The organism is Cuniculiplasma thermophilum (assembly GCF_052315355.1).
Classification (GTDB): Archaea; Thermoplasmatota; Thermoplasmata; order Thermoplasmatales; family Thermoplasmataceae; genus Cuniculiplasma.
The window spans coordinates 1-45,151 of the sequence record NZ_JBLSDF010000010.1 but is presented as its reverse complement, the minus strand read 5'-3'; the positions used below and the strand labels follow the sequence as shown (position 1 = coordinate 45,151).

The following is a 45,151-nucleotide window of genomic DNA, read 5'->3' as shown; positions in this document are numbered from 1 at the left end:
TGAAGATCATTTATCTGAGGGCAGCAGAGATAAATGACAAATGGTCTATGAGATCATTGAGAGGATATTATAAATGCATTGATGAGATTAAGGAAATGTTCCAAAGGAGGTATCCTTTATAAATACACAACATTTGGGACACTATGTTGGAAATAGACAATATCTTAAAATTTTCATAATTTTCCATTGTTACTTACATCATGGACCTAGGATATCAATCGAAATCTTCCCTTAAGGAAGGATTGATCATTTGGTGTGTTTTGAACACTAACTAGTTTTTCTGAAACCACCACCTAAACCTCCAAGAATTGTGCAATCGTCACGTGGTTCTTCCATACTAACTAGTTTTTCTGAAACCTGATACAGAGCCAAATCCCTTGAGCTGCTTCATCAGGAGAGGCTTCCATACTAACTAGTTTTTCTGAAACACAGGAAAGCTAAAAGGTGGTAAAAGATGGAAACAGAAAAATGGCCTTCCATACTAACTAGTTTTTCTGAAACAACTGGCTTCCCATTCGTGCTTTGCTCAGTCTGATTGCCTTCCATACTAACTAGTTTTTCTGAAACTCTAATGTAATGGTGTCCGGTTACTTCGAGATGTATGAGTTCTTCCATACTAACTAGTTTTTCTGAAACATAGGAGGGGAAGTAAGATTCAGGCATAATTCTGGAAAGAACTTCCATACTAACTAGTTTTTCTGAAACAGAGTTAGATCATCTGAAGTATGAACTTCAGGGGATCCTTCCATACTAACTAGTTTTTCTGAAACTGCTATATTGTTTACTTCATCTGTAAGAATGAAATATACTTCCATACTAACTAGTTTTTCTGAAACAGGCATTTAAAAATAAGGAAAAACAAAGTATTGAAAAGTCTTCCATACTAACTAGTTTTTCTGAAACAGAGAGGTTGCTTAAAGAAGAAAATCTCGATCTTACTAATCTTCCATACTAACTAGTTTTTCTGAAACCAGGGTATCAAAGAACAGCTGCGGGTCACTAATGATCTTCTCTTCCATACTAACTAGTTTTTCTGAAACAGAACTGATAGCCTCATTTGACCCTGTGTTATTCGTTTGATCGCTTCCATACTAACTAGTTTTTCTGAAACTGGATTTTCCTCTATAAAGGAAAATCCTGTAAAAGAAACTTCCATACTAACTAGTTTTTCTGAAACTATTTTCTACGAATCGTGGAGTCATTATTTTAAGTTCCTTCCATACTAACTAGTTTTTCTGAAACAGCCGCAGCAGAAACAGGAAGCTTCTGGTTCTCAGCATCCTTCCATACTAACTAGTTTTTCTGAAACGGACAGAATGGAAGCCAGAGGAAACAGAAGACGAAGACACACTTCCATACTAACTAGTTTTTCTGAAACAAAATAATGAATTTACTGAGGTCAGATTTCAAATTGTTTGACTTCCATACTAACTAGTTTTTCTGAAACCCGTGATTATCACAAATGAGTATAATATGTTTTCTTCAATTAAACACAAGTTCAGGTAAATATTCACAATAAATTATTTTGTTTTTACGAATAAAAACAACAACTATTTTTTGAATTAGATTTTTCCTAATTGGTTATAACATCGACCGGTCAACCTATTTTTTTCACTTGGTTTATATACCCTGACGGTAAACTCGATTAACACTTTTTATAAGCTTTTAGTTTTGGAAAGTGTTTCTCCAGCATAATTGACTATTTCAAATTCTCCTATGGCTCCTCTCTTTCATTTGAAGTTTCATGATAAATGTATGATCCATTTTACCATTTCACGTTTTTAAATAATCAATCAATGTAAACAACTCTTTCATGATGAATTAATATCTCATTCTTTCTGGTTTTGATGCACAAGGCACATCAAAAATAAAAATGCCAAATCACAAATCATGCTTTTATTTTTATTGAAATTTACATAATTTACAAATGGCAGTTTTCCTTATTTCATTTTGAACTCATTCTTTCGCAGATATACTGGGCAAAATATGTAATTACCATGTCTGCACCTGCCCTGAATATGGATGTGAGATATTCATCAATGCTGCTCTCGGATATGAGTTTCTCCTTGATTCCATTCATAATGAGTGAATATTCTCCACTCACACCATAGGAAACAAGCGGCAGATCAAATCTTCTCCTTGCTTCTCTCAAAACGTCAAGATAGAAAAGTGCAGGTTTGACCATTATCATGTCTGCACCCTCTTCTATATCCTCTTCGATTTCCCTCATGGCTTCCCTTATATTTGCCGGATCCATCTGATACGTCTTCCTGTTTCCGAAAGAGGGGGTTGACTGTGCAGCATCCCTGAATGGTCCATAAAGGCTGGATGCATACTTTGCAGAATAAGCCATTATTGGGATATGTTCAAAGCCATTCTCGTCCAGCGCTCTCCTTATCTCTTTTACCTGGCCGTCCATCATGCCCGATGGTGCAATTATATCTGCCCCGGCTTTGGCCTGACTTACGGCAATTTTTCCATAGTATGAAATAGTGGTATCATTATCAACATCCCCATCCACTACTATTCCACAGTGACCATGATCTGTATACTCACACATGCAGAGATCACAGATAACAAGAAGACCGTGCTTTTTGAAATAGGGAATCGCTCTCTGAACAACACCATTTTCATCATATGCCTGGGATCCCTGTGAATCCTTTGTGTAAGGGACACCAAAGAGAAGAACGTTTTCTATTCCAATATTTTTCAGGTGCAGGCCATAGGAGTCCAGGCTGTTCATGGGATAGGAGAATATACCTGGCATGCTTCCGATCTCCTTTGGCTCGCTGATATTTTCATCAACAAATACGGGCATAATCAGTTTTTCCCTTAATATGGACGTTTCTGACACAAGGCTTCGAATCCTTTCATTCCTTCTCAGCCTTCTGAATCTCATTTCCGGATACATAATGAAGAAATACTAACCTCTATTAAAAGGTCATTCACAAAAAATTATTTTCCATTAAGCGTTCATACAGTTTTTGTAAGTGTGTAATTTGTCCATCCATTTTTGTCTGTTATTGTTTCAATGGCAAAGTGATCGTTGGAACCTGTATTCAGATATATGCAACCTTCCACATCTATGAAATGAACTGTCAGATATGCATAATGACTCAGTTTTCTGTAATAGTTGTCGTCGGAAATTATCACAATTATGCCGGTAACCCTGAGTTCGTTGATCAGGCTTAGAAGTTCACCCTCAAAGTTCTCACCATAGGTAAAGTTCAGGAAATCAGTGGAGAATATATACACATTTGGCCTCTTTGAGGATGCCATGAAGAATTCAATTACTTCCATTGGGAAATCCTGCAAAATGCTCTTTCCTTCCAGATTTATTATGAACTGACTTGTCCTCTTTGTCTTTTCTGCCGTAATGTAGTGGGTTAAATAATCAGGATCAGTTGTGGACATCATAACCTTCAGTGTTTCATAACTGCTTGATGAAACATCCATGGCACCTCTCCCATCAGCAATGGTTGTTCTTATAAGAGTGTTTTTGACAAGATTTACGGCCATCTCGGTCCTGTCAGATATGGTATTTCTATGGAAAAGAACTATGGAACCAAGATCCACACTTGTATCACCATGTGGGAGAAGTTTTCCGATCTCTTCGTTTCCCAAAGGTACCTTGTGCTGAACCTGTTCCTCTGCGGATGGCATTCCTATTTTCTTTTTGGGGTAATCAAGATAGAGCGAATCGAATATGGTGAACCTTCCATTGAGAAGTGTGTATGAATATATGGGAAGCGAACCTATGGAAATTCCCCTCAGTTTTTCTATTCGCAACTTCCTCACAAGATAGTTCTGAACGATCTTGCTGTTCAAAGAGATGACACCATCGGAGTAGTACTCAAGTTTTTCATTCCCTGTGGATTCCAGAACAACAACAAGTCCTGCGCCACTTTTTTCCACAAGGTCATTCTGAAAGACGGAGAATATGAGCGTTGGATCAATGTGATATTTTTCGGCCAGAGCTTCAATTGAGTCCAGAATTATAACCGGACCTTTGTCTATATTCCTCTCAACAAATCTGTATATTTCATCTATCTCCGGTATAACTTCTGTTATATCAAAAACAAGTCCCCCACTGAACTCGGAATCATTCTTCATGTTATTCTGTTCAATTATTCCCTCAAGTTTCTTAAGGGAATCTGTACTTACATATTTCAGGTCCCTCTGACCTTCACTCTCTCGCTGTTTCATTCTGTATGAGATTTTATCAATGAAGTCAAAGTTCTCCTTAAGTGGTTCATCTGTAAATCTGGACGAAAGATAGTGAATGGGCTGTGTTTCAAGAAGCTTAGCCGCCAGTTCGAGGGAAAATGTCGTTTTACCACTACCTGGACTCCCCTTAATAACCAAAGATTTTCCATATTTCTGGTTAAAGAACGTTTTGAATATTTCAAATGCTTCATTCATTGTTATTCTTACCTCGTACTCTAACGTTCCCAGGAATCATCCCACAGTAGATCAAATGCAGTTACTCGCAATCTGGCAATATTTCATATTCTATTGGGTATTCATTATATTACCTCATTCCTCATCTTGTTTACTGACACCTAAGGAACCTTTGAGAATATCTATAATGGATATTTTAACATTTTCTATTTCAATATTATTTTCCTGACCTGTTTTACTTATATGTGATGGAACATACAACATCTATTCTTTATGTCTGCAGAATTTGAAAAATATCATGAAAATTAATATAGAAGTTCAATTTAAGTTTTCAATTTAATTTTTCTTCCCTATCTCCTTGAGAATGGAGAAAGCAATCTGTACGCCTCTAGCTATATCAGGATCCTTAAGCTTTCTTGAAATACCCATGATTCCCTTAACTTCATCTGTCTGTTCATATCCCTTATCTATCCCTTCAAAAACTGCCTTTAGAAGATTTTCTGTTCCGCTCTGGTTAGCAACTTCAACAATTTCAAGAATCTTATTGAGAATTGAACCGAGACCTGATATCATCTGCTCATCAAGAATTTTATCCATGTTTCCAACCACAGTTAAAAGACCCATTAAGGATTGGAGTGTACCGTTGCTATTCATCTCCTGAATATTGTCCAGGATTGAATCAAGGAGAGGAAGTTTTTCCATTATGGAGTTAAGGTAAGGTGCATTCTCGTCAGATGTCAATTTTGCCATTACACTGTCTGTCTTTTCGTTGCTCATTGTTTCACCTCCGAAAGAACAGCTTTTTCAGTCATTGTCCAGTAAACCTTGTTGTAAATCAGCTTCAGCATATAAAACCAGTTACTATCCTTATAGAAGGTTGGGGGTCTGTTATAGTTAGAACTCAGCATACCCGCCCTGTTCAACCCTGTCAGGAATATTGCACCTCCGGTACCGTCATAGGTCGCACTGGCTTTTTCACCTTTTATTTGTGACACTATCCTCGCGGATACCGTAATGGCTTCAGCATCCGCAACTGATCCTGCCTTGGATACCTGAAGGTTTGTTGCATCTCCGATGGCATAGGCGTTTTGTGCGTTTTCAATCTCCAGGGTAAATTTGTTTACGGGTATCCAGCCCCTTTCATCTCCTATTCCAGAATCGAAGATCAACTGAGTGCCCTTGTGAGGGGGAACAACAATGGCAAGATCATAGGGAATCCTGCCACCATCTTTAGATATGAGTTCTTTATTTGCCCCATCCACACTTTTCAGAACAAAGGAAAGTTCTGTTTCAATATTTCTATCCTTGAGCATTTTTTCCAGTTTAGGCACAACTGGTTTTCCAGGAAAAGGGATTGGAAGCGGGAAAAAGTATGTTATTGATGTCTTATCCCTCAGGCCCTGCTTCTTGAGGTAGTCGTCCAGAAGGAATACGGTTTCCAATGGAGCAGGCATGCACTTATAGGGAAGGGAAGAGACACCCACAGCAATTTTTCCTCCACGAAAGTTTTCGATCTTATCCTTCAAACTCAGGGATCTTTCAAGGGAATAGGTGTCTTCAGTGTTTTCCCTTAAACCAGGAATTTCTTCATAGCTGTAGGAAGCACCCGTTGCGATTATTATGAAGTCGTATGTAATGGATTCGTTCTCAAGATAGACCTTCCTTTCCTTTAGATCTATCCTCTTCGCATTCCTTTCAACCCTTTTTATTCTCTTTGAAAGCATGTATTCCATGGGTCTGTGGGTTTCCTCCTTTTCCAGTATGTCAAAGGGTACTTCCAGGAAGCCTGGTTGATAAAAATGATTCTTTTTTCCATCTATAAGCATCAATTCAACGGCACCGGTTGATATCTCCCTGCTCAATGATTGAGAGATTCTATTGGCTGCACTTACGCCTCCTGAACCCCCACCAACAACTATAATTCTCTTCATATTCTGTCATAATCCATGCATACAAAAAAGGAATCCACAATTTTTGTGTCAAAAAGAAATTGGAAAAATTGGATCATCCACCGTGTTTAAAATCAGGGTAGAGGAGCATGCCACCATCAACCGGAAGTGTAACTCCTGTTATATAGGATGCAAGATCACTGCACAGGAATGCCACCGCTTTCCCTATATCATCCACTTCACCAAGCCTTGGCATTGCTACCTTGTTCAGCAGATCCTTCAGGCTCTCAGGATTTCCCCAGACATCCCTGTTGATCGGTGTTTTAATGGCTCCTGGTGCAACAGAAATAATTCTTATATTATTTTCAGCAACCTCCTGTGCAAGGGTCTTTGTGAACATGGACAGGCCAGCCTTTGAGCTTGAATAGGCTGAATAACCTGACCACGGAACAAATTCATGATCGGAAGTTACATTTATGATCACGCCACCATTCTTTTTCTTCATTCTCACTATGGCTTCCCTTGCACAGTAGTAAGGCCCTAGAAGATTTATGCTTATGACCCTCCCCCACTCCTCTGGATCATCATCTCCAACCATCTGCCTCTTTCCATCAATACCTGCGTTGTTTACAAGTATATCCACCGGACCCAGTTCCTTATCGGTCGTTTCGAAGAGTCTCTTCACATCTTCTATATTGGAAACATCGGCCTGAACGCATATGGCCTTTCCTCCGCTGGCCAGTATCTTCTGTGTTATTTCGTCAGCCTTATCCTTTTCCTTTCTGTAGTTTATTACAACTGATGCTCCTGCCATTGAAAGATACTCAGCAATGGATATTCCCAAGCCGGAACTTGATCCTGTAACAATTGCAACCTTGCCCTTTAGATCAATTTCAACGCCCATAGATATCTTCAATATAGTATTGAATCACTTAAATTGTTTTTGATCATATTTCCGTAAATCATATTTAAATTCACAATACTATTATATAGTTCTGCAATGGGTGTTTATGGATACCATCCTCTCCTTCATCAAGATATTTTTTCCCCTATTTGTTGTAATCGATCCCTTTGGAACCATGGCTCTGTTTCTTGCCATGACATCTGACTATTCTGAACAGGAGAAGAGGACTGCAACAAAGGATGCCTTCGTCTATGGAACAATGATTCTTGTCATATTTACTCTCATAGGGTCCACCATTCTATATCTTATGGGAATATCCATAATGGCCATTCAGATTGCGGGAGGTATCATTCTTCTAATAATGGGAGTTGAGATGGTCAGGGAAGGGGACAGGCCCAAGTCAACAGGAAAGACCTTCAAGAATCCTGATCTCGGCATAGTTCCCTTTGCAACACCCCTTCTTGCTGGTCCAGGCGCAATTTCTCTCGTCATAATACTATCAAAACAGAGCCTGACATCCATGATTCTGACCATAATATCGGTTATTTCCATATTCATAGTAGTATTCATACTCTTCTGGTTCGCAACACCAATATCCAGAGCCCTTGGGGATAAGTCCATGAAGGCCATAACCAGAATATTTGGTCTCTTCGTTGCAGGTTTTGCGATTCAGTTCATAATAGATGCAGTTCTTTCCCTGAATATTTAAGTGAAATTTTTAAAAAATATGGTATCAATTTTATTTAAAATAGTCTGTTCTCACTCAATCTTGAATTCCTTGCCGTTAAATGGTAAAATCACATTATAATTTGCAAGATCATCAACGATTGCTTCCCTCTGATCACCATGGCATAGTATGACATTCTCAGGCTGGCATTCCTTTATGAACTGTACAAGATCATCATGGCCAGCGTGGGCAGACATATCGAAAAATTCAACCTGCATATCAGGTTTAATCTCTGCACCGGATATGTTCAGGGTGCCCTTTTCCATGAGATTCCTTCCATTGGTACCCTCAACCTGGTATCCCGTCATAAATATGGCACTCTTGGGATCGTGAACGTATTTTTCAATATATCCAAGAGCAGGTCCTCCGTCAAGCATACCTGATGTTGATATTATAATATCCACATCCTCCATATGCTCTCTCATCTTTCTTCCCCTTACCTCCTTAACACGTGCCACAGCCTTTCTGAACTCCTTTTCCGATCTCAGATAGCCAGGGGTATTGAGATATATGCTTGTGATAAGGTTTCCCATTCCATCGGTTGCAATCTTGTATGGCAGATCGTAAAGGGACATTATGAGCTCCTGCATCCTGCCCATAGCAAAGGATGGCAAAACAACCTTCCCGCCATGTTCAACCACTTCAGATATCCTGTCTCTCAGTCTCTTTCTTACCTCCTCCCTCTCCTCGTGGTTCTTTCCGGCGTAAGTACTCTCTATAATTAGATTCCTTGTTTTTCTGGGTTTTGCACCGGTAAGTAATTTGGAATCCCTGGTGTAAAGATCACCAGTGATCATGATTTCATCGGAGTTTTCAAACTTCCACATGGTTGATCCTGGTATGTGGCCCGCCGAATATGGTGTTATGACTGTATCATCAAGTGATATCTTCTCCCCATACTTCAGCACGTTCATCATGGTATACATGCTTTCCACATCCTCCCTGTTGAACCTTTCCACGTAACCTTCAAGGGCTGTCACCTTTATGGAGTCATTCAGCATGGGCCTCGTGGTATTTGCAGTCATCTCTGTTGCAAAAACTTCAACACCCTCGTCCTGAAAATACATTGGCATAGCACCAATATGGTCAAGATGGGAATGTGTAATAAACAGACCGTCTATCTCTTCCGGGGGCATTGGAAATAAGGGGGGTTTTTCCGGTATAACTCCATAATCGATCTGGTATCTCTTTCCATCCATATCGATTATTATTCCCAGTCTTCCCACTTCCTCTGCTCCTCCTAAAAACTTAATTTTCATCAATTCTATAACCTCGCACCATCTAGTCTCTTTGAACAGTCACATGTTCTCTCTTCTTTGTGTGTAGAAAGGAAGTCTTCCACAATCTTTTCTGTCTTTTCTTCATTTTCTTTCAGTATTTTGATCACTTCTGAAGCCTCTACGGGAGTCTCTGACCATACATCATAATCTGTAACGGTTGCAATCATGGAATAGCACATTGCCATTTCATTTGCAAGATTAATTTCTGGAACAAGGGTCATTCCTATAATATCGGCAAATTGCTTGAACATTTTGGATTCTGCTCTCGTTGAAAATCTTGGACCTTCAATAACCATATAGGTACCACCCTTATGTGTTTTTCCATATTTGGTTGATGAAGCGAATAACTCTTCATTCATTCTGGGACAGAATGGATCTGCTGAAGATATATGGACAACATCAGGGCCATCATAAAACGTCAGCTTTCTGTTTTTTGTGTAATCAATATACTGATCAGGAATAACAACGTCTCCAGGTGCCATCTTTTCGTTCAGGGATCCCACTGCATTAATACCAAGAATTTCGTTAACACCAATACTGTTAAGGGCCCATATATTTGCCCTGTAATTCACCATATGGGGAGGAATATTATGCTTCTTCCCGTGTCTTGGTATGAAGGCGACCTTTTTTCCGCGAAAATTGCCAATTTCAACTTCTGAAGATGGAACACCGTAAGGAGTGTCAATAATTCTGCTTTCTTCAACCTCAATCAGATTGTAAATTCCGCTTCCACCTATTATGCCTATCAAATAATCTACACTTCCGAGACTATAATACCAGATAATATTTAATCTATTTTTATTGTGGCCATATACAATCGATAAGTCTATAACATTTATGGAATTGGGAATAGGATGCCAGAGGAAAAGTTAACCAAGATTTCTGATATAAATGGAGATATACTGGAACTGAACATAAAGGCCAAAATATTATCAATATCCAGTAAGGAGACTGAGACTTCAAAGGGAAAACTGATCTATCATTACGGTCTATTAGGTGACGACACTGGTGTATTACCCTATACAGCATGGTCAATTCCTTCAACAGTGAGAGAAAAGGACGTATATGAAATAAGAAGGTGTTATTCAAAAACATTCAAGGATAAGGTCAGAATATATTTCGATCAGAAGACAGAGTTCAAATTTCTCACTGAGAATATGGAAGTGAAGAGAAGTTACAGATATTACAGTATCAAAGATCTCAACATAAGGGACAAGTTTGTCACAGTGGAAGGTATACTGAAGGATGAGAGAGTCAGGGATTACGAGAAGGATGGGGAAAAGAAGAAGATATACCAGTACACCTTAAAGGATCAGACGGGTTCAATCGGATTGTCGTCCTTTGGGATGCAGCTGAAAACAGGAAAAGGAGTGAGGCTTGAAGGTGCAAGACTGGATGAGTTTAATGGTTATTACAGACTGAACGTTTCAGATAAAACGGGCGTTGAATATATCACTCTACAGATATCTGAGGAACCTGAGTTTACATACCTCAGAGAGTTGAAACATCCTGTGGGCGACGTTATGATAAGCGGTTTCATTATAAGCATGGGGGAAAAATCCGGGTTAATATCAAGGTGCAGGGAGTGCAAAAAGAAGGTTGACGATATACGATGCCCCGATCATCCTGAATCCCCACTGGAATACGATATATTTGTCTATTTTACTGTAGATGACGGCACTGACTATATTCAGGTGAGTTCAGGCCTGGAACCACTTAAAAAAATAATCGGAATAGATGAGACATATCTGAACAACGAAAAGAGGCCACCCTTAAGAAAAGAAGTTAAGGACAAACTGGAAAATAGCCTCATGCATAATGCACTTGTCATAAGGGGCAATATAAGGGAAAATACCCAGGGACTAAGCATGAAGGCAACGGAAATAAGAGGTTTGGGTAAGGAGGACCTTGCAAAGATCAACAGGATACAGGAGGAGGAGTTTCTATGAGCGATAAGAGAAGAGAGCCTGCAAGATGGATATTTTCATCTGAAATGAGAGAGTGCAATTCCACCATAAGCGAAGGGGATGGGGAATACAGCAGGGAGTTTTTCATAACACCAGGCGGATCCATGGGAAGGAGGGTACTTTTCTGCGGAAAACTGAATGCAAAGACTGAAGAGGGGGATATGACAAAGATGACCGTGGCAGACCCAACAGGTGCATTCTATGTTACATTCTTCTCAAAGGATTTCAATCAGAATGTGAAGGAGGATATATCAAAGGTTCAGGTTGGAGACGAAATAATGACAATGGGAAGGACAAGTTTCTTCAGAACAGATGAGGGAAAACTTTACGTCAATATAAATCCTGAAAGTGTAACCAGGGTAAGTTCAGAATCGGTTGATTACTGGATATCCAGAACTTCCTTCCTTCTGAGGAGAAGAATAATGGCCATAAGGGAGGTAAGAAACAATCCGGAGGCAAGTATAGAATCCCTCATGGGAAAAGGGTTCAGTCAGGATGAGGCAAAGGGTGTTATGGAATCCCAGAAGATCTACGGATCATATGATATCCAGAAACTGGAGGAAATAGCAATTTCAGTTAACAGTGCAAAGCCATCGGAAAATGTAATCAGGATAAAGGACGAGGTGGCTTCCTTCATAGGAAGATTCGATCCCCTTGGAGGAATATCTTACAATGAAATAATGGCAGAGTTCAGAAAGAGAAATATACCTGATTCTGACATTGACGAGGCCATAAATACCCTGTGGCACGATGCTGAAATTTACGAGGTTGAAAAGAGAAAATTCAAGACCGCCTGAAACCCTACCAGTGCAGTTTCATCAGTCTTGCTGCTCTCACTTCATCGGCTCTTCCAATGGAGAGATTCTCAGGCATCCTGTGGAGTTCCTCATCAGGAACAGCGATTGCCTCTTTTATCAGATCTACAAATTTATCCATATCGTTTATACTTGCATCTTCTGTGGGTTCAATCATCATGGCCTCCGGAACCATAAGGGGGAAATATATGGTAGGGGCGTGGACACCGCTGTTTATAATATATTTGGCAATGTCCAGAGCCCTCTTTCCTGTATTCCTTGTAGATGCCACAACCTCGTGCTTCTTCAGGCCCTTTGAAGGTATTTCAAGAATACCTTCCAGTTTTTTTGCCATGTAATTTGCATTCAATACGGCCTTCTTTGTATTCTCCGTGAGACCATCATCACCCTTGTATTTCATATAGGCCCATGCCCTGAGAAGATTTATAAAGGACCCGTTGAAGCCTGCAACCTTGCCTATACTGTTTTTGTATCCATAGTACAGTCCGTATTTCCTGCCCTCCTTCACTACCACAGGCACAGGAAGGAATTCCCTTAATTTTTCCTTCACGGCAACAGGTCCTGCACCAGGTCCTCCACCTCCGTGGGGTGTTGCAAAGGTCTTATGAAGATTGAAATGAACCATATCGAATCCCATCAGACCGGGTGAGGTGACCCCAAGAATGGCGTTGAAGTTGGCGCCATCATAATAGAGCAGGGCCCCTGCACCGTGAACTATCTTTTCAATCTCGAGAATGTTGGATTCGAATACGCCAAGTGTGCTAGGATTTGTTATCATAAAGGCAGCAGTTCTTTCTCCCACTGCATCCCTGAGAGCATCCATATTCACTTTACCATCCTGCCCGGAAGGTATCTCCACTGTGGTGAATCCGGCCATTGCGGCCGATGCAGGATTTGTGCCGTGGGCCGAATCGGGAATTATGATCTCATTTCTTTTCTCCTCACCTATGCTCTCCATGTATTTTCTCACAATAAGCATGGACGTATATTCGCCCTGTGCACCCGCAAGGGGCTGCAGTGTCACTGCATCCATTCCCGAACTTACTCTGAGAAATTCCTGCAATTCATACATTACCTGCAGCTCTCCCTGCGCATATTCCGGAGATGTTAAAGGATGAATCCTTGTGAATCTCTGGTCATTTGCTATTCTATCAGCAAATTTTGGATTGTACTTCATGGTGCATGATCCAAGTGGATAGAAGCCTGTATCCACAGCATAGTTCATCTGTGAAAGATGCACGTAGTGTCTTATTACATCGTATTCAGTTATGTCAGGCAGATTCAGGTTTTTCCTCTTCAGATTCTCAGGTATATCGGGTCTGTTTATTTTCTCTGATGAGAACGTGTTTCCCGAATTGATCTCATTTAGAAGTTTCTCGTCATAGGTTGCCTGGTGATATGTCATCAGAACACCTCCATTACCTTTTTTAGTTTTTCAAGACTTTCCATCTTTGTCATCTCAGTTGCTGCAAAGAAGACACTTCTTCCCATTCCTGATGGGGGACCTTCAAGGGCAAGATTTGCAGGATAACCTCCAAGGATTCCATTCTTTTGAAGATAGGAAAAAAGGGCCTCAGGAGAGGCATCAACATCAACCATAATATCTGAGAAGTAAGGATTTGATGATTTTCTTGTTCTGTAACCGTGGACGCTGTCAATAATTGAGGCAAGTTTTCTGCTATTCTCCATGGTCTTTGAAGCAACGTATTCCAGACCATTCTTTCCAAGAACCGAAAGGTAAACGGAGGAGGCAAGTGCCATAAGAGCCTGATTCGTACATATATTGCTCATGGCCTTATCCCTTCTAATATGCTGCTCCCTGGTCTGCAGTGTCATAACATAGGCCCTCTTTCCATTTACATCCACAGTCTCTCCTATTATTCTACCAGGGGACTTTCTTACATACTTTTCCTTGAATGAAAAGAGGCCAAGATAGGGGCCACCATAGGATATGGGTATACCCAGCTGTTGTCCCTCAGCAACACTTATATCTGCATCATATTCCCCTGGGGAAGATAGGATTGCAAGGGAAATTGGGTCGTAATATGCAATGTGCATGGCCTCCCCCTTTATTTCCTGTATCTTCGTAACCTTGGGATCCAGGGTTCCAAAGGTGGATGGATTGTATGTAACAATGGCACATGTGTTATCACTGATCATTTCTTTCAGCCTTTCAAGATCAATTGTACCATCGCTGTTTACGCTGTAAAGGGAAATTTTGATCGGAAGTCCCGTTGTGTATGTCTTCAGCACTTCAAGATGATTTTTATAAATGTTTTCCGGAACAAGAACATTGGACTTTCCATTAATCCTGTAAGCCATTCTTACAGCTTCAGCAAGTGCACTCGGACCATCGTACATGGACGAATTTGTAACTTCCATACCTGTTAAATCGCATATTATGCTCTGATATTCGAAGAGTGCCTGAAGCATTCCCTGAGATATTTCTGCCTGATATGGGGTATATGCGGTAATAAATTCATTTCTCATTATAATATTACTCACAGCTGCCGGAATGTACCTCTCATAGGAACCCAGTCCAAGTAAAATTGTAAAATCCCATCTGTTCTGGTTTCCTACGTACTCACTTTCCAGAGTTATCTCCATTTCGCTTTTTCCCTTTCCTATCCCCCTCAAAGGTCTCTTTACACTTTCAGGTATGTCAGAAAAAAGATCATCATAACTCCTTATATTCAGAAATTTAAACATTTCATCAGTAATGGTCATCAGGTCTTACCAGCAACTCATTGTTCACCTTTATTTAGATATTTTGAGCCCTACTCATGAGTTGAAATCCCACTTTATCTTTCCTATGGAAATTATCTCTACACTGCCTCTGTCCAGATCAGAAATTATCTTCAGGATTGTGTTTATATTGTTCTTCGGTGTCACGATCTCCATGGATATCTTTCTGTTTTTGATCCTTAATACTCTTCTGTAGGTAAGAATATTTTCCCTTACCATGGCGAGAAGAATATCAGAAAGAGTGCACTTCATCTCATATTTCTGAAGGTACCCGATTTCCTTTTCCATTGCAAGACATCCAGGAATAGAGTTACATGAAAGTTGTCCTAATAGTATCACTCTGTCCATTCTCAAATTATCAGTTTCGATCTCACCTTCGCACTCCTCTGGCACTTCGTAGGAAGCCTGTAACTCAATTCTGTATATATCCCTGTCAAGTTCCGTAACCTTAAACGGTTTTATTTTTTTTACATCGGCAAGTTGTTCAACCTCCAGATTCGGTATTGAACTGCAGGCCTCTATTATAAGTTTGGATATCTCATGATTCAGAAATACAGGAAACTTGCAGTATAGATGAAAACCATCTTTGTCGGAATAGACCTGCGTTATTATGACACCTTCAATATTAACAAGTTTGTTGAAAAACATCAGTTTCGGATCATTCCTGTCTTCATAAGATACAACATAAACTCCATTAAGTTCCTTTGCGTTTATGGATCTTAAAAATATGGAAAATTTCGAAATTTCTTTGAGATTTTCCGGGATGTAGGAAATAACTTTTATGTTTTCTCCATCTGATATTATGACAGAACGCATTGTATAATCTACACCTGAAAGTATGTTAAATATGGAATAGTCCAGCCTAACAGACACCCCTAAGGCATACCATTCTGGTGCCTGGTTGTTCAAATGCATGACAAGGTATAAGATGTAGTTAATTAAATTATTATTGTTACCATATCTGATCACACTCTTTGATCATAATTGAAAACATTTATTTCCACCATGATGCATGGGCATATATGAAGGTAGTAACCACAATTGGTGGACTCAAGGAAATATCTGATATTATTGGATCCATTACAAATGAAGCAAAGTTCGAATTCGAGCAGGACGGATTGCACATAAGGGCAATAGACAGTGCAAGAATTGCAATGGTTGATCTATTTGTAAGCGCTAAAAATTTCCAGGAGTACGATGTTTCAGAGAAGACTGAACTCCCCATAGACATGGAAAAACTAAGGAGTGTCATCAAACTAGGGAGTTCATCGGATGACATAACACTTACACCAGGCTCCGGAAAGGTAAAATTTTCCATGGGCAATCTGAGTAAAAGCATAGCCCTTCTGGAATATGGAAATATAAATCCTCCAAAGCTTCCCGCTGTAAATCCTGAAAACTTTGTTGTTATCCCCAAGAGTCAGTTCGATCGGGGTCTTAAGGCAGCGGCAGATGTTAGGGATTCAGTTAAATTCATTTTAACTCCGGACAGTTTTACAATATCATCAAAGAGCGATTCTGAAGATGCAGAGTTAAGAATAGATTCAACACAGTATCTTGAAATCAAGTCAAATGGTGAGGTTAAGAGCAGTTATCCTTCCGACTATCTGATAAAGATACTAAAATCAGTAGGAACAGCAGAAAATCTGAGAATATCCTTCAACAACGACTATCCACTTGTTCTTGAACTGGAATTTCCAATGACATCCGGTGAAAAGAAGGTGAAGTTTCTCCTTGCTCCAAGAATGGAATAAACAGTACGGGCGCGAGGGGATTTGGACCCCTGATCTACAGCTTAGGAGGCTGTTGCCATATCCAGGCTTGGCCACGCGCCCTTACTTCCGTGAAATACAAAATAGTATATGTGTTTATCTAAATGGTATTCGTGATAATCATCATTTTTAATCCCGTGAGCAGAAGAGAATATACGGAAAATTTTCATCCATGAACATATTATGAAATGTTTAAATCATCATATTACAGTTAATTCACTTGGCAATATGACACTTCTAGTTGATCCTTAAAAACCTTAAGTATCCATGATTGCGTCTTCGAAAATTCTTCCTTTCCTTATGGAAATGCATTCATTATCCGATTTATGAAGATCCATCTCATACTCCTTCGAATGAAAAGCTTGGAATCTACAGTTAATCAATATCTTCAAAATATATTTTACAATCCGAAAACAGAATATTTTTCGGGCAATTAAAATTCTTAAGGAATTCAAAAATGGGGATTTCAATTTTGGAATGGGATTTATGGCAGGATAAATAAAAATCAGGACAACCACTAAATATCATATGATATTGATCATAGGATACGTATGGGAAATCTTGGAGTTGACTTTGAGGTAAAGAGATACCTTGGGCTGGACGAGAATTCTGATCTTCCTGTATCCATAAATGACTGGAAGGAAGAAGCCAGGAAAAAAATGAGCCAGGAGGCATGGTCCTATCTTGAGGGGTCAGCAGGATCGGAATCCACAGAAAGGGAAAATGAAACCTCAATGGAAAGATATCGCATAAGACCAAGATATTTAAGGAATGTTGAAAACTGCGATCTTTCATCAGATTTCCTCGGAAAGAAACATAAATTTCCAGTTGCACTGGCACCCATTGGCGTAACATCCATAATCAATGAAGAGGCAGAAATTGCAATCGCCAGAGCTGCAAGAAACACTGGTATACCATTCTCATTGAGTACAGTTTCATCAAAATCCATAGAGGAGGTTGCCATCGCAGTTCCAGATGGTGAAAGATGGTTCCAGCTCTATCCAGGGAAGAATAAGGAAGTGATGAAAAGTTTCATAAAAAGAGCAGAAAAATCTGGTTATAGCGCACTAATAGTAACTGTAGATACCACAATGCTGGGGTGGAGAGAAAGAGATCTAAAACTTAGTTACCTTCCATTTCTAAAGGGCTACGGACTTGCAAACTTTTTCTCAGATCCTGAGTTTTTAAATCTTCTTGAAAGGAAACCTTCAGAGGATATGTCCGCCGCCATAATGAAATTTTCAGATATCTATGTGAATCCGTCCTTCTCATGGGATGATCTTAAAGAGATCATATCCATAACGAAACTTCCTGTAATTCTAAAGGGTGTAACTCATATTGACGATGTAAATCAGGCTTTCAGCATGGGCGTAAAGGCAGTAGTTGTATCCAATCATGGGGGAAGGCAGGTGGATGGGGCCATAGCCAGTATTGATGCGCTCTATGAAATATGGAAGAATGGAGATGTAAAGGGTGAACTCATGTTTGACAGCGGAATAAGGCACGCATCACATATAGTGAAGGCAATAACCATGGGTGCATCTGCAGTTCTCGTTGGAAGACCTTACTGCTACGGTCTAGCTGTTGCAGGACAAAGAGGAGTGGAGACATATATGAATCAACTCCTTTCGGAACTCAATCTTCAGGTAGCCCTGGCAGGAAGTTCCTGCATACAGGATTTGAGAAACGGAGAGATATACCTGAGATATTGAGAATCCGGAAAACTTAAAATAAAATTTTTATGGAAATAGTTTTCAAATTTTATAGTTAAAAGATCACTTGTATTTTATTTTGCTTGAAGGTCTGAAAACAAACTTCTCCTTCTGGGGGACTTTTATTTCCTTCCTTGTCTGAGGGTTCTTGGCGCTTCTTGCTTTCTGCGTCTTTCTCTCAAAGATTCCGAAACCTGCAAGGTTTATCTTCTGTTTTTTGTCTGCTTCGTCCACAATTTTGTCCAGAAAAGCCTTTATTACCTCTCTGGCAACTTTCTGTGTCGTTCCGGTTGTCTTGGAGACCTCTTTTGACAATTCGCTTATGCCAACCATTTTTATCAATTCTATATGTACATACTACTATTAAAATATTTTTGTTCAGGATTTTATTTATAATGAGTTTTGTGGATTTCACTGGTATATTACATTGTTCATAAAAATAAGAAAATATGAAAACGATTTTATCTCCCGGTTAACATGTAACCACATGGACTTCAGAAAACTCAGTGAAATTCTGAATAATTACTATGGAGATCTGCACTGGTGGCCAGCTGAGACGCCTGAGGAGGTTGTTATTGGAGCCATATTGACACAGAACACCTCATGGAGAAATGTGGAAAAGGCCATTGCTAATCTTAAGGAAACTGGAATTACGAAACTTTCAGATATAGCAGATGGAAATAAGGAGAAAATAAGGGATGCAATAAAGCCATCAGGATTCTACAATCAGAAGACTGAAAGGCTGATATTAGTGAGCAGGGAGATCCTGAGGGCAGGTGGTCTCGAAGCTTTGGAAAAAATGGATGATAAGTCACTATCAAAGTTCTTATCTTCATTGAAGGGAGTGGGAAGGGAGACTGAAGAAAGCATAATGATCTATGCACTGGGAAGAAAGAGATTTGTTGTGGACAAATACACCATAAGGATATTTTTCAGAACGGGTATCATCCAAAATGAGAGCATCTTCCCGGAGGACCTAAAGGAGGAAATAGAAAATCAAATGAGCCTTGAGGAGCTGAACAATTTTCATGGAACACTTGTGAATCTTGGAAAGGACTTCTGTAAAACAAAGCCTGTCTGTTTAAAATGTCCTGTGAGAATGGAATGTAACTATGCGAAGGATTTGACGTTACCGTAGCCGATAAGTCTCCAGCGGTTGGTTATTTTTCTTCCTATGGCCACCCTTTCATCGCTCTGAACTGCAACAGGATATCTCAGTGAAATTTCCACATCACCATCCCTGACGTTTGTTGCCATACCCAGTGTGTTTGATGTTCCAAATGTGAGCATAAGGTATTCCCTGCTCTTTATGGGCTCAACCTTCATCTCATCCTCAAAGCCCACCACACGGTTCAGAAGGTGTGTTTCAATTTCAACGGTTGTTGCCATTGGTGGGACCTTTCCCACAGATCCAAGAATTCTCCCTGTCAAAAGATCGTTCTTTGTGAGAAATGGATCAAGTTTGGTTCCAACTGCAGAAAGTCCTCCCGGAACTATGGTCTCATAGGAATTTGAACCTGCCATCAGTGATGTTATCTCCGTGATAACATTCTCCCAGACGTTTTTATTCCCCTTGGTCTGTTGAATCCCAGGTGTGATTTCAATCTCCTGTCCAATTCCCAACATTCCCTTTACCAAAGATCCACCGAGAACTCCACCTTTCAGGGTTTCCGGTGACGCACCTGGTTTGTTAACGTCAAAGGATCTGGCTATATACATAAGCGGATCAGCATTTTTATCCCTTGCCGGAGTAGGAATGTATTCCTCTATGGCTTCAAAAACCTTGTCTATATTCTTATTATGGTACGCACTTACTGGAATAACAGGCGCATTTTCTGCAATACTTCCCTTGAGGAATTTCTTGATTTCTTTGTAACTTTCCACTGCTCTTTCCTTGGTTACAAGATCTATCTTATTCTGAATAACTATTATATTTTTAATACCCATAATTTCTATTGCTGTAAGATGCTCTCTCGTCTGTGGTTGTGGGCATTTTTCATTTGCCGCTATTACAAGTAGCGCCCCATCCATTATGGATGATCCCGAGAGCATGGTTGCCATAAGTGTTTCATGGCCAGGTGCGTCAACAAAGGATATAACTCTCTTTAATTTGCAATGCTCATTCAGTGGTTTGTTAGAATAAATTCTATCTCCATCATTACATTCATAAACCGGTGTATCCGCATAACCCAGTTTTATGGATATCCCCCTTTTAATTTCCTCAGAATGTATGTCGGTCTTTCTACCGGTCAGTGCCTTCGTAAGAGTACTTTTTCCGTGGTCTACGTGACCAACCATTCCAATATTTATTGTTGGCTGGGGAAGACTTGAACTCATTCTTTCTTTTCCTCTGATTGGTTGTCCGGAGCTTCAAGTGGGGCTGGCCCATACTGTGTTATTACAAAGTTCAGCTGGGATATATCTGGCCCAATTACGGAACCTCTAAAAGTTACCCTTTTCCTTATCCCCCTCTTCGCCCTCTGGCCCTCTCTATATCTCACAAGAATTCTCTTCTTTCCAGGGATTGCAAGATCTGATTTCATTGGAAAGCCATCTATGGAAGAGCCCCCTGTAATCTTCAGCTTGTATCCCGGAAGTTCAAAGAAAATTCCATCTATCTCTTCACCGATTCTTCTGCCATTGAGAAGACTCAAGTTCTCCGGTTTTACATCTTTTTTATAGGTTTTTCCTGTTTTCTTATCTGCAATTATTGCTACTGAATTTCCTCCAGCCATTTATATTAACCCCCTTTAAGGTTAGATTTTTAGGGAATACAAGAAAGGCTTATAAATTTATCAATAGGTTTTCCATTTCACTGAAAGCACATTTCACCGCAGGAATATTTCTCAACCGGTTAATCATACCACGTAATCTGGTATCCATACTCAAAGGGATCAATCAGAATTCTCAAATCAAGGCAACAAATGAATGAAATATGGTTAGTGAATGATATTGTTCCCCTAGGGTGATTAAAATTTTTGGTATCAAGGGAACTGGCATTATTTATAAGCACAATTATCTGCACATGTTTATGAACAAGGATACATTGTAATCTCATGTCTTACCATGAGAAAGAAGTGGAAGTTGAGATACGTGGTGGCTATACAATGGATGGTGCAGGCGTCAAGCTATTCAGGGTTTTTGGTGGAAAATATACATTTCCAAGAACCGATCCGTTCCTCCTCATGGATTATTTTGGCTCCAATGATCCGGTGGAATATGAAAAAGGTTTTCCATGGCATCCCCATAGGGGTATCGAGACCGTAACATATCAGATTAAGGGCAATACGAGCCACGAGGATAGCAATGGAAACAGAGGCAGAATCTTTCCCGGCGATATACAGAGTATGAGTGCAGGAAGTGGAATTTATCATGAGGAGATGCCGGGGCCTTCAAAGAATACATCCGGCGAAATTCTATCACAGGAGGTTCTTGGTGTTCAATTGTGGGTAAATATACCTTCAAGGAAAAAGATGTCCACTCCCGCCTATGCCTATCACAAATCATCTGGAATTCCGGAAATCAGTAAGGGAAACCGCACCAAGATAAGGGTTGTTTCGGGGAAATTTGAGGACGTAACAGGGCCGTACGAATCCTTTACGGCAAAAGGTATCACATACATACACATGAAAATAGGAAAGGATGAGGAATTCACCTTAAGTGGTTACGAAGGAAAGAGAGTAATCGTTTTCTGTTTTTCTGGTTCTGTGAGAATAGGGGAAGAGGCCAATCTTGAGGAGAGAAACTCCTATTCCCTGTCAGTTTCAGGTGACTGGTTCAACATTAAAGGAATAAATGAGGAAAGTGATCTTATAATAATCGGAGGAGAGCCTACAGGTGAGAATATAGAATGGTATGGGCCCATAGTTATGAGTACAAAGGAGGAAATCTCTGAGGCTATAAGGGATCTGAATACAGGGACATTCGTAAAAAGCAGGGAGCCTATAATCCTTTAAACTAAAAAAACATTGTACCAGAATTATGAACCAATAGGATATTTATGGGGGCAGAAATATTCTCTTATGCGTCTTGATTTTTTCCTTCTTATTCTTGTAGGTACGCTCAGTTCCACGATTTCCATATTATATTACACAATGAATACCTATCTGTCCAGGAGAAAGGCAAAGTTAAGGGAAGAAAATTCTGTACGTGGAGAGCAGCTAACAAAGGATGATGTTACTGCAGTGATACCTGTATACAATGAAAACCCGGAACTTTTCAGTATTTCCCTGAGAAGCATATCAAGTCAGGTTCATCATACCATTGTGATTTCAGACGGAATAGAAGAGCCTTACAGTTCCATATGTGAAGCCAGCGGTGCTGAATTCATACTCAAGGAGCAGAGATCCGGAAAGAGGAGTTCACTTGCAATGGGCATGGAGAAGGTAAAAACAAAAATTGTCATATTCATGGATGCAGACGCACTTCCAGAGGAAGATGCAGTGGAAAAGATTCTCAAGGAATATGATCCTGAAACAGGTGGTGTTGGCTCAAATATATTCATGGATACATCTGACGGGAAGATGGTATCCTATGCTTCTGAATTTCTGGAAAGATCAAAGGAAACTGTACAGAGAGCAATGAGCAGATTTGGAAATATAATGATCATTGACGGCAGCTTTGCATCATACAGGTCAGAGGTCATAAGGGATTATGTTCAGTCTGACGAATTCAGGAATTATAGGATTAAGGGCAAAATTCCATACTATGGTGGAGGTGACGATACCTCCCTGACCGCCTTTGTCATAAGGAGTGGATACAGGGTAAGAAAGGCCTTCGATGCCCGTGTTGTGACGTTCCCAAAAAAGAATATCAAATCCTTTGCAAAGCAAAATCTGAGATGGTCGAGGACAGCATGGAGAACATTTTTCCAGAACATAAGAAATGGGACATTTAAAAGATCAAATAAATTCTATGTTCTTGAACAGTTCCTGACATTTTCCATACCCGTGCTCTTCCTCGGGGTTCTCCTTTTCAGAGGAATAACCTTTTTGGACATATTTGTCCACAGAGGTTTCATATTTCCAAACCCATTTCTCTTCATCACACACGGATTAACCCATGCAGTTACAAATCCATACTATTCCACCTATATGATCACATCAACAGGTTCCACTCTTTCTTCATTCCTGTTCCTTACAACAGTGGCTGAGAACAGTGTGAAGGAGAGGCTCAAAATAATAGGATATGGTTCCATCGGAGCACTGATTCTATTCCTGACATCTGTCTATGCCATGTTCACCTTCAGAAGGGCATGATAAAACATTATTTCCATATTTAATATGTGGAAATATGTATGTTCTCGGTCTGGAAGGTACAGCTCACACTGTAAGTGCCTCAGTTCTCGACGAGGTAAAGATATATTCTCTGGTTTCAAAGACATACAGGCCGGAAGAGGGTGGGATAAATCCAAGGGATGCAGCCGATTTTCATTTTTCCAACATTGTTGAAGTTATAAGGAAGGCAATTTCAGATTCCGGCATATCTCCAGAGCAGATCAGTCTGATAAGTTTTTCCAAAGGGCCAGGGTTGCCTCCTTCCTTAAAGGTTGTGGCAACAGCTGCCAGGGCACTTTCCATCAAATATGGTATTCCCATCGTTGGAGTCAATCATCCTCTCGGTCACATAGAGATAGGAAGAAGGGAGACGGGATGCAATGATCCTGTTATGCTTTACGTTTCAGGGGGAAACACCCAGATCATCGCTTATAAAAATGGCCATTACCGGGTCTTTGGGGAGACACTTGACATTGGTGTGGGGAATCTTCTGGATAAGATTGCAAGGGATATGGGATTTCCATTTCCTGGAGGGCCAGAGATTGAGGCTATGGCCCTTGGAGGTTTAAAACTTCTGGATCTACCCTATACGGTTAAGGGAATGGATACGGCTTTTTCAGGGATTTATACGGCAGCATCTCAGATGCTGAAAAGGGGGGAAAGGAAGGAAGATGTATGCATGAGTATACAGGAATACGCATTTTCAATGCTTGTGGAAACCCTTGAAAGGGCCATATTTACCACAGGAAAGAAGTCCATATTGCTTGCAGGGGGAGTGGCACGAAATAAGAGATTGAGAACGATGATTCAGACAATGGCAGAGGAAGCAGGGGTTGAGGTATTTGAAACGCCTGATAAATACTGTATGGATAATGGCGCCATGATAGGACAGGCAGGGCTGCTTACATATAAGGCAAGGGGTGCAGACAGGATGGAGGATACAAAAATCGATCAGTTCTTCAGAATAGATCAGGCTTACGCATCATGGGTTAAGGAGGAAGAGATCGTGTACAGGGACAGGGGTGCTGAATCCATAATAAGGAGAAAGAAATTTCATCAGTTTGAGGCCATAGAGAAGGAGAGAATTCCCAAGGGTTATAGAAATGAAGAGATCGATTTGAGGATCAGAAGAATGAGGATGAAGAGGGAGATAACGATGCTTGAAAGGATGGCAAGAATCGGGATATCTGTGCCATACATTTTTTCAGTGGATCTGAAGAGAAATGCATTCATGATGGAATACATAGATGGTAAAAACCTTGGAAGTGAGGAGAATATTGATCCTGAAGTGCCAGGAGAACTTGGAAGGATGATCGGAATGATGCATGGTGAGAATATATGCCACGGGGATCTGACCATGAACAACATAATGGTCAGAGGAAAGAGGGTGTTTCTCATTGACCCCTCCATGGGTTCTGTGACAGATAGAATTCAGGATTTTGCATACGATATGAGGTTATTAAACGAAAGTTCCGTTGCAACCCTGAAGAATGGGGAGAAGTTTATGCAGGATGTAATGGGTGCATACAGAAAACACTTTAAGGGCGCAGGAGCGGTGATCGAAGAGATGAAGAGAATTGAAGGAAGGAGAAGATACGCATGAGACTCAGATTTGTTACGAGTAACGAACACAAGTACATGGAAATAAATGAGTTTTTGGAAAAACATGGGAGTTCATGTGAATGGATAAAAATGAAATATGAGGAGACACAGGAAGACACCACAGAGGAGGTGTCTCTTGCCAGTGCAAGGTACCTGATGGGAAAGGTGGAACAGCCCTTTTTCCTGGAAGACACGGGTCTCTATGTAAGAGCCCTTGGCGGGTTTCCCGGTCCCTATTCGTCCTATGTGCAGAAGACCATAGGAAATTTGGGAATTCTCAAGCTAGTGGAAGGAAAGGAAAGATATGCAGAGTTCAAAACTGTGATCTCCTTTGTTGAGGGTAATAAGATCATGCAGTTCACGGGAGTTCTTGAGGGTAAGATAGGTGAGGTGGAAAGGGGCAAATCCGGATTCGGCTTCGATCCCATATTTATCCCTATAGGCATTGATAAGTCACTGGCAGAGATGGATATTAAAGAGAAAAATGAGCATTCCCATAGGATAAATGCACTCAAACTCTTCCTGAATTATCTCAACGGGGAATGATTTATTGATGGTAATACTTCTCACAAATTTAAAATATAAAATTTAGATAATGCCGCAATGTCAAAGATTTACAGGGAATGGTTTTTTTACATTTACTTGATACTAACAGTGGTCTTTCTCTTCATATTCATAGTGTCCTCAAACGATCTGCTCTTCCACTATAATGGATTTATAAATAATGGTCTCACATTTCAGGCCGCAGGGAACTGGAACTACTGGATATTTGTGCTGTCACTCATAATGGCAGGCATATTCGCATATTACACCTATGAATGGTTCAGGGACGATCGTTTCTTCAATGATATAATAAATTCAGACAGCAAATCAAAATTCATAAAAAATATGAGGGAACTGGAAAAGATCGCGAGAAAGCATGGGCCTTCATATGAGCAGAGACTTGATCAGAAAAAGAGTGCCTGGAAGATCAGGCAATAAGTTTTTTCACAAACTCAGGAAGATAGAGGGATGATTCTGCAATATCCATATTGAAATACTGCCCAGGCTCGACTGAGTCCTTGCGCATCTTAATCGGAGTATTTTTGGCCATGGTGAAGGACCAGAAGCCGCTTGGATATGTGGGTATGAATGCTGTGTAGCTTTTCACATTTTTGAATGCTGGTTTCATCCCCCTGTGGGCCATTCCTATGGCCTTTGGCTGGTAGAATGGAGATCCTGACTGTGTTACAACCACGCCCCCTTCTGTGAGTATTCTTGAAACATTTCTGTAGAAGTTTTCGTTGAACAATCCCTCTGCTGGACCTACGGGATCAGTGGAATCAACAATGATCATATCGAATTTCCTGTCTGTGGTTTCAGCGTATTTTATGCCATCTCCTATGATTAGTTCCACACTTTTACTGTTAAAGGAAGATGTCAGGGAGGGAAAGTGCTTGCGGCAGACCTCCACAACCTGTCCATCAATCTCCACATTCACTATGCTCTTCAATCCAAGTTTTAAAAGTTCTCCAGCTGCACCACCATCTCCGCCACCAATTATAAGTGCACTTTCAGGTTTTTTGTCACAGTAAAGGTAGGGCATTCTGGTGATCATTTCGTGGTAAACAAATTCGTCCTTTTCAGTAAGTTGAACAGTACCATCTATGGAAAGCAGCTTCCCAAAATCATAGGTTTCAAACACATCTATCCTCTGAAAGTCAGTCTTGACTGAAAGTAGTTGATCGCTCACCCTGAAGGACAATTGCAGATTGTCAGAATAACGCTCCGAAAACCAGTTTTCTATCAATTTCATTAAATGGTATATGCACAATCTGGTTTTAGTATTTTTCATAAAAACATACTTTTAGAGTACTAAGGAAATAATCATACTGAGTATTATGAAAAAGAAAATAAAAAATGAGTAAATTTAAGCACAAAAACAGTTATTATATAATCAGACATAAAGGGTCAATGAGTGAATTTGATGTGATTGTTGTCGGAGCTGGTCCGGCAGGAGCATCTGCCGCAATAAGACTTGCTTCAAATAAGGTGAATGTGCTTCTGGTAGACAGGGCAGACCCTCCTGGAAGCAAGAACGTTTCTGGCGGTGTTCTGTGGGGCGATTCACTTTCACAGGTTATACCCGATTGGGAAAAAAGCAACATGCTTGAGAGGTATGTGGAGGCAAAGGGTGTTACATTCCTGACAAAGGATTCGAAGATATCCATAGATTTTCGTTCAAAGAAGTTTGGTGAATACAAGAGCGGTTATACTGTGCTCAGAACAAAGTTTGATGCATGGCTTGCCAAGAAGGCAAAGGATGCAGGTGCAATGGTTGTATCAGGTGTCACAGTGGAAAAACTTGCCATGAAGGATGGGAAGGTTATTGGGGTCGAACAGTCGGGGGAGACAATAACCTCCGATGCAGTTATACTGGCTGAAGGGGCAAATTCAAGGGTTGCATACGATTCAGGAATTAAGAAAAAGCCAACTGATCAGAAGATAGCACTGGGTGTAAAGGAGGTAATAAAACTTCCGGAAAAGACGATCACAGAAAGATTTGGTCTCACATCACCAAAAATGGGTTTTGCATCTGAATATGTCCTCGGTTTTCTTGAAGGAGGCGTCAGGGCAGGTGGTTTTCTTTACACCAATAAGGAATCAATTTCCATTGGTGCTGTAATATCCATGGGCGACCTTAGGAAAAATAATCAGACCTATTCCTTCAACGTAATCGAACAGTTCAAGGACCATCCATTTATTGCACCCCTTTTACAGGACGGTAGGGTTGAGGAATACAGTGCCCATCTTGTTCCAGAAGGTGGCTTGTCCGTTGATTCAGTTTATGGCGATGGTTATATGATTGCAGGAGATACTGCAGGTTTCACATTCAGTAACGGTCTTGTGCTGCAGGGTATGAATTATGCCATAGTTTCAGGAATTGTGGCAGCGGATTCATTTATTGAGAAGAAGTCAAAGGGCGGGGATATGAATTTTGAAAATTACAAGCAGAATCTTGAGAAGACATTCGTTTTGAAGGATATGAATAACTTCAGAGGGTTGGATCAGGTAACATGGAGTGAGTCCATACACAACACAATACCAGCCATAGCAGAGGAAGCGATGCTGAATATTTTTTCCGAGGACGGAAATCCAAAGAAGCATCTGTCGCAGATAGTCCTTTCCTCTGCCCTGAAGAGGAAAGATAAGAGAAAGGATCTTGCAGTGGATCTGTATAGAATGTTGAGGAGGATGTAAAAATGATGAAAATAGAAGACAGGTTATCTCTGTTGAATTATAAGATAGACAAGTCCTATGAGCACATAACAATTAATCCGAGCATATGCGAAACATGCCCGGATCACTTCTGCACCTTTGCCTGCCCGGCAAAGTGCTACACACTCATAGATGATAAACTGAATTTCAAATATGAGGATTGTGTGGAATGCGGAACATGCGATACCGCATGTGCCCATGGAAGTGTTGCGTGGACGAACACAAAGGGCGGTCACGGAGTTAAATATAAGTACGGATGATTGAAATGGGACTGGAAATTATTGTTATGATAAAGCAGGTACCGGACAGCTCCGAGGTTGTTATAGATCCTGTCACATTTACACTGAACAGGGGAGCAGCAAGGAATGTCATAAATCCTGCAGATGAGAATGCAGTTGAGCAGGCACTCAAGATAAAGGATGCCAATCCAGACACTCACATTACAGTGATTACCATGGGTCCTCCCTTTGCTGAAACTGCATTGCTTGACTGTATGGCAAGGGGAGTTGACAGGGGAATACTTGTTACGGACAGGGCCTTTGCAGGTGCAGATACCTATCCAACAGGGCTAACGCTTGCTGCAACAATCACCAAGATTGGAAAGTTCGATATAATCTTCGCAGGAGAAGAATCCACAGATTCTTCCACAGGTCACGTTGGCCCAGGTGTTGCCGAGTTTCTTGGAATAGAACAGGCATCATACACATCAAATTCATGGGTCGAGGACGGAAAAGTGTTTGCGGAGAGGCAGCTTGAGGACGGAGTTGAGACTGTGAAGATGGAACCTCCATGTCTTATAACTGTTCTTACAAATTCAAACATACCTAGAAACGCAACTTTGAGAATGAAGATTGATGCAATGAAGAGAGGCATTGAGACCTGGACTCTTGCTGACATAAATCTCAAGCCTGAATGGGTTGGTCTCAAGGGATCACCAACAATAGTGAAATCAATGAAATCCATACAGGAGAAAAAGAGGGCAGGAAAGAAATTCACTCCGGATCAGATGGATGAGTTTGTTGACGAGCTCATTTCCAAGGGAATTCTCAAATTCGGGGGTGAATAAATGGTAGGACTCATTAATGCAGAGCCACCGGCAAATCCGGATGAATACAAGAATGTGATGATTTTTCTGGAATCTAGGGATGGTAAATTGAAGAAGCCTGGACTGGAGATGATTTCTGTTGGATCATCCATAGCCCACAAGGTAAACGAAATTTTAATAGGTATAGTATTTGGTGATAAGGTTGGAGACATGGTTAAGGAGGCTGGGGAATATGGGTGTGACAGGGTGATAGGATATGAATCCCCTGATCTGAAAGATTTCAGGACAATACCATACGCAACACTTCTCAGCGATCTGATCACTGAACTCAAGCCAAACATTCTGCTGATTCCGGCAACAAGGAATGGAAGGGATCTTGCCTCAAGAATTGCCGTCAGGTCAAGGACTGGAGTTACGGCTGATTGCACAGAGCTCGATATAGATCCAAATGGAAGAATACTCCAGGCAAGGAGACCCACATACGGGGAAAGCACTCTTGCGGAAATTCTCTGTAAGAGGCACAGGCCACAGATGGCAACTGCAAGACCTGGAATATTTGCAGTACCTGAGAGAAAATCAGACGCAAAGTATGAATCAGAGATAAGGAAGGCAAAGATAAAGAAAGAATATCTCAAAAAGGAGATTGTGGATTTTAAGCCCAAAACAACAGTTGATCTTACTTCTGCTAAATATATAGTTAGTGGAGGTCTAGGACTGGGAAAGGCATCTGGTTTCGATCTCATCAAACAGCTTGCAGATAAAATTGGTGCATATGTTGGTGCATCAAGACCCACAGTGGATCTTGGATGGATCACAAGGGATCATCAGGTAGGACAGACAGGTCAGTCTGTGAGGCCACAACTGTATATTGCCTGCGGAATATCAGGGAAGGCTCAGCATCTAATGGGAATGAAACTCAGTGAAAACATTGTCTCTATAAACACAGATCCCAATGCTGAAATAAACGGCATTGCAGATTACATAATCACAGCAGATCTTTACGAGGTCATACCTAAACTCATTGAGGCAATTGAGAAGAAAAAACCTGCAGAAGTAGGTGAAGACGCAAAATCAAAAACCAAAGATTCAACTATTCAAGAATCTAATTAAAAGACTAAACTTTCTTAGGTTTGATGCCTCCACGTAAAATAATCGCATTTCTCTTTATTCCTGAATTATATGAGGTATATTGGGAATAGAATTTTATGGCATTATCTAAAAATTGTATTTTTTATAGGATGTCTATCAAATTGTCATTTAAAAAAATTATATTCTGTCTTCCTCTGACCATTCCCAGTATTTGAAGTTCAACTAACTTATTTACCCTATTTTCAACTGTTCTTAGGGTCAAATTTTCTTTAAGTTCATTATTCAAAAAGCTTCTTATCGCTCTGGTATTGCTCTGTCCGTTTTTCAGTATCTGTATAATCTCCTTATCTATTTTGTCTGTTTTAAATAACAGATTAAAGTAAGGAGTCATTTCAATTCTCTTAAAAACCACACTCCTTCCGTACAAAGAGCTATTTGCCTCAATACTGTGTTCCACCAAATGATTATTCTTTATTGCCCACAATAGCCCAGCAATGGAATATACTGATGGTCCTGAAGTAAGATTCACTGAGGCCTTTTTAGAAATAATTTGCTCAAAGTGCTTTATGTACATTCTTAAGTCCCAAATGTTAGATAACCTATTTATCTCAACTTGAAGATTTGAATTTCGTTCATTGATATAAGTCAGAACATTCTCAAGTACTATGCTGGCTTTAAGAGAATCCTGGTCAGGATTTACTTCATCAAATTTGCTTGTAAACAGGACAATTCTATCCAAACAGTTACCTTGAGAATTCAAATAAGGTCTAAAATAAGGAATAATTATATCTGGCTGAAATCCAACAAAACTTACCAATGTATCTACACAAAAAGACGAAAATATTTCTTCGCTCATAGGAATAGAAATATTTTTATTCTATTTAATCATATCTTTTATCATGGAGAGTTTGCTTATAAGAATTAAGAGGGAAAAAGGTGTGATAATCCCTTACGAATACAATTATTATCTTTCTATCGGTATTTATTCAAAATTATTAACATATCAGGAAAAGATTAAGAAATTACATGTTAAAAGTCAACCAGGGCTGCACACGTTTAGTAATATAATTTCTAGGAATGTTAAGGGAGGAATTAATGGATTGGATATCAATAATGGTTTTTTCATTGTAAGAACAATAGATAATTCTCTTTCTGCCTATTTACGATTGGGGCTTTCAATTGATCCTTCAATTAGAATAAATGATGTGTCATATGAGGTGACTAAAGTTATATCTTTACCGGAACCCATGTTAGGAGAAGGAAAAGTAAAATTCAAGTCATTATCACCCATATTAATTAGGAATTTTGAGAACAAAAATGAATATGTTGATATTAGCGAAGACGTAGAAATTAATCTGAATAAGAGCGCAGTTTGGATACTCAAGAATTTATTTGAAATATCCGAGGAAGAGATAAAGAATTTCCATATTTATTTATCTTCCTCGAAAAGGAAAACAGTAAAAATTTCCAACTCAAAAACAAAGGAGTCAATAACAACTGCGTATGAGTTAAGAGGAGAAATTGAGGGGTCTGAAAAGGCAATGAAGGCACTTTATTACAGGGGTTTAGGTTCTAAACCTTCCCTTGGTCTGGGATGCTGGGAGGTAATATGAGTGGAGAATAAAACAATCGTAATAAAAAATTACATGGTTTTTCAAAACAACGTATTCAGCAATGTCATGGATTGGGCGATTAACGATATATTTCAAAAAATATGGACGGAAGAGGAATGGTCAAAGTGTGCAAAGGGAGGAAGGCACGTAAATAATCCAAATTTTGAGAAGTACAGTGATATGGCCTATCAGGTTCATATATTTTCAGGCGTGGCGATGTCAATGAAGGTTTTTGACTACTATTTCAGTGAAACTAACAAAGAGAAATCTGAATACTTTTTGAAGAAATTTAACGATAATAAAACGTTTGAAAAATTGATGAAGAGGTCAATTCTAGGTTATGTGTTTCACGACTTCAATAAAATTACCGAAACGAATTATCACATGATGGATAAAGAGCCACTTTTTGAATTAATTGATAAGTATTTTAATGGTCTTATGGAAGAATTAGATCTTAATAAGGACAACATTTATCAAATTGCAGTATGCACGGAGAAGGGAACTGAAGCCAATGTACTGGATGATTCCGCAAATGTATTCCCTAATCTGGATTTCGAAATGAATTTTTCCAGAATGTCGGATGTGTTATCGGGAATGTATAATCAGCATGAAACCAATTCAAGTCGAGATATAAAATTTGGTCCATATATCATGGTCAAAAAGGAAAAAATAAAGAGTTTTGGTATCGCAAAGAGCAACCTCTATGCAATGGAAGGTTTAGCCAAGAAGGCTCTGGTTTCTCTTATAAGAGACAAGATGAACGGATTTTATCTATGGAGTACGGAGGATTCAATTTACTATGTAACCGGTGAAACTCCTTTAATTAAGGCGGAAATGGAAGATTTGATAGTCGACGAGTTTAAATCTCTAATTTCAGAAGTAATGCATCCAGAAAAATTGATAAGTATGAATGACAGGAGGGTCGATAACGCTGCCTCAGGGTACTTGGAGCAGACTAGACAATCTCTCGTAAGTTTTATGAAGAGGGAAAGTAACTTAAAAATGTGTGTCCATTTGCAGGACATTAAGCTAGACAGTGAAGATAAAATAGTTCAAGCTGAAAATTTTAGTGACTATATTTCAAATTATAAAAACAGTGTATTCGAAATTAAATTAAGGTTTGTAAACGAAAAACAGGGGGGTCACTCCATAAGGGAGGGCTTTAGGTTCTTAGGTGGTGATGACTCAGACGAGGGCGAATTGCTAAAAATCTTTAGTGTCCGCTATATTCAACTTAATAGGAACTTAAAGGATGAGGAAATTGATAAGATCAGGACGAGAATTAACGCCATCGTTGAAAATTTTAAAGGCAATTATGATCAGATATTAGGGAAAGAGGTTGAGAAGTCAGCTCTGCTAATACCTATTTTAATAAAGGAAGATGTAAATTGGGAGAAAATCCATAATAAGGTTTTAGAGGATATGAACAGAGAGTCCAAAGAAGTAGATTACAGGCAGATTTTAGAAAGGATAATTCCTGGAATATTTCGACCAGGGAATTTCGAGGAGGTTCCAGAAAAATCAGAAATGTCGATGGTGAATGGATTTCACGCAACAGAAATAGCGAAGGGCGATAAGCTATATGGATTAAATACCAACGGATTTAATAATCGATTAAAAACATCGAGAATCTCAAATGGAAAGGTAGATGATGTCTCTATATTAGAGTTCAACATTAGAAGGAATGTTATTACAAGATTATCGGGAGATGATACCCTTGTCTATCTTAAATTCCCAGGAGCTATTCCTTATCTTGATTTGAGCCTCTTTATGGATAAATTCTCAAACTCCAAAAACAATGAAAAATTCATTGTAGATAAGCTAAGAATGAGCATTGAAAACATGGATAGAAAAGTTAGAGTGGACAACTCATTTTTCTTTGTAACAAATGCCATAAAAACGAACGCGGATATGCTAAAGGTTCTAAACGAAGCCATGGAAATAGCACAAAATACTAAAATGCACGTCAGAATATCATACTCCAACTCACCTCTGCTATCGGGTCAACTTGAGTCAATTAAATTAGACATATCAAATAGCCTTGTTTCATTTTTCTCTTGGAACGCAATAAGATGCAACGAAATTTCAAATGTAAAGAAAATAATGCAGGCTTTCAATGTATTGGTAAACGGCTCTTTAGATAAGTTTGATTTCAAGAAAATGGCAGAAATAATGGTGGATTACATTCAGAACTCAATGTCCATATTCAGTTATGTACATAATTACATCAGTGAGGTCAAAGAAAGAGGAAGAAAAGGTTTTGGAGTTCAGTTTTCAAAGGAAATAGAGGACATAAGAAAACTGGGATATAATGTTGAAAAAGAAGGAGATGAAAAAATGAAAAATATTGAAAAATTGGCAAAAATAGCATCAGAAATTGAGAAAGCGAACTGGAAAATGAGTGGAAATGATAGAACGTGGATGATGAGAGATTCATTGGAAGGGTTGGAAACGGCCAGAATTAGGGTTAAAGAAGGACAGAACAAAAAACTCTCAGAATTTAAAGATATAGTGGGGGGCATTCTATTGACCAAGGTGACTAGGGATTACAAGGATGAAGATAAAAAATTCATTCCTCTGAATAAAATAATTGAATTCGCAGATTGCCTTATAGAGTTAATTGAGAACGACTTTGCTGGTAGGATTCCGTCTGGCGCGATGAAGTCTTATTTAATAAATGCATTTGAATTTGAATATATGCTTACAACGGAGAAGAGGTGAAAAAATGGAAAATGATATGAAAGAGTTTGGAAAGGTTTTGAAGTTGCCTGTAATTGGAGAGCTTGATCTTAAAAAAAATCATGGTATATTTATAAAAATTGGAATAATATCCGAAACAACTGGTTTTTTTATCAATAGAAATAATGAATCCACAGAACTGACAAGTGAGAACTTTTTAGACGAGGAAAGATTAGTTGTTCCCGCTTCTAAATGGAGGGGCGCTGAAAGGTCCTATCTTCTCTCGGAGCTTAGAAAGTTAGATGGTGTCATACCAGGGGATTACTCCAGAAATATGGTGGAAAGGAAAGGATTGTTGAAAAATCCAGCCAGTTTGGTCTATGGAGATTCCAGTACAGGAAAGACTGCAGAGGCTGCTGGGATAGCATCAAGAGTATTCTACGACTGGGCATACAGCTATGAGCCTCTATCGGATATAACGATAAGACTGTTACATAATTCTCTTTCAGATAGTGGTGCAATTTTACAGGAAGATGCAGGAAAAGTTAAATCTAATGCTATTTATAACACTCCCTATGTGAAACCAGGTGTAAAATTAATCAGATTCATATCTCTAGAAAATGTTTCCGTAGAGATGTTTACTCTGGTTGTAATGGCTATTATTGGCACCACAAGATACGGAGCAAGAACAGCTATTTTAGGTGATAACATGAGTAACAGGATAGTTGGGATCGGTTTTTCGAAAATGGAAACTCCTGTTAGTTCTTACACAGTAATGAAAAAGGCATGGGAGTCAAAAAAATATGAACCTGAAATGGACATTCTCAGTGCAATGAAGAATTCATATGGACAAAATCTTCTGGAGGGAGAAAAACTCGAAGATGTGATTAAAAAAATTTTAAAAATGAGATCGGATACACAACTTCTCTCAAATATATGCAGGTTAATCACAACGAAAATGGAAAACGATTGGAGCGATTTTTGGGGTAAGACAGGGAAAAAAGGGGAAGATCTAGAATCAAATCAAACAAATTTCACAGACATCGAAGGCAAGGAGTGATTACTTTGGAAATCACTCCCTTAAAGATAGAAACGATCTCTCCTGTTAACTACTATTATATAGCGGCAGCAGGAGGGATGAGATCCTCTTCTTTTATAGGAGATTTAGCACTAAAATATGCAGCTCTTAAACAGTTTGGTTTGCTTGAATACCCTCTACCTGATAAATTCAAGCCAACTTATGAAGAACTCAATGATTTTGACTTCTGGTTTACAGTCGCGGTAAACGAGAAGATAGCATTTGAACAAGGTTCTGATACTTTATTCATGAAGAATATGATCCGAAACACCATGCACGGTATTGACTATAACGGAACTAATCAATATCCAAATGCCAAAGAAGGGAGTACAATGTACAAAAATTTCTACTTTCAACAACCCATAAGACCGGGAAATTTATTCTACTGCTACCTAATTAGCAAAAATAGAATGGAAATACCTGAGGCAATGAGGGTAGGTAATGGTAAAACAGGAATAATAAAAGTTTCTAAATTGCAAAGTAAGAACTTTGGGGCAGTTTTGAATCTCTATACGATTAAGAAAATAATGGGGTTGAATATTTCCAGAGAGGATTTTCCATTCACTGAGAATTTGCTTTTACAGTATTATCTGGCAGGTCTGTTTTCGGTAAATGAGGTCGAGGAAATATATGCTGAATGGTACAGTTAAAACATTTAACATTAAACCATCTTATATTAACAAGGATCCTAATTCCCAATATAGGGAATTTCAGTTAGAACTAAAAAAAGCAATTGATAGTTCAAATAACAGGATAGTAATTTTAAATGCGCCAACAGGGGCAGGAAAGACCTTTGCGTTCAGGGAAATTAAAAAGGATGGAAGGATAATGATCGTTTTACCGAACAACCTACTGAGTGAAGAAGTAAATGATGGTATTGGGAATATGGCCTGTCTACTAAATAAACAGAAAATTGATGAGCACATTCATAAAGTATATAGAGATCAAAATGCTAATTGTTCAAAGGCAGAAGCCATCGAACAAATGGTAATAGAAAGTGACTACATCATAACAAACCCCACAGTTTTTTTCTTCATACTTTCAAATCATTACACTCAAAATGCAAAGGATGATATGATTAGTAGAATATTGAAATATAAAATAGACACAATTATATTTGACGAGTTTCACATTTATACTTTAGATCAACTGTATAAAATCCTTGCAGCGGCAGTTATTTTACCCAAGAAAGTAAAAATAATGTTTAGTAGTGCAACGGTTCCGGATTATTTTGGAGAATTGTGCAAAAATATATTTGGACAGGAAAGTGTAACGCAGATAAATGTAAAGAGAAGTTATGAAAAAAATAACAACAATACTATTCTTCAGGGGCTAATAAAGTTGCATATATTCAATGGATCAGCTGAGGAATTGATAGAGAATAACAAGGAAATAATAAAAAGTGGAAAGTGGGCAATGATTTTGGATTCAATAAGAAGCATTGAGAGAGTTGGCCAAGTTTTGAGTAAAGAATTAAGGGATGAAGAGTATGGTCTATTAGCGGCTTACTATGACCCTGATTATCATTTTTACAAAGCCACCAAGGAAATCAATAGCAATTTAAGAATAGTCGTTAGCTCTAATGTAATAGAACAAGGAATAAATATCAATCCCAGTTTCTCCAACTTTATAATCGAACCAGGAGTTGGAAGCGAGAATTTAATTCAGCGTATAGGAAGGGTTGGTAGAGGGATAGAGCAAGAAAGCGTAGTTTATCTTTGTATACCAAATGGTGTTTATCATTATGGAAGAGACATCCAGAATATGGATGAACTCATAGATTTTATATCCTCCTTAAATTTCACAAAGAAAGCGAGAATACCGAGAGCCTTTGGAGTTGGGGTGTATGCTTATCTTTTGCTTGAAAAATTGACAATTTTTGCCTCATCAATAATTGAAAATAATATTATCAAGTCATTTGGAAACAATCTAAAGGCAGGCTATTGGAGTTCAAAAAATGTTTGTGAAACAATGGAAAATAAGGAAGGCGTGGAAAAAATTAAAAAAAATTGCTTCCGAGAAATTATTGAGCTCAAAGAATGGTGGGATAAATACAAAGAAACAATTTATGACTTTATACCAAAAATTTCAAGTGAAGTTAACGTTTTGGATGAATCCTTTAACCTAAATGACGAATTTCTCAAAACTAGATACAATGAAATATGGATCAAAAAAAACAAAAATATTTTGTACATGGATGGGAATAATTTTGTAGTTGGAAATTTCAATGAGAAAGTAAATTACGACTTTTACGTACGTATATCTAATCTTCCACTTGGAAAGAGGAGGATGAGATATGGCGATATTGCTTTCAAATCTCACGAGAAAATAATTGAAGATCTTGAAAAGCTCTTAGATGAAACTGATTGTAAGAATAACACTAATTTCATGAAATTCATAAATGATGTAATCGAATGCACAAAAGTGAGTGCTGGAGTTGAAAGGTTGATTTTGGAGGTTGATTATGATCAATCCTGAAAATTATCGTGGAACTGACGTCAGCTATGTAAGCATATGTCGTAGGCGGGCATGGCTTTCATTGCACGAAATATCTATAACCGATGGAACCGAGTTTGTAAAATTGGGCGAATATGAAAATGATAGAGAAAGGCAGTATGGGTTCTCACAAGTTACAATAGGCAGGAATAAAATAGATTATCTTAAAATTGAAAAAGATGGAAAGTGTACTATTCATGAGTTTAAAAGGGGAAGAAAGGTAATTGATGCAGATATTTTCCAGTTGAGTCACTACATGAAAGTGGCTAGTGATGCAGGTTTTGAGGTAAGCCATGGAGAAATTCATTTATTGGGTTCAAAGAAGATAGTAAGTTTAGACTTCCCTATTAAAAATGAAAGAGATCTGATTGAAAAATATAAAACGATAGACCAACTAAAAGAATCTAAAATACCAAAAGCAGAAAAGAATTATTTCTGTTTTCATGGTTGTAGTTATGTAGAATTTTGTTGGGGTGATATATGAGCGACATATATTATCTGCTTAAATCTGGTACCTTATCAAAATCATCTGGTTCATTGACACTTAAGAACGAAACTGAAAGTTTCAATTTGCCTATTGAGGACATTAATATGCTGGCAATATTTGGTAACGTAACATTCACAACACCCGCTATATCACTTTTAGCTGAGATGAAAATCCCAGTGATACTGTTTTCGGAAAGGGGATTCTATATTTCAAGTATATTCCCGGATAATTATCTTGAAAGTGGATATGTGCTCAAGAAGCAGGTTGAACATTCACTTGATTTTTCAAAGAGACTTTTTTTAGCGAAGCAATTTGTCATTGGGGCATCAAGAAATATGGGAAAAGTGATTTCAAGATTGAAAGCAGGCAAGCTGCAAGTTCAAAAGGCCAGAATTGAAAATTCATTTTCAATAGAAGAACTCATGGGGGTGGAGGGAAACATACACATTGAATATCTAAACCTTTTGGATAGCAAACTCCCGGAAAAATTCAAGATAAATGGAAGAAGTAGAAGACCACCCGCAAATAGTATAAATGCCATGATGAGTTACTTATATTCAGTACTTTACGGGACAGTGACATCAGAAATTTTAAGAACACACCTGTCTCCATCCATAAGTTACCTTCACGAACCTTCAGACAGAAGATCAAGTTTATCACTTGATGTAAGCGAAATATTCAGACCAATAATATGCGATAGGGTGATATTAAAATTGGTAAACCTAAAGATGATTAATGATAACGATTTTATCATGGAAAATGGTGTATATCTTTCTCCAAGCGGAAAAAGAAAGGTACTCGAGGCATTCGATGAAAAGATGAGAGAGACAGTTTTTATAAAAAGTCTTGGTAGGAATGTATCAATGAGAAGGATGATAAGACTCGAATTATACAAGTTGGAGAAACATTTAATTGGTGACAGTACTTATAAGCCATATATTTCAAGGTTCTGATTGAAATGTGGATAATTTTAACTTATGATATTAATACAAAGAGAGTAAATGAAATAAGTAAAATCTGCAGACAATATCTGAGGTGGGTACAAAATTCAGTATTTATAGGCTACATTACAAAGGCCAATCTAACCATATTGCTTCAAAAGATAAATAAGAAAATAGAAAAGGAAGAGGATGGAGTACAAATTTTCATTTTAAGAGATCAGAAACAGGTAAAAAGAATTTCAGTAGGTCTAACCAAAGAATTTAGTAATATCATTTAAATAAAGTTACATTAATGCTTAACTCAAGCCTCTTTTTTCAACGTCTCAAGATCAATTTTCCAGGGTTTCTCGATCCTATTAAGGTTCAATTTTAACTTATTGGATCCATTTTTTCAATCTCATCCATGCTTAGGCCTTTTCAATCCTATTAAGGTTCAATTTTAACGTCAGTCTCAATCCTTATGTGCTTATTCTCATCCTGTTTCAATCCTATTAAGGTTCAATTTTAACACGGTGCATTATATTTCAACTAATTTAACATTATTCGTTTCAATCCTATTAAGGTTCAATTTTAACTTCCTTTGCTAATTTTTCCTTTTCCCTTTTTGACTTGTTTCAATCCTATTAAGGTTCAATTTTAACTGGAATATCAAGCCTAAACGCAATCCAATCCATGAATGTTTCAATCCTATTAAGGTTCAATTTTAACGAAAACGGCAGACTGATATTAATTAACCGTCCAACTTGTTTCAATCCTATTAAGGTTCAATTTTAACCCTTCAAGGGAGAAGACAAGATACTCTACTCCAAGTTTCAATCCTATTAAGGTTCAATTTTAACAGGACAAGAGCTTCTTGACCTGATCAGCATCGTATGTTTCAATCCTATTAAGGTTCAATTTTAACAAAGGTATCTCTTAATTTATCTGGAAGTGACGAGGAGTTTCAATCCTATTAAGGTTCAATTTTAACTGGGATGCTACTTTATTCTTCCTTCTCTTCTTCCCCTGTTTCAATCCTATTAAGGTTCAATTTTAACGCTTATGTCTGAAACACCCTTACTGAGATAACTTGAGTTTCAATCCTATTAAGGTTCAATTTTAACGGTAAAATTATGAGTCAGGATTATATCGAAACATCGGAGTTTCAATCCTATTAAGGTTCAATTTTAACTCGAGATCCACTCCCGATCTGAGAAGGGTCTTTGCGGTTTCAATCCTATTAAGGTTCAATTTTAACTTGATTTCGCTGAAAATGTCTCATCCGGAACTGCTGAGTTTCAATCCTATTAAGGTTCAATTTTAACTCAAGTTGTTATCTTTATATAGGAAATGGAAATAAGTTTCAATCCTATTAAGGTTCAATTTTAACGCCAAAAAGGAGAAGCCAAGACCGAGATAATGACAATCCTGTTTCAATCCTATTAAGGTTCAATTTTAACGGAATTCAACCACAAAATTCGGAACAGTCTCAAACACGTTTCAATCCTATTAAGGTTCAATTTTAACTTCTTGCTCGACTTGACTTCAATGATGATATTGCAGCAGTTTCAATCCTATTAAGGTTCAATTTTAACAGAACTGCTACGTCTCCGTTGGGGAGGACTTTCCCGTTTCAATCCTATTAAGGTTCAATTTTAACTTCAGCCGTTCTACAAATTCAAAGTTGACGGCTCGCTCGTTTCAATCCTATTAAGGTTCAATTTTAACTATATCAAACGATCCGGTTTTGTGTGTCCAATCGATGTTTCAATCCTATTAAGGTTCAATTTTAACTAAATGACAAATTAAACTTTTTTCTTAATGCGTTAATGTTTCAATCCTATTAAGGTTCAATTTTAACTGTTCATGAATATTATCATGTACGGAATTGTATCTAAGTTTCAATCCTATTAAGGTTCAATTTTAACATATTCAATTAGTCCATATTAGTAAGAAGCAATAAAAGTTTCAATCCTATTAAGGTTCAATTTTAACTGAAAGATTTTTGGAGGCAATAAGAGAGCAGAGAGTGTTTCAATCCTATTAAGGTTCAATTTTAACTGAAATATACTTCATAGACTGCCTTGACGCTGAGATTGTTTCAATCCTATTAAGGTTCAATTTTAACAGTTTGAGGACTGGCTATATCAAAAAATGTCTAAGACGTTTCAATCCTATTAAGGTTCAATTTTAACATTGAAACCCTCTGTTAGCTGTTCTGGATGCAGCAGGTTTCAATCCTATTAAGGTTCAATTTTAACAGGAGAAATCCAGAGAATATGATGCAATGGCCCCATTGTTTCAATCCTATTAAGGTTCAATTTTAACGGTATTGTGCCTGTCCTGGATAGCACGAATAGACCTGGTTTCAATCCTATTAAGGTTCAATTTTAACTAAGGAACGGTCACATCGTGGTTCCACAGATCACTTTCGTTTCAATCCTATTAAGGTTCAATTTTAACGGAAGAGAGTCAAGAGGGGGCTGCTCCAGCACCTGGGTTTCAATCCTATTAAGGTTCAATTTTAACCTCGTCACCCACCGGAACCACCATAATCCATTCAGGGTTTCAATCCTATTAAGGTTCAATTTTAACTCTCCCCCTTCCGGAAAGGTGTGGAAAATTCACACAAGTTTCAATCCTATTAAGGTTCAATTTTAACCCGTTAAATTTAAGGAGAGCATATTTTCACCTTCCTAGTTTCAATCCTATTAAGGTTCAATTTTAACCCTTCCTGGAATAAAGTATCTTCATCCACGCCTTACTGTTTCAATCCTATTAAGGTTCAATTTTAACAATTCTAAGAGCAGCGGCGATGACCGGGAGCACAATAGTTTCAATCCTATTAAGGTTCAATTTTAACTCAACACAAAAATTATGCTGCAAATCGTATTAAAAGTTTCAATCCTATTAAGGTTCAATTTTAACTCAACACAAAAATTATGCTGCAAATCGTATTAAAAGTTTCAATCCTATTAAGGTTCAATTTTAACAAATTAATGTTAGTAAGTCATAATTTAAAATATGATTGTTTCAATCCTATTAAGGTTCAATTTTAACTTAAATATGGTAATAATAGTTATGATAATGGAACTTTGTTTCAATCCTATTAAGGTTCAATTTTAACTGCCGATATTTTTCTCTTTTTCACCATTTTATCTCACGTTTCAATCCTATTAAGGTTCAATTTTAACTCATTGTTGACAGTGAAGGATATGTTCTCAACAGTGCGTTTCAATCCTATTAAGGTTCAATTTTAACAGACTGCTACTTTTGTCTAGTGTATTGATAGTCAAAAGTTTCAATCCTATTAAGGTTCAATTTTAACTGTTCATGGCTATTCATAAAATTACCAAATTTTTTAGTTTCAATCCTATTAAGGTTCAATTTTAACCAGACAGCACACATCTATTCATCGGAAGGTTCTAATTGTTTCAATCCTATTAAGGTTCAATTTTAACTCATCACCAATAGAATAACATGAATAGAATTTCGTCCTAGTTTCAATCCTATTAAGGTTCAATTTTAACTGGTCAAATCTGGGAAATATGTTTTGCATATTTCCTTGTTTCAATCCTATTAAGGTTCAATTTTAACAGGAAAGAAAGTTTTCATTTTGAACCACTCTCCATATCAGTTTCAATCCTATTAAGGTTCAATTTTAACTCATGGTGGTGGTGTAAAGTGACAATGCTTGAAATTGGTTTCAATCCTATTAAGGTTCAATTTTAACTCCCAAGCCACTCCGCTTCAAAGTTACACAGGCACTTTGTTTCAATCCTATTAAGGTTCAATTTTAACGTTGTACGAATTGCCGAAGGCAGTTGTTTTGTTGCAAGTTTCAATCCTATTAAGGTTCAATTTTAACATATGTAAAATTTTTAATTAAAGTAAAATTATTATCAGTTTCAATCCTATTAAGGTTCAATTTTAACTATGACTGATAATGCAAATAATATGGGAAATATTATGTTTCAATCCTATTAAGGTTCAATTTTAACTGTCTTCCATTTTCACAATTACCTGTCTTCATTCTCGTTTCAATCCTATTAAGGTTCAATTTTAACTCAGTTCAGCTACATCCTGTTCTATTGACACTTTCTGTTTCAATCCTATTAAGGTTCAATTTTAACTATTTTTCGGACTACATTCTAAGAGCGAACTTCGAACGTTTCAATCCTATTAAGGTTCAATTTTAACAATAATATCTTAAATCTGAAGTACAATACTCATAAAGTTTCAATCCTATTAAGGTTCAATTTTAACCAATTATGCAGGCAATTATTCCTGTATCAACGAATGCGTTTCAATCCTATTAAGGTTCAATTTTAACTCAACTCATGACCGCATTTCTTACAGCGATACATAAAGTTTCAATCCTATTAAGGTTCAATTTTAACGGACCACATAAAGACGGAAATCCAGGGGATCAAAGGTTTCAATCCTATTAAGGTTCAATTTTAACGACTGGTTTTAGTTACAGATTGAAATATGCCGATCTGTTTCAATCCTATTAAGGTTCAATTTTAACCCACAGCGGCGGTAACAACTCCTACTCCATTCAGTCTGTTTCAATCCTATTAAGGTTCAATTTTAACCTAGGAAAGGGAAAACACAATTCCACGAACACATACTAGTTTCAATCCTATTAAGGTTCAATTTTAACTAATTTCAGCGGCAATTAATGACGCATTTAAAAAATGTTTCAATCCTATTAAGGTTCAATTTTAACAAATGGAACATATACTTCAAAATTAATAATAAATAATACGTTTCAATCCTATTAAGGTTCAATTTTAACAATTTGAAAAAATATTTAGATTAAAATTATTAGCGAAGTTTCAATCCTATTAAGGTTCAATTTTAACGCATTGGTACCTCTGTACTTTTCCTCCGGTTTTGAGTTTCAATCCTATTAAGGTTCAATTTTAACCAGAAAAAAAACCGAAACCCACCCACCTTTTAAAAAGTTTCAATCCTATTAAGGTTCAATTTTAACGCGGGAAGCAGTGTCTCAGAAATATTCGCTTTTATAGGTTTCAATCCTATTAAGGTTCAATTTTAACGGGTTGGGTTTCATGGAAGTTGGTTTCAGACTTCATGAGTTTCAATCCTATTAAGGTTCAATTTTAACCTAAAATATCCTTGCAAAATTTAACTGCACAAACTATGTTTCAATCCTATTAAGGTTCAATTTTAACCATTGTACCAAAATTGGAAAAATATCAATTCTATTAGTTTCAATCCTATTAAGGTCATAGTGTCCCAAATGTTGTGTATTTATAAAGGATACCTCCTTTGGAACATTTCCTTAATCTCATCAATGCATTTATAATATCCTCTCAATGATCTCATAGACCATTTGTCATTTATCTCTGCTGCTCTCAGATAAATGA

Annotated in this window: 38 protein-coding genes, 1 tRNA gene and 2 CRISPR repeat arrays; of the genes, 23 read left to right on the top strand and 16 right to left on the bottom strand. The window is 38.2% G+C overall.

All coding sequences use genetic code 11. The features are described 5' to 3' along the window. Positions 1-259: 259 nt before the first annotated feature. A CRISPR array of direct repeats spans positions 260-1,447; the repeat unit is 28 nt; unit sequence CTTCCATACTAACTAGTTTTTCTGAAAC. A 498-nt stretch (positions 1,448-1,945) separates the two neighbouring features. The 5 genes from hemB to ACNF42_RS02795 form a co-directional block, all read right to left on the bottom strand. Next, positions 1,946-2,911, bottom strand: coding sequence for a porphobilinogen synthase (gene hemB / locus ACNF42_RS02815; protein WP_443338739.1), 966 nt, complete (start codon positions 2,909-2,911; stop codon positions 1,946-1,948). A gap of 62 nt (positions 2,912-2,973) precedes the next feature. Next, on the bottom strand, positions 2,974-4,422 hold the full coding sequence (gvpD, locus tag ACNF42_RS02810; RefSeq protein ID WP_443338737.1) for a gas vesicle protein GvpD P-loop domain-containing protein: 1,449 nt from the start codon (positions 4,420-4,422) through the stop codon (positions 2,974-2,976). Positions 4,423-4,737: 315 nt separating this feature from the next. Continuing rightward, complete coding sequence (locus ACNF42_RS02805) at positions 4,738-5,178, bottom strand: helical membrane plugin domain-containing protein (protein WP_443338734.1); 441 nt, start codon at positions 5,176-5,178, stop codon at positions 4,738-4,740. Then, positions 5,175-6,332, bottom strand: coding sequence for an NAD(P)/FAD-dependent oxidoreductase (locus tag ACNF42_RS02800; protein ID WP_443338732.1), 1,158 nt, complete (start codon positions 6,330-6,332; stop codon positions 5,175-5,177). The genes ACNF42_RS02805 and ACNF42_RS02800 overlap by 4 nt, the downstream gene beginning before the upstream one ends. A 73-nt stretch (positions 6,333-6,405) precedes the next feature. Next, positions 6,406-7,194, bottom strand: a complete 789-nt coding sequence (locus ACNF42_RS02795; protein WP_443338730.1) for a glucose 1-dehydrogenase — start codon at positions 7,192-7,194, stop codon at positions 6,406-6,408. A 106-nt stretch (positions 7,195-7,300) separates the two neighbouring features. Here ACNF42_RS02795 and ACNF42_RS02790 point away from each other — a divergent pair, with 106 nt between their 5' ends. Then, positions 7,301-7,903 (top strand): MarC family protein, encoded by a 603-nt coding sequence (locus tag ACNF42_RS02790; RefSeq protein ID WP_443338727.1) that lies wholly within the window; start codon positions 7,301-7,303, stop codon positions 7,901-7,903. 50 nt (positions 7,904-7,953) lie between these two features. Here the strand turns inward: ACNF42_RS02790 and ACNF42_RS02785 are convergent, their stop codons facing one another. Continuing rightward, positions 7,954-9,180 carry an MBL fold metallo-hydrolase gene (locus ACNF42_RS02785; RefSeq protein ID WP_443338725.1) on the bottom strand — a complete coding sequence of 409 codons (1,227 nt, stop codon included), beginning with the start codon at positions 9,178-9,180 and terminating at the stop codon, positions 7,954-7,956. A 5-nt stretch (positions 9,181-9,185) separates the two neighbouring features. Continuing rightward, positions 9,186-9,950, bottom strand: a complete 765-nt coding sequence (locus ACNF42_RS02780) for an S-methyl-5'-thioadenosine phosphorylase (RefSeq protein WP_443338722.1) — start codon at positions 9,948-9,950, stop codon at positions 9,186-9,188. A gap of 105 nt (positions 9,951-10,055) precedes the next feature. Between ACNF42_RS02780 and ACNF42_RS02775 the strand changes: the two genes are divergently transcribed. Both ACNF42_RS02775 and ACNF42_RS02770 read left to right on the top strand, forming a co-directional pair. Continuing rightward, positions 10,056-11,150: a hypothetical protein gene (locus tag ACNF42_RS02775; RefSeq protein WP_443338721.1), complete on the top strand. Its 1,095-nt coding sequence runs from the start codon at positions 10,056-10,058 to the stop codon at positions 11,148-11,150. Next, positions 11,147-11,965 carry a hypothetical protein gene (locus tag ACNF42_RS02770; RefSeq protein ID WP_443338719.1) on the top strand — a complete coding sequence of 273 codons (819 nt, stop codon included), beginning with the start codon at positions 11,147-11,149 and terminating at the stop codon, positions 11,963-11,965. The genes ACNF42_RS02775 and ACNF42_RS02770 overlap by 4 nt, the downstream gene beginning before the upstream one ends. A gap of 4 nt (positions 11,966-11,969) precedes the next feature. On the opposite strand, the gene gcvPB is transcribed toward ACNF42_RS02770, so the two are convergent. From gcvPB to ACNF42_RS02755, 3 genes are read right to left on the bottom strand one after another with little or no spacing between them, the layout of a single operon-like run. After that, entirely contained in the window at positions 11,970-13,388 is a 1,419-nt protein-coding gene (gene gcvPB / locus ACNF42_RS02765; protein ID WP_443338717.1) for an aminomethyl-transferring glycine dehydrogenase subunit GcvPB, read from the bottom strand. After that, the gene (gene gcvPA / locus ACNF42_RS02760) at positions 13,388-14,710 is read right to left on the bottom strand and encodes an aminomethyl-transferring glycine dehydrogenase subunit GcvPA (protein ID WP_443338715.1); all 1,323 of its coding nucleotides are present in this window, start codon (positions 14,708-14,710) and stop codon (positions 13,388-13,390) included. Before gcvPA ends, gcvPB begins: the two co-directional genes overlap by 1 nt. 54 nt (positions 14,711-14,764) lie before the next feature. Continuing rightward, on the bottom strand, positions 14,765-15,643 hold the full coding sequence (locus ACNF42_RS02755; RefSeq protein ID WP_443338713.1) for a hypothetical protein: 879 nt from the start codon (positions 15,641-15,643) through the stop codon (positions 14,765-14,767). Between the two features lie 107 nt (positions 15,644-15,750). On the opposite strand from ACNF42_RS02755, the gene ACNF42_RS02750 reads away from it, so the two are divergent. After that, on the top strand, positions 15,751-16,482 hold the full coding sequence (locus tag ACNF42_RS02750; RefSeq protein WP_443338712.1) for a hypothetical protein: 732 nt from the start codon (positions 15,751-15,753) through the stop codon (positions 16,480-16,482). A 6-nt stretch (positions 16,483-16,488) separates the two neighbouring features. Here the strand turns inward: ACNF42_RS02750 and ACNF42_RS02745 are convergent. Then, positions 16,489-16,563, bottom strand: a tRNA-Arg gene (locus ACNF42_RS02745). A 488-nt stretch (positions 16,564-17,051) separates the two neighbouring features. Between ACNF42_RS02745 and ACNF42_RS02740 the strand changes: the two genes are divergently transcribed. After that, positions 17,052-18,212, top strand: a complete 1,161-nt coding sequence (locus ACNF42_RS02740) for an alpha-hydroxy-acid oxidizing protein (protein WP_443338709.1) — start codon at positions 17,052-17,054, stop codon at positions 18,210-18,212. 63 nt (positions 18,213-18,275) lie between these two features. Here ACNF42_RS02740 and ACNF42_RS02735 read toward each other — a convergent pair whose 3' ends face one another. After that, the gene (locus ACNF42_RS02735; RefSeq protein ID WP_504434009.1) at positions 18,276-18,551 is read right to left on the bottom strand and encodes an HU family DNA-binding protein; all 276 of its coding nucleotides are present in this window, start codon (positions 18,549-18,551) and stop codon (positions 18,276-18,278) included. A 148-nt stretch (positions 18,552-18,699) separates the two neighbouring features. On the opposite strand from ACNF42_RS02735, the gene ACNF42_RS02730 reads away from it, so the two are divergent. Beyond that, positions 18,700-19,350, top strand: coding sequence for an endonuclease III domain-containing protein (locus ACNF42_RS02730; RefSeq protein WP_443338707.1), 651 nt, complete (start codon positions 18,700-18,702; stop codon positions 19,348-19,350). On the opposite strand, the gene eif2g is transcribed toward ACNF42_RS02730, so the two are convergent. Continuing rightward, positions 19,323-20,549, bottom strand: coding sequence for a translation initiation factor IF-2 subunit gamma (gene eif2g, locus ACNF42_RS02725; RefSeq protein WP_443338705.1), 1,227 nt, complete (start codon positions 20,547-20,549; stop codon positions 19,323-19,325). The genes ACNF42_RS02730 and eif2g overlap by 28 nt on opposite strands. Then, positions 20,546-20,947 carry a 30S ribosomal protein S6e gene (locus ACNF42_RS02720; protein WP_443338703.1) on the bottom strand — a complete coding sequence of 134 codons (402 nt, stop codon included), beginning with the start codon at positions 20,945-20,947 and terminating at the stop codon, positions 20,546-20,548. Before ACNF42_RS02720 ends, eif2g begins: the two co-directional genes overlap by 4 nt. A 321-nt stretch (positions 20,948-21,268) precedes the next feature. Between ACNF42_RS02720 and ACNF42_RS02715 the strand changes: the two genes are divergently transcribed. The 5 genes from ACNF42_RS02715 to ACNF42_RS02695 all read left to right on the top strand — a co-directional run bounded on the left by ACNF42_RS02715 (position 21,269) and on the right by ACNF42_RS02695 (position 26,071). Further along, a complete protein-coding gene (locus ACNF42_RS02715) occupies positions 21,269-22,168 on the top strand; it encodes a pirin family protein (protein WP_443338701.1) in 900 nt (299 codons plus the stop codon). A 66-nt stretch (positions 22,169-22,234) separates the two neighbouring features. Next, on the top strand, positions 22,235-23,470 hold the full coding sequence (locus ACNF42_RS02710; protein WP_443338699.1) for a glycosyltransferase: 1,236 nt from the start codon (positions 22,235-22,237) through the stop codon (positions 23,468-23,470). Between the two features lie 34 nt (positions 23,471-23,504). Beyond that, positions 23,505-25,091, top strand: coding sequence for a bifunctional N(6)-L-threonylcarbamoyladenine synthase/serine/threonine protein kinase (locus ACNF42_RS02705; protein ID WP_443338697.1), 1,587 nt, complete (start codon positions 23,505-23,507; stop codon positions 25,089-25,091). Continuing rightward, complete coding sequence (locus ACNF42_RS02700; RefSeq protein ID WP_443338695.1) at positions 25,088-25,636, top strand: XTP/dITP diphosphatase; 549 nt, start codon at positions 25,088-25,090, stop codon at positions 25,634-25,636. The genes ACNF42_RS02705 and ACNF42_RS02700 overlap by 4 nt, the downstream gene beginning before the upstream one ends. 57 nt (positions 25,637-25,693) lie before the next feature. After that, positions 25,694-26,071, top strand: coding sequence for a DUF3198 domain-containing protein (locus ACNF42_RS02695; protein ID WP_443338693.1), 378 nt, complete (start codon positions 25,694-25,696; stop codon positions 26,069-26,071). Here the strand turns inward: ACNF42_RS02695 and speE are convergent. Continuing rightward, positions 26,061-26,885 (bottom strand): polyamine aminopropyltransferase, encoded by an 825-nt coding sequence (gene speE, locus ACNF42_RS02690; RefSeq protein ID WP_443338690.1) that lies wholly within the window; start codon positions 26,883-26,885, stop codon positions 26,061-26,063. The genes ACNF42_RS02695 and speE overlap by 11 nt on opposite strands. A 158-nt stretch (positions 26,886-27,043) precedes the next feature. Between speE and ACNF42_RS02685 the strand changes: the two genes are divergently transcribed. The 4 genes from ACNF42_RS02685 to ACNF42_RS02670 are packed head-to-tail and all read left to right on the top strand — an operon-like array spanning position 27,044 to position 30,503. Next, positions 27,044-28,330 carry an FAD-dependent oxidoreductase gene (locus ACNF42_RS02685; RefSeq protein WP_443338688.1) on the top strand — a complete coding sequence of 429 codons (1,287 nt, stop codon included), beginning with the start codon at positions 27,044-27,046 and terminating at the stop codon, positions 28,328-28,330. A 2-nt stretch (positions 28,331-28,332) separates the two neighbouring features. Then, a complete protein-coding gene (locus ACNF42_RS02680; RefSeq protein ID WP_443338685.1) occupies positions 28,333-28,608 on the top strand; it encodes a ferredoxin family protein in 276 nt (91 codons plus the stop codon). Between the two features lie 5 nt (positions 28,609-28,613). Continuing rightward, the gene (locus tag ACNF42_RS02675) at positions 28,614-29,414 is read left to right on the top strand and encodes an electron transfer flavoprotein subunit beta/FixA family protein (protein WP_443338683.1); all 801 of its coding nucleotides are present in this window, start codon (positions 28,614-28,616) and stop codon (positions 29,412-29,414) included. Beyond that, complete coding sequence (locus ACNF42_RS02670; RefSeq protein WP_443338681.1) at positions 29,415-30,503, top strand: electron transfer flavoprotein subunit alpha/FixB family protein; 1,089 nt, start codon at positions 29,415-29,417, stop codon at positions 30,501-30,503. Positions 30,504-30,624: 121 nt separating this feature from the next. Here the strand turns inward: ACNF42_RS02670 and ACNF42_RS02665 are convergent, their stop codons facing one another. Further along, positions 30,625-31,338 carry a hypothetical protein gene (locus tag ACNF42_RS02665; protein WP_443338679.1) on the bottom strand — a complete coding sequence of 238 codons (714 nt, stop codon included), beginning with the start codon at positions 31,336-31,338 and terminating at the stop codon, positions 30,625-30,627. Between the two features lie 43 nt (positions 31,339-31,381). On the opposite strand from ACNF42_RS02665, the gene cas6 reads away from it, so the two are divergent. From cas6 to cas2, 8 genes are all read left to right on the top strand, one after another. After that, positions 31,382-32,095 (top strand): CRISPR-associated endoribonuclease Cas6, encoded by a 714-nt coding sequence (gene cas6 / locus ACNF42_RS02660; RefSeq protein WP_443338677.1) that lies wholly within the window; start codon positions 31,382-31,384, stop codon positions 32,093-32,095. A gap of 651 nt (positions 32,096-32,746) precedes the next feature. Beyond that, a complete protein-coding gene (locus tag ACNF42_RS02655; protein ID WP_443338675.1) occupies positions 32,747-34,816 on the top strand; it encodes a hypothetical protein in 2,070 nt (689 codons plus the stop codon). 4 nt (positions 34,817-34,820) lie between these two features. After that, complete coding sequence (gene cas7d, locus ACNF42_RS02650; RefSeq protein WP_443338673.1) at positions 34,821-35,834, top strand: type I-D CRISPR-associated protein Cas7/Csc2; 1,014 nt, start codon at positions 34,821-34,823, stop codon at positions 35,832-35,834. 5 nt (positions 35,835-35,839) lie between these two features. Continuing rightward, positions 35,840-36,502: a type I-D CRISPR-associated protein Cas5/Csc1 gene (cas5d, locus tag ACNF42_RS02645; protein ID WP_443338671.1), complete on the top strand. Its 663-nt coding sequence runs from the start codon at positions 35,840-35,842 to the stop codon at positions 36,500-36,502. Beyond that, positions 36,483-38,330: a type I-D CRISPR-associated helicase Cas3' gene (gene cas3, locus ACNF42_RS02640; RefSeq protein WP_443338669.1), complete on the top strand. Its 1,848-nt coding sequence runs from the start codon at positions 36,483-36,485 to the stop codon at positions 38,328-38,330. The genes cas5d and cas3 overlap by 20 nt, the downstream gene beginning before the upstream one ends. Next, positions 38,317-38,832: a Dna2/Cas4 domain-containing protein gene (locus tag ACNF42_RS02635; RefSeq protein WP_443338667.1), complete on the top strand. Its 516-nt coding sequence runs from the start codon at positions 38,317-38,319 to the stop codon at positions 38,830-38,832. Before cas3 ends, ACNF42_RS02635 begins: the two co-directional genes overlap by 14 nt. Continuing rightward, entirely contained in the window at positions 38,829-39,788 is a 960-nt protein-coding gene (gene cas1b / locus ACNF42_RS02630) for a type I-B CRISPR-associated endonuclease Cas1b (protein ID WP_443338665.1), read from the top strand. The genes ACNF42_RS02635 and cas1b overlap by 4 nt, the downstream gene beginning before the upstream one ends. A gap of 5 nt (positions 39,789-39,793) precedes the next feature. Further along, a complete protein-coding gene (cas2, locus tag ACNF42_RS02625; RefSeq protein ID WP_443338663.1) occupies positions 39,794-40,054 on the top strand; it encodes a CRISPR-associated endonuclease Cas2 in 261 nt (86 codons plus the stop codon). A 66-nt stretch (positions 40,055-40,120) separates the two neighbouring features. Continuing rightward, positions 40,121-44,956: direct repeats of the CRISPR family, unit length 30 nt; unit sequence GTTTCAATCCTATTAAGGTTCAATTTTAAC. Between the last annotated feature and the right edge of the window lie 195 nt (positions 44,957-45,151).

Coding starts and splice junctions, on each gene's coding strand:
- ACNF42_RS02805 (WP_443338734.1), bottom strand. CDS start 5,178: ATGAGCAACGAAAAGACAGACAGTGTAATGGCAAAATTGACATCTGAC.
- ACNF42_RS02730 (WP_443338707.1), top strand. CDS start 18,700: ATGGACTTCAGAAAACTCAGTGAAATTCTGAATAATTACTATGGAGAT.
- gcvPA (WP_443338715.1), bottom strand. CDS start 14,710: ATGACCATTACTGATGAAATGTTTAAATTTCTGAATATAAGGAGTTAT.
- ACNF42_RS02680 (WP_443338685.1), top strand. CDS start 28,333: ATGATGAAAATAGAAGACAGGTTATCTCTGTTGAATTATAAGATAGAC.
- ACNF42_RS02685 (WP_443338688.1), top strand. CDS start 27,044: ATGAGTGAATTTGATGTGATTGTTGTCGGAGCTGGTCCGGCAGGAGCA.
- hemB (WP_443338739.1), bottom strand. CDS start 2,911: ATGTATCCGGAAATGAGATTCAGAAGGCTGAGAAGGAATGAAAGGATT.
- cas2 (WP_443338663.1), top strand. CDS start 39,794: ATGTGGATAATTTTAACTTATGATATTAATACAAAGAGAGTAAATGAA.
- ACNF42_RS02790 (WP_443338727.1), top strand. CDS start 7,301: ATGGATACCATCCTCTCCTTCATCAAGATATTTTTTCCCCTATTTGTT.
- ACNF42_RS02740 (WP_443338709.1), top strand. CDS start 17,052: ATGGGAAATCTTGGAGTTGACTTTGAGGTAAAGAGATACCTTGGGCTG.
- ACNF42_RS02705 (WP_443338697.1), top strand. CDS start 23,505: ATGTATGTTCTCGGTCTGGAAGGTACAGCTCACACTGTAAGTGCCTCA.
- ACNF42_RS02795 (WP_443338730.1), bottom strand. CDS start 7,194: ATGGGCGTTGAAATTGATCTAAAGGGCAAGGTTGCAATTGTTACAGGA.
- ACNF42_RS02800 (WP_443338732.1), bottom strand. CDS start 6,332: ATGAAGAGAATTATAGTTGTTGGTGGGGGTTCAGGAGGCGTAAGTGCA.
- ACNF42_RS02695 (WP_443338693.1), top strand. CDS start 25,694: ATGTCAAAGATTTACAGGGAATGGTTTTTTTACATTTACTTGATACTA.
- ACNF42_RS02655 (WP_443338675.1), top strand. CDS start 32,747: ATGGTCAAAAAGGAAAAAATAAAGAGTTTTGGTATCGCAAAGAGCAAC.
- gvpD (WP_443338737.1), bottom strand. CDS start 4,422: ATGAATGAAGCATTTGAAATATTCAAAACGTTCTTTAACCAGAAATAT.
- cas3 (WP_443338669.1), top strand. CDS start 36,483: ATGCTGAATGGTACAGTTAAAACATTTAACATTAAACCATCTTATATT.
- ACNF42_RS02715 (WP_443338701.1), top strand. CDS start 21,269: ATGTCTTACCATGAGAAAGAAGTGGAAGTTGAGATACGTGGTGGCTAT.
- ACNF42_RS02785 (WP_443338725.1), bottom strand. CDS start 9,180: ATGAAAATTAAGTTTTTAGGAGGAGCAGAGGAAGTGGGAAGACTGGGA.
- ACNF42_RS02750 (WP_443338712.1), top strand. CDS start 15,751: ATGAAGGTAGTAACCACAATTGGTGGACTCAAGGAAATATCTGATATT.
- ACNF42_RS02775 (WP_443338721.1), top strand. CDS start 10,056: ATGCCAGAGGAAAAGTTAACCAAGATTTCTGATATAAATGGAGATATA.
- cas6 (WP_443338677.1), top strand. CDS start 31,382: ATGGAGAGTTTGCTTATAAGAATTAAGAGGGAAAAAGGTGTGATAATC.
- ACNF42_RS02675 (WP_443338683.1), top strand. CDS start 28,614: ATGGGACTGGAAATTATTGTTATGATAAAGCAGGTACCGGACAGCTCC.
- ACNF42_RS02755 (WP_443338713.1), bottom strand. CDS start 15,643: ATGCATTTGAACAACCAGGCACCAGAATGGTATGCCTTAGGGGTGTCT.
- ACNF42_RS02700 (WP_443338695.1), top strand. CDS start 25,088: ATGAGACTCAGATTTGTTACGAGTAACGAACACAAGTACATGGAAATA.
- ACNF42_RS02770 (WP_443338719.1), top strand. CDS start 11,147: ATGAGCGATAAGAGAAGAGAGCCTGCAAGATGGATATTTTCATCTGAA.
- cas1b (WP_443338665.1), top strand. CDS start 38,829: ATGAGCGACATATATTATCTGCTTAAATCTGGTACCTTATCAAAATCA.
- gcvPB (WP_443338717.1), bottom strand. CDS start 13,388: ATGACATATCACCAGGCAACCTATGACGAGAAACTTCTAAATGAGATC.
- ACNF42_RS02710 (WP_443338699.1), top strand. CDS start 22,235: ATGCGTCTTGATTTTTTCCTTCTTATTCTTGTAGGTACGCTCAGTTCC.
- ACNF42_RS02670 (WP_443338681.1), top strand. CDS start 29,415: ATGGTAGGACTCATTAATGCAGAGCCACCGGCAAATCCGGATGAATAC.
- eif2g (WP_443338705.1), bottom strand. CDS start 20,549: ATGAGTTCAAGTCTTCCCCAGCCAACAATAAATATTGGAATGGTTGGT.
- ACNF42_RS02720 (WP_443338703.1), bottom strand. CDS start 20,947: ATGGCTGGAGGAAATTCAGTAGCAATAATTGCAGATAAGAAAACAGGA.
- ACNF42_RS02665 (WP_443338679.1), bottom strand. CDS start 31,338: ATGAGCGAAGAAATATTTTCGTCTTTTTGTGTAGATACATTGGTAAGT.
- speE (WP_443338690.1), bottom strand. CDS start 26,885: ATGAAATTGATAGAAAACTGGTTTTCGGAGCGTTATTCTGACAATCTG.
- ACNF42_RS02635 (WP_443338667.1), top strand. CDS start 38,317: ATGATCAATCCTGAAAATTATCGTGGAACTGACGTCAGCTATGTAAGC.
- cas7d (WP_443338673.1), top strand. CDS start 34,821: ATGGAAAATGATATGAAAGAGTTTGGAAAGGTTTTGAAGTTGCCTGTA.